Annotated in this window: 47 protein-coding genes and 1 pseudogene; 17 read left to right on the forward strand and 31 right to left on the reverse strand. The window is 71.6% G+C overall.

Annotated elements, in window-relative coordinates; translation table 11 throughout:
• The 15 genes and pseudogenes from ACIOMQ_RS22880 to ACIOMQ_RS22950 all read right to left on the reverse strand — a co-directional run.
• Positions 1-176 (reverse strand): flavodoxin-dependent (E)-4-hydroxy-3-methylbut-2-enyl-diphosphate synthase (locus tag ACIOMQ_RS22880; protein WP_358859844.1); only part of this gene is annotated, 176 nt, incomplete at its 3' end.
• Between the two features lie 4 nt (positions 177-180).
• Positions 181-1,200: an adenosyl-hopene transferase HpnH gene (gene hpnH, locus ACIOMQ_RS22885; protein ID WP_362196081.1), complete on the reverse strand. Its 1,020-nt coding sequence runs from the start codon at positions 1,198-1,200 to the stop codon at positions 181-183.
• 5 nt (positions 1,201-1,205) lie between these two features.
• Positions 1,206-1,865, reverse strand: coding sequence for a 1-hydroxy-2-methyl-2-butenyl 4-diphosphate reductase (locus tag ACIOMQ_RS22890; RefSeq protein WP_401265480.1), 660 nt, complete (start codon positions 1,863-1,865; stop codon positions 1,206-1,208).
• Positions 1,865-3,832, reverse strand: a pseudogene (shc, locus tag ACIOMQ_RS22895) (squalene--hopene cyclase). Before shc ends, ACIOMQ_RS22890 begins: the two are co-directional and overlap by 1 nt.
• 140 nt (positions 3,833-3,972) lie before the next feature.
• Positions 3,973-5,076, reverse strand: a complete 1,104-nt coding sequence (locus ACIOMQ_RS22900) for a polyprenyl synthetase family protein (protein WP_362196090.1) — start codon at positions 5,074-5,076, stop codon at positions 3,973-3,975.
• Positions 5,073-6,461 carry a hydroxysqualene dehydroxylase HpnE gene (gene hpnE, locus ACIOMQ_RS22905; RefSeq protein ID WP_362196093.1) on the reverse strand — a complete coding sequence of 463 codons (1,389 nt, stop codon included), beginning with the start codon at positions 6,459-6,461 and terminating at the stop codon, positions 5,073-5,075. Before hpnE ends, ACIOMQ_RS22900 begins: the two co-directional genes overlap by 4 nt.
• Positions 6,462-6,579: 118 nt before the next feature.
• Positions 6,580-7,500, reverse strand: a complete 921-nt coding sequence (gene hpnD, locus ACIOMQ_RS22910; protein WP_362196096.1) for a presqualene diphosphate synthase HpnD — start codon at positions 7,498-7,500, stop codon at positions 6,580-6,582.
• A gap of 29 nt (positions 7,501-7,529) precedes the next feature.
• Positions 7,530-8,450, reverse strand: coding sequence for a squalene synthase HpnC (gene hpnC, locus ACIOMQ_RS22915; protein WP_362196099.1), 921 nt, complete (start codon positions 8,448-8,450; stop codon positions 7,530-7,532).
• Positions 8,451-8,896: 446 nt separating this feature from the next.
• On the reverse strand, positions 8,897-9,682 hold the full coding sequence (locus tag ACIOMQ_RS22920) for an ABC transporter ATP-binding protein (protein WP_362196103.1): 786 nt from the start codon (positions 9,680-9,682) through the stop codon (positions 8,897-8,899).
• Entirely contained in the window at positions 9,675-10,604 is a 930-nt protein-coding gene (locus tag ACIOMQ_RS22925; protein WP_362196106.1) for an ABC transporter permease, read from the reverse strand. The genes ACIOMQ_RS22920 and ACIOMQ_RS22925 overlap by 8 nt, the downstream gene beginning before the upstream one ends.
• Before the next feature lie 107 nt (positions 10,605-10,711).
• On the reverse strand, positions 10,712-11,584 hold the full coding sequence (locus tag ACIOMQ_RS22930) for a glycosyltransferase (protein ID WP_362197099.1): 873 nt from the start codon (positions 11,582-11,584) through the stop codon (positions 10,712-10,714).
• Positions 11,585-11,592: 8 nt separating this feature from the next.
• A complete protein-coding gene (locus ACIOMQ_RS22935) occupies positions 11,593-12,372 on the reverse strand; it encodes a CDP-alcohol phosphatidyltransferase family protein (RefSeq protein WP_362196109.1) in 780 nt (259 codons plus the stop codon).
• On the reverse strand, positions 12,350-13,411 hold the full coding sequence (locus tag ACIOMQ_RS22940; protein ID WP_401756401.1) for an iron-containing alcohol dehydrogenase family protein: 1,062 nt from the start codon (positions 13,409-13,411) through the stop codon (positions 12,350-12,352). Before ACIOMQ_RS22940 ends, ACIOMQ_RS22935 begins: the two co-directional genes overlap by 23 nt.
• A complete protein-coding gene (locus ACIOMQ_RS22945; protein WP_362196115.1) occupies positions 13,399-14,136 on the reverse strand; it encodes a phosphocholine cytidylyltransferase family protein in 738 nt (245 codons plus the stop codon). Before ACIOMQ_RS22945 ends, ACIOMQ_RS22940 begins: the two co-directional genes overlap by 13 nt.
• On the reverse strand, positions 14,133-15,962 hold the full coding sequence (locus ACIOMQ_RS22950) for a DUF5941 domain-containing protein (RefSeq protein WP_402190345.1): 1,830 nt from the start codon (positions 15,960-15,962) through the stop codon (positions 14,133-14,135). Before ACIOMQ_RS22950 ends, ACIOMQ_RS22945 begins: the two co-directional genes overlap by 4 nt.
• Before the next feature lie 260 nt (positions 15,963-16,222).
• On the opposite strand from ACIOMQ_RS22950, the gene galE reads away from it, so the two are divergent.
• From galE to idi, 4 genes are all read left to right on the forward strand, one after another.
• A complete protein-coding gene (gene galE / locus ACIOMQ_RS22955; protein WP_362196118.1) occupies positions 16,223-17,203 on the forward strand; it encodes a UDP-glucose 4-epimerase GalE in 981 nt (326 codons plus the stop codon).
• Positions 17,204-17,369: 166 nt separating this feature from the next.
• Positions 17,370-18,311, forward strand: coding sequence for a cation diffusion facilitator family transporter (locus ACIOMQ_RS22960; protein WP_362196121.1), 942 nt, complete (start codon positions 17,370-17,372; stop codon positions 18,309-18,311).
• 206 nt (positions 18,312-18,517) lie between these two features.
• A complete protein-coding gene (locus tag ACIOMQ_RS22965) occupies positions 18,518-19,786 on the forward strand; it encodes a bifunctional class I SAM-dependent methyltransferase/N-acetyltransferase (protein WP_402190094.1) in 1,269 nt (422 codons plus the stop codon).
• A gap of 156 nt (positions 19,787-19,942) precedes the next feature.
• Positions 19,943-20,536 carry an isopentenyl-diphosphate Delta-isomerase gene (idi, locus tag ACIOMQ_RS22970; protein ID WP_401265492.1) on the forward strand — a complete coding sequence of 198 codons (594 nt, stop codon included), beginning with the start codon at positions 19,943-19,945 and terminating at the stop codon, positions 20,534-20,536.
• Between the two features lie 39 nt (positions 20,537-20,575).
• On the opposite strand, the gene ACIOMQ_RS22975 is transcribed toward idi, so the two are convergent.
• Entirely contained in the window at positions 20,576-21,031 is a 456-nt protein-coding gene (locus ACIOMQ_RS22975; protein ID WP_401756392.1) for an ATP-binding protein, read from the reverse strand.
• Between the two features lie 134 nt (positions 21,032-21,165).
• Entirely contained in the window at positions 21,166-21,837 is a 672-nt protein-coding gene (locus ACIOMQ_RS22980; protein ID WP_401265496.1) for an HdeD family acid-resistance protein, read from the reverse strand.
• A gap of 31 nt (positions 21,838-21,868) precedes the next feature.
• Here ACIOMQ_RS22980 and ACIOMQ_RS22985 point away from each other — a divergent pair, with 31 nt between their 5' ends.
• Entirely contained in the window at positions 21,869-22,651 is a 783-nt protein-coding gene (locus tag ACIOMQ_RS22985) for an enoyl-CoA hydratase/isomerase family protein (protein ID WP_401265498.1), read from the forward strand.
• Between the two features lie 11 nt (positions 22,652-22,662).
• On the opposite strand, the gene ACIOMQ_RS22990 is transcribed toward ACIOMQ_RS22985, so the two are convergent.
• Both ACIOMQ_RS22990 and ACIOMQ_RS22995 read right to left on the reverse strand, forming a co-directional pair.
• On the reverse strand, positions 22,663-23,298 hold the full coding sequence (locus tag ACIOMQ_RS22990) for a DJ-1/PfpI family protein (RefSeq protein ID WP_362196139.1): 636 nt from the start codon (positions 23,296-23,298) through the stop codon (positions 22,663-22,665).
• Between the two features lie 44 nt (positions 23,299-23,342).
• Positions 23,343-24,305 (reverse strand): GlxA family transcriptional regulator, encoded by a 963-nt coding sequence (locus ACIOMQ_RS22995; RefSeq protein WP_402190099.1) that lies wholly within the window; start codon positions 24,303-24,305, stop codon positions 23,343-23,345.
• A gap of 134 nt (positions 24,306-24,439) precedes the next feature.
• Here ACIOMQ_RS22995 and ACIOMQ_RS23000 point away from each other — a divergent pair, with 134 nt between their 5' ends.
• A complete protein-coding gene (locus ACIOMQ_RS23000) occupies positions 24,440-25,303 on the forward strand; it encodes a hypothetical protein (protein WP_402190101.1) in 864 nt (287 codons plus the stop codon).
• Positions 25,304-25,427: 124 nt separating this feature from the next.
• Entirely contained in the window at positions 25,428-27,845 is a 2,418-nt protein-coding gene (locus ACIOMQ_RS23005) for a Tex family protein (RefSeq protein WP_402190104.1), read from the forward strand.
• 176 nt (positions 27,846-28,021) lie between these two features.
• On the opposite strand, the gene ACIOMQ_RS23010 is transcribed toward ACIOMQ_RS23005, so the two are convergent.
• The 4 genes from ACIOMQ_RS23010 to ACIOMQ_RS23025 form a co-directional block, all read right to left on the reverse strand.
• The gene (locus ACIOMQ_RS23010; RefSeq protein WP_362196151.1) at positions 28,022-29,659 is read right to left on the reverse strand and encodes an ABC-F family ATP-binding cassette domain-containing protein; all 1,638 of its coding nucleotides are present in this window, start codon (positions 29,657-29,659) and stop codon (positions 28,022-28,024) included.
• Positions 29,660-29,748: 89 nt separating this feature from the next.
• Complete coding sequence (locus ACIOMQ_RS23015) at positions 29,749-31,512, reverse strand: BCCT family transporter (protein WP_362196153.1); 1,764 nt, start codon at positions 31,510-31,512, stop codon at positions 29,749-29,751.
• A gap of 74 nt (positions 31,513-31,586) precedes the next feature.
• Positions 31,587-32,900: a M14 family metallocarboxypeptidase gene (locus tag ACIOMQ_RS23020; protein WP_402190106.1), complete on the reverse strand. Its 1,314-nt coding sequence runs from the start codon at positions 32,898-32,900 to the stop codon at positions 31,587-31,589.
• Positions 32,897-34,891, reverse strand: coding sequence for a Xaa-Pro dipeptidyl-peptidase (locus ACIOMQ_RS23025; protein ID WP_402190109.1), 1,995 nt, complete (start codon positions 34,889-34,891; stop codon positions 32,897-32,899). Before ACIOMQ_RS23025 ends, ACIOMQ_RS23020 begins: the two co-directional genes overlap by 4 nt.
• Positions 34,892-35,090: 199 nt before the next feature.
• On the opposite strand from ACIOMQ_RS23025, the gene ACIOMQ_RS23030 reads away from it, so the two are divergent.
• Together ACIOMQ_RS23030 and ACIOMQ_RS23035 are read left to right on the forward strand one after the other, a co-directional pair.
• A complete protein-coding gene (locus ACIOMQ_RS23030) occupies positions 35,091-36,584 on the forward strand; it encodes a M1 family metallopeptidase (protein WP_362196162.1) in 1,494 nt (497 codons plus the stop codon).
• 163 nt (positions 36,585-36,747) lie between these two features.
• Positions 36,748-37,803, forward strand: a complete 1,056-nt coding sequence (locus ACIOMQ_RS23035; protein WP_362196165.1) for a LacI family DNA-binding transcriptional regulator — start codon at positions 36,748-36,750, stop codon at positions 37,801-37,803.
• Here ACIOMQ_RS23035 and ACIOMQ_RS23040 read toward each other — a convergent pair.
• Entirely contained in the window at positions 37,766-38,683 is a 918-nt protein-coding gene (locus tag ACIOMQ_RS23040; protein WP_401265516.1) for an oxygenase MpaB family protein, read from the reverse strand. The two genes, ACIOMQ_RS23035 and ACIOMQ_RS23040, sit on opposite strands and share 38 nt — an antisense overlap.
• 288 nt (positions 38,684-38,971) lie before the next feature.
• Here ACIOMQ_RS23040 and ACIOMQ_RS23045 point away from each other — a divergent pair, with 288 nt between their 5' ends.
• Both ACIOMQ_RS23045 and ACIOMQ_RS23050 read left to right on the forward strand, forming a co-directional pair.
• Positions 38,972-39,889 (forward strand): oxygenase MpaB family protein, encoded by a 918-nt coding sequence (locus ACIOMQ_RS23045; RefSeq protein ID WP_362196171.1) that lies wholly within the window; start codon positions 38,972-38,974, stop codon positions 39,887-39,889.
• A 67-nt stretch (positions 39,890-39,956) separates the two neighbouring features.
• Entirely contained in the window at positions 39,957-40,406 is a 450-nt protein-coding gene (locus tag ACIOMQ_RS23050) for a hypothetical protein (protein ID WP_402190112.1), read from the forward strand.
• A gap of 286 nt (positions 40,407-40,692) precedes the next feature.
• On the opposite strand, the gene ACIOMQ_RS23055 is transcribed toward ACIOMQ_RS23050, so the two are convergent.
• On the reverse strand, positions 40,693-41,325 hold the full coding sequence (locus ACIOMQ_RS23055) for a TetR/AcrR family transcriptional regulator (protein WP_362196177.1): 633 nt from the start codon (positions 41,323-41,325) through the stop codon (positions 40,693-40,695).
• A gap of 372 nt (positions 41,326-41,697) precedes the next feature.
• On the opposite strand from ACIOMQ_RS23055, the gene ACIOMQ_RS23060 reads away from it, so the two are divergent.
• From ACIOMQ_RS23060 to ACIOMQ_RS23075, 4 genes are all read left to right on the forward strand, one after another.
• Positions 41,698-41,856: a hypothetical protein gene (locus ACIOMQ_RS23060; RefSeq protein WP_362196180.1), complete on the forward strand. Its 159-nt coding sequence runs from the start codon at positions 41,698-41,700 to the stop codon at positions 41,854-41,856.
• A gap of 74 nt (positions 41,857-41,930) precedes the next feature.
• Positions 41,931-44,393 carry a DUF4135 domain-containing protein gene (locus ACIOMQ_RS23065; protein WP_402190114.1) on the forward strand — a complete coding sequence of 821 codons (2,463 nt, stop codon included), beginning with the start codon at positions 41,931-41,933 and terminating at the stop codon, positions 44,391-44,393.
• On the forward strand, positions 44,390-45,709 hold the full coding sequence (locus tag ACIOMQ_RS23070) for a hypothetical protein (RefSeq protein ID WP_402190115.1): 1,320 nt from the start codon (positions 44,390-44,392) through the stop codon (positions 45,707-45,709). Before ACIOMQ_RS23065 ends, ACIOMQ_RS23070 begins: the two co-directional genes overlap by 4 nt.
• Positions 45,706-47,052, forward strand: coding sequence for a JmjC domain-containing protein (locus ACIOMQ_RS23075; protein WP_402190117.1), 1,347 nt, complete (start codon positions 45,706-45,708; stop codon positions 47,050-47,052). The genes ACIOMQ_RS23070 and ACIOMQ_RS23075 overlap by 4 nt, the downstream gene beginning before the upstream one ends.
• A gap of 114 nt (positions 47,053-47,166) precedes the next feature.
• Here ACIOMQ_RS23075 and ACIOMQ_RS23080 read toward each other — a convergent pair whose 3' ends face one another.
• Complete coding sequence (locus ACIOMQ_RS23080; RefSeq protein WP_401265533.1) at positions 47,167-47,643, reverse strand: macro domain-containing protein; 477 nt, start codon at positions 47,641-47,643, stop codon at positions 47,167-47,169.
• Between the two features lie 296 nt (positions 47,644-47,939).
• On the opposite strand from ACIOMQ_RS23080, the gene ACIOMQ_RS23085 reads away from it, so the two are divergent.
• The gene (locus ACIOMQ_RS23085; protein ID WP_362196195.1) at positions 47,940-48,671 is read left to right on the forward strand and encodes a MerR family transcriptional regulator; all 732 of its coding nucleotides are present in this window, start codon (positions 47,940-47,942) and stop codon (positions 48,669-48,671) included.
• Between the two features lie 21 nt (positions 48,672-48,692).
• On the opposite strand, the gene ACIOMQ_RS23090 is transcribed toward ACIOMQ_RS23085, so the two are convergent.
• From ACIOMQ_RS23090 to ACIOMQ_RS23105, 4 genes are all read right to left on the reverse strand, one after another.
• The gene (locus tag ACIOMQ_RS23090) at positions 48,693-50,864 is read right to left on the reverse strand and encodes a 3-hydroxyacyl-CoA dehydrogenase NAD-binding domain-containing protein (RefSeq protein ID WP_402190119.1); all 2,172 of its coding nucleotides are present in this window, start codon (positions 50,862-50,864) and stop codon (positions 48,693-48,695) included.
• A gap of 239 nt (positions 50,865-51,103) precedes the next feature.
• A complete protein-coding gene (locus ACIOMQ_RS23095; RefSeq protein WP_362196201.1) occupies positions 51,104-52,318 on the reverse strand; it encodes an acetyl-CoA C-acetyltransferase in 1,215 nt (404 codons plus the stop codon).
• A gap of 36 nt (positions 52,319-52,354) precedes the next feature.
• Positions 52,355-53,497 (reverse strand): acyl-CoA dehydrogenase family protein, encoded by a 1,143-nt coding sequence (locus tag ACIOMQ_RS23100; protein ID WP_402190122.1) that lies wholly within the window; start codon positions 53,495-53,497, stop codon positions 52,355-52,357.
• A 162-nt stretch (positions 53,498-53,659) separates the two neighbouring features.
• Entirely contained in the window at positions 53,660-54,802 is a 1,143-nt protein-coding gene (locus tag ACIOMQ_RS23105; protein ID WP_401756422.1) for a CaiB/BaiF CoA transferase family protein, read from the reverse strand.
• 204 nt (positions 54,803-55,006) lie between these two features.
• On the opposite strand from ACIOMQ_RS23105, the gene ACIOMQ_RS23110 reads away from it, so the two are divergent.
• On the forward strand, positions 55,007-56,197 hold the full coding sequence (locus ACIOMQ_RS23110) for a saccharopine dehydrogenase family protein (RefSeq protein WP_402190126.1): 1,191 nt from the start codon (positions 55,007-55,009) through the stop codon (positions 56,195-56,197).
• A gap of 223 nt (positions 56,198-56,420) precedes the next feature.
• On the opposite strand, the gene ACIOMQ_RS23115 is transcribed toward ACIOMQ_RS23110, so the two are convergent.
• Positions 56,421-57,446 carry a peptidoglycan-binding protein gene (locus tag ACIOMQ_RS23115; protein ID WP_402190129.1) on the reverse strand — a complete coding sequence of 342 codons (1,026 nt, stop codon included), beginning with the start codon at positions 57,444-57,446 and terminating at the stop codon, positions 56,421-56,423.
• Positions 57,447-57,671 lie beyond the last annotated feature (225 nt).

Raw genomic sequence — 57,671 nt, forward strand, 5'->3', positions numbered from 1 at the left:
TGCAACGTCGCACCGACGTCCGACGTCCGCGTCGTCGTCATCGACTGCACCGACACCGGCGCATCCCCGCCCACCGCAACCGACCCGACCTGGATGCGCCGCGAGTGGCGGCGCATCGCGAGCGGCCGGGCCGGCAGCTCGGGGAGACCCAGTGCGACCGGTTCTCCAGCGGTCATGACGTCACCGGTTCCCGGAGACGGTCTCGCGTGCGGCGCGCAGGGATTCCTTCAGCGATCCCATGGTGGCGAGGACGGCGGTGGGCTCGTAGCCGCAGTGCGCCATGCAGTTGGCGCAGCGCGGGTCCTTGCCGCGGCCGTACTTGTCCCAGTCGGTCTCCTCGATGAGTTCGCGGTACGTGGGGACGTACCCGTCGCTCATCAGGTAGCAGGGCCGCTGCCAGCCGAAGAGCGAGTAGTTCGGGATCGCCCACGCGGTGCACGGGAAGTCCGCCTTGCCCTCCAGGAAGTCCAGGAACAGCGGTGAGTGGTTCAGCCGCCAGCGGGCCCGGTTGCCGCCGGCGAACGACTTCTTGAAGAGTTCCCGGGTCTGCTCGACGCCGAGGAAGTGCTCCTGGTCGGGTGCCTTCTCGTACGCGTAGGCGGGCGAGATCATCATCTCGTCGACCTTCAGCTCGTCATTGAGGTAGTTGAGGACCTCGATGACGGTCTGCGGGGTGTCGGTGTTGAAGAAGGTGGAGTTGGTGGTGACCCGGAAGCCGCGCCGCCTGGCCTCCTTGATCGCAGCCACCGCCTCGTCGAACACGCCTTCCTTGGCGACCGACTCGTCGTGTCGTTCCCGCAGCCCGTCGATGTGCACGGCGAAGGCGAAGAACGGCGAGGGCGTGAATTTCTCGATCTTCTTCCGCAGCAGCATCGCGTTGGTGCACAGGAAGACATATTTCTTCCGCGCCACCAGCTGACGGACGATTTCATCGATCTGCGGATGCATCAGCGGCTCTCCGCCCGCGATGGAGACCATCGGGGCACCCGATTCGAGCACGGCGCCCACGGCCTGGGCGACCGGCATGCGCTGCTTGAGCACTCCCGCCGGATGCTGGATCTTCCCGCAGCCCTCGCAGGCGAGATTGCAGGCGAACAGAGGCTCCAATTCCACAATGAGCGGGAATTTGTCCCGCCTGCGGAGCTTCTGTTCGATGAGATACGTCGCAACCTTGATGGACTGACGGAGCGGCATGGCCATCTGGCTCACCTCCTGGGGAGCAGCAAAGATCGGTGCCATTCATAGAAAGCCGGCAGGACGGCACGGAGAACACGGAAAGCCGATATTCCACCGCGTATCGTGCCGATGCGGACGAGCTCATGCTCCGGAGCGTCCACGACCACCCGTACGGCCGCAACCGGGCGGGGCCCGGACCGCAGGGCGGCGCGGAGAGTGGCGGCGGACTCCATGTCCACCGCGACCGCTCCGGTGGCCCGCAGTTCGGCCCGCTCATGTCCGCGTACGACGTGGGCGGAGCCGGTCAGCGGACCGGTGTGGACGGTGCGGCCGGGCACCGTCCGGGCAAGGGCCTCGGCGAGCAGGGCCGTACCGGTGCAGGCCGTCGAGTCCCCGGCTCCCCGGGTCTCGTCGGCGACCACCAGGTCCCCTGGGTGCATACCGGGTGACAGCCCGGCACAGAAACCGGAGGCGAGGACCGCCGTCCCGGGTGCCCGGTCCTGACCGAGCACCCGGGACACGGCCGCCTCGGCGGCCTTGGGGCCCATGCCCGTACGCAGTACGGTCACCGGGCCCGGAGCCTCACCGGCCCGGCCTCTGCCGCTGCGCAGGGCGAACTGCTCGATGCCGAGCGCACAGGCGATCAGCAGCGGCGCTGCGGGGCCGGCCGGCCCCGGACCGTCGCCCATCAGGCCCCCTTGCGGGTGACCAGGCGGTCGGCAAAAGGTTCGCCGTACACGTACCGCCCGAGTGCGGTGAGCGGGAAGACCTGCCGGTAGAGGTGGTAGTTGATGGAGAAGTCCCAGGGGAAGCCGGTGCCGGTGAAGTACGGCTCGTCCCAGGAGCCGTCGGCCTGCTGGGTGTCGGTGAGCCAGGACACTCCCCGCCGCACGGCCCTGCTGTCCCGCCGCCCCGCGGCGAGCAGTGCGAGCAGCGCCCATGCGGTCTGGGAGGCGGTCGACGCCCCGTGCCCGATCCACTTGTCCTCGTGGTACGAGCGCAGGTCCTCGCCCCAGCCGCCGTCGTCGTTCTGCACGGACTCGAGCCAGCCGACGGCCCGGCGGATCGCCGGATGGGTGACGGGCAGTCCGGCCGCCACCAGCGCGGGCACCACCGACCCCGTGCCGTATACGTAGTTGACGCCCCAGCGGCCGAACCAGCCGCCGTTCGGGTCCTGTTCGGCGAGCAGCCACTCGATTCCGCGCCGGGTCGCCGGGTGCGCGGAACGCCCCTCGACGGCGAGCATCTCCACCACGTGGCCGGTGACATCGGCGGACGGTGGGTCGATGACCTCGCCGAAGTCGCAGAAGGGCAGCCGGTTGGGGAACCCGCTGGTGTTGTCCGCGTCGAACGCACCCCAGGCCCCGTTGCGGGACTGCATACCGAGGTTCCAGCGCACTCCGCGCCTGATGGCGGCCTCGACCCGTGCCGTGTCCGGGTGGCGGACCCGGCGCAGCGCCAGGACCACCTCCGCGGTGTCGTCGATGTCGGGGTAGTTGTCGTTGTGGAACTCGAACGCCCAGCCGCCCGGGTCGAGTCGGGGGCGGCGTACGGACCAGTCGCCGGGCCGGACGATCTCCTCGGCGAGCATCCAGTCCGCGGCCTTCACGAGTGCCGGATGGTCGGGGCTGACCCCGGCGTCGGCGAGGGCGATGGTGGCGAGGCAGGTGTCCCAGACCGGGGACTGGCAGGCCTCGATCATCCGGGCGCCGTCCTCGCGCCAGACGGCGAACCGGTCGAGCGATTCGAGTCCGGCCCGCATCACCGGGTGGTCCAGGTCGTAGCCGAGCAGGTGCAGGGCGATGACGGAGTACACGGCGGGCGGCTGGATGCCGCCCCAGCAGCCGTCGTTCTCCTGGCGTTCGATGATCCAGCGGGCGGCCGCGTTCATCGCGGTCCGGCGCAGCCTGCGCGGTGCGATCCGGTGGTAGAGGTGCAGCGCCTTGTCCAGGCGCTGGAAGACTCCGTCCCAGCTCGCCGCCGGGGCGGCACGCCGGGGCGGGTTCGGACGCAGTGGGTCCGTGTGCAGCTCGTCGAGTGCGAAGGGGGCCGGGCGTACCGGCCGCTTCGCCGAGACGATGGTGAGCGGCACGATGGTCTGGCGGGCCCAGCAGCCGAAGTCGTAGATGTTGAGGGGGGCCCATTTGGGGAAGAACATCAGCTCGGGCGGGAGTTCGGGCAGGTCCTCCCACTTCCACCAGCCGAAGAGGGCCAGCCAGATCCGGGTGAAGACACGGCTCGCCGCGATTCCGCCCTGCTCCCTGATCCATCCCGCGGCCCGGGCCATGTGCGGTTCGTCCGGCCGGTCTCCGGCCAGTCGCAGTGCAACGTACGCCTCGATGGTGGTGGAGAGCTCGCCGGCGCCGCCGTGGAAGGTGGCCCAGGTACCGTCCCCGAGCTGTTCGCCGCGGATGAAGCGGCCGGCCGCGCGGACGACGGTCTGGTCCTGAATACCGAGGAACTGCCGGAGCATCAGGTCTTCGGCGTCCATGGTGACGTTGGTGGCGAGGTCCCCCTTCCACCAGCCCTGCTCGTCCTGCCTGCCGAGGAGATGCTCCACCGAGCGTTCCGCGGCCCGCCGCGCGGCGGCCAGTACGTCGTCCGCGGCGATGGTTGTGTCGGTCGGATTGCTGGCCGAGGCTGCGCGGGGTTACACCCCCCGGGTGCTCCCGTGGGTGGTCGCGGTATTGGATGCCCGTGTTTGCTTTTGGTCCCTCTGGTGGGCTGGGGTCTCCGGGGGCGGGGGCCCGGGGGGGCCCCGGCCGGCGACTGCGAGTCATATGGAGCAGATGGTGATCATCTCTTTCGTACGACGACGAAGTCGGCGAGCGCTGTGAGCTGCGCACGCACGGTGTGCGGCATGTCGACGCGGTGCAGTGCCTCGATGGCGACCGCATGCTGTCGACGGGCCTCCTGAGCGGTCCATTCGCGGCCGCCCGCCTCCTCGATGAGCGCCGCACGGGCGGCGAACTCCTCTTCGGAGAAGCTGTCGAAATCACTGCTCTTGGCGTCGGCGGCGAGGAGTTCACCGAGGCGCTCCGAGGCCGGTCCGCCCGCGGCGAGCGCAGCGACGACCGGCAGGGACTTCTTGCGCTGGCGCAGATCGCTCCAGGTCTGCTTGCCGGTGGACTCGGGGTCGCCCCAGATGCCGAGCAGATCGTCGACGGCCTGGAAGGCGAGGCCGAGGTGGTAGCCGTACGCCTCCAGGGTGTCGGCGGTCCGGTCGTCGGCACCGCCGAGGACCGCGCCGATGGAGCAGGCGCAGGCGAGCAGGGCGCCGGTCTTGTTGCCCTCCATCTCCAGGCACTCCTCGACGGTGACCCGCTCGCGGTGCTCGTAGGAGATGTCCTGGGCCTGCCCGTCGATGAGCTTGCGGGTGGCGACGGTCAGCCGGCGCGCCGCGCGGCCCGCCTCGACCGTGCCGAGCTCCAGCAGGATCTCGTTGGCGAGCGCGAAGAGCGCGTCGCCGACGAGGATCGCCTGGGCGGGGCCGTGCACCTTCCAGACGGTGTCGCGGTGGCGGCGCTGTTCGTCGCCGTCCATCAGGTCGTCGTGCAGCAACGAGAAGTTGTGCACGAGCTCGACGGCCACGGCGCCGGGGACGCCCGCCTCGGCGGCGGCGCCGGCCGCCTCCGCGGACAGCAGGGCGAGCGCCGGGCGGACGGCCTTGCCGCCGTCGCCGTCGGAGGGCCGTCCCTGGGCGTCGATCCAGCCGAAGTGATAGGCGGCGACGGTGTCCATGGGCGGTGCGAGCCGGTCAACGGCGGCCCGGAGCACCGGCGTGGAAAGGGCCCGTCCGCGCTCCAGAAGCGCGGTGACGTCCGTGGTGTCGGCCACGGTGTCGAAAGCCGGATTCGCCGGGGTCACTGACTCTCCTCTTGTTCCGGTGGTACTGCTCATGCCGCCTCCTGCAGCGGATGTTCATGGGAGCGGCCGAGCGCCCGGAGCGCGGCGTCCGCCGCGCTGAACCCGCTGCGGACGGCACCCTCCATCGTCGCGGGCCAGCCGGTGGCCGTCCAAGCCCCGGCCAGGCTGAGGCCGGGGGCCCGGGTGCGGGCTCCGGGCCGCAGTCGGCCGACGCCGGGGGCGGGGGCGAAGGTCGCCGTGCGCTCCCGGGTGACGAAGAAGTCTCTGATCCCGGCCCCGCGGGCAGCCGGAAGGAGCCGCTCCAGCTCGGGCAGGTAGCGCTTGCGCAGCTCGGCGACGGGGAGGTCGATCTCCTCGTCCGCGGCGGACTGGGACACGGCGAGGTACTGCCCGGGGCCGGTGAGGCCGGAGGAGTGCGTGCGGTCGAAGACCCACTGGACCGGGGAGCCGAGCGCGGCGAAGAAGGGGCGGCGCAGCACCTTGCGGTCGTAGACGACGTGCACGTTGAGGATCGGCGAGGTGCCGATGTCGAGCAGCCGCTCCGGCGCGTCGAGCGCGCCCGCGGGCAGCAGGTCGTGGGTCTCGCGCTGCGGAACGGCCAGGACGACCGTGTCCGCCTCGATCCGTTCGCCGCCGGTGTCGACGATCCAGCGGCCGTCCTCCGTACGGGTGACGGAGGACGCCTTGGTGCGCAGCTCGGTGCGCACCCCGGCGGCGTCGAGTGCCTTGCGGGCCAGCGTGTCGTGGACGTCGCCGAGCGGCACGCTCGCCCAGCCGATGTCGGCGGCGCCGGGCTCGGAGAGGAGTCCGGTCTTGAAGACCTTCGCGGCGAGGGCCAGCGAGGAGTTCGGCGCGGTGGCGTTGAGCGTGGCGACGCCGACCAGGTCCCAGAGGGCCTCGATGGTGCGCGGCGACTGGCCGTGCCGGGCGAGCCAGCTGCCGAAGTCGATGGCGTCGAGTGCGGGGTCGTCCGGGTCCAGGCGGCCCAGCGCCAGTGCGGCGCGTCCGACGCTCGCCCGCTCGGTGAGCGAGAGATGCGGATAGCCGGCGAGTCCGGCGGCGAGGTGGAAGGGCACCGGCAGTGCGTTGCGGCGCAACCGTCCCAGCCGGGGGCCCGAGAGGCGCCCGACGTCGAGAACGGGCACGTCCAAACGGTTTTGCAGGGGCGCCAGGCGCGTCCCGTCCACACGGTCGAGGAACCAGCGGTAGGCGGTGCAGCAACGCAGGTAGACATGCTGTCCGTTGTCGACCGTCAGTTCGCCGCGCCGGAAGGAGAAGGCGAGTCCGCCGAGCCTGGGGCGCCCTTCGAGCAGGGTCACGTCAAGCCCGGCATCGGCGAGTCGCAGAGCCGCCGTGGTTCCGGCGAGGCCGCCGCCGATCACGACCGCACGGGAGGTACCCAGGGCGTCGTGTGTCATGCGTCCTCCTTTCGCCGGGCCACTTCAGTCAGGGACGCGTCAGTACACCAGAGGGTTGACCTCCGGTGGAAACGTGTTTCCGTGCAGCACATGGTGCGCGAGATGTCCGTGCGGCGCATCAGACACGCCCCCTGGCCGTCCGCCGGGAGACGTATCGCGCGTCGAGGCCCGAGAGTCCGCGCACCGCGACATACGCCTTCTCGTGCCCCGGCAGCGACACCCGGCCGCGCAGCACCGCCTCGGGGTCGCGCTCGATCCGGTCGAGCAGCCGGCGGTAGATGCCCGCCATGGCCGCGACACACGCGCCGCTGCGCCGGTCCAGCATCGGCAGCAGCCGGTATCCCTCGGCGAACAGGGTGCGGGCGCGCCGTACCTCGAAGTGGACCAGGCCCGCGAAATCGGCGCCGGGCGGCGGGGTGGCCCGGTGGAAGCCGGCCGAGCAGCCGAACTTGGCGAGGTCGTCGGCGGGCAGATAGGTGCGCCCGTTGCCGGCGTCCTCGCGGACGTCGCGCAGGATGTTCGTCAGCTGGAGCGCGAGGCCGAGCGTGTCGGCGTACTCCGCGGCCCGGTCGGCGCCCGGAGCGCCCGGTTCCGTGCCGAAGACGCCCAGGCTGAGGCGGCCGATGGCGCCCGCGACACAGCGGCAGTACGCCTTGAGGTCGTCCCAGGTCTCGTACGTCGCACCGCGCACGTCCATCAGCACGCCGTCGATGAGTTCGTCGAGCCCACCGAGCGGGAGCGGGAATCTGCGTGCGGCGTCGGCGAGTGCGACGGCCACCGGGTCGGTGTCGTCCTCGTCGATCGCGCCGTCGCGGATCCGGTCCAGCAGTGTGCGGGTGCTCTCCAGCCGGGTCCGCTTGGTCTCCGGTGCCAGCTCGCCGTCACCGATGTCGTCGACACGACGGGAGAAGGCATACAGCGCCGACATGGCCTGTCGCTTCTCGGCCGGCAGCAGCCTGATGCCGTACGCGAAGTTACGCGCCTGCTGTCCGGTGACCGCCTCGCAGTAACTGTATGCGGCCTGTACCGGTGCCGACATGTACGTCGTCTGTCCCTCCACGGTCCGGATCACCCCTCTCTACGCGCTCTTCGCAAGACAACTCCCACCTCGCGCAGCAGGCTGGGCTTGGTGGGCTTGGGCGGGCCGGGCAGTACGTCGAACCCGGCGGCCGCGATCGCGGTGAGGGCGGCGCGCCCCCCTCCCACGAATCCGGCGAGAAGCAGCTTGAGCCTGCCGTGGACGCTACCCACCAGGGGGGTGCCTTCATTCAGCAGTTCCCGAGCGCGTTCCGCTTCGTACGCAACCAGTGAACGCACCGATGCGCCCCCCGAGGGGGCGGCCAGGTCGGTTTCGCGGACATGGAACCGGGCCATGTCGTCCGCGGGCAGGTAGATCCGGTCGCGGCCCAGGTCCTCGGTGACGTCCTGGAGGTGCTCGACGATCTGCAGGGCCGTACAGACGGCGTCGGAGCGGCGGATCCGTTCGGGGCTGGCGGTTCCGGTGATCTGAAGGACCAGCCGGCCCACGGGATTGGCGGAGAGCTCGCAGTAGGCGGCGAGTTCCTCGTACGTCCCGTAGCGGCGGACCTTCTGGTCCTGCCGGTTCGCCTCGATGAGGCCGAGGAAGGGCTCGGGGGTGAGCGCGCAGCGCCGCACGGTGGGGCGCAGCGCGCGCAGCAGGGGGTGGTGCGGGCCCTCGCCCGCACTGTCGAAGACCCGGTGCAGATCGGCCTCGAAGGCATCGAGCATGGCGAGACGGTCGTCGCTCTGCCCGGGTTCGAGGCCGAGGTGCCGGGCGTCCGCGCCGCCGGGGGCGAGATCGCCGTCGCCGATGTCGTCGACGAGACGGGCGTAGCCGTAGACGGCCATCAGGTCGTCGCGCCAGGCGCGCGGCAGGAAGAAAGGAGCCACCGGGAAATTCTCGTCAGCGGCCTTGTCGAGGGTGCTGGGCACGGCGGCATCGGGATGCGCCTGCCGGGTGGGCGTCACCACTGACCGCCCGGCGCTGGGACGGCGTGAGCACCTCGGAGCTGGAGATCTTCCGTCATAGCCGTCACATCTCCCGTTCTACACTGCTGACCCAAAACATCCCATTCCGGACACGCCGCCCGCTCTACCGAGTGCGGAGCACGCCTCCGGGCCGTGTGGCCAGGCGGTATCGCCCCACTTGCAACGAATCAGCACCGGTACAGCTTACGTTGTACAACGCTCATCGATACGCCGGGGTGTTACGCGCAGCGGAACAACGCGTCCTGCCCCGCCAACCTTCCCCGTGCGCAAGGGAATTGACGTCATCCGACGGGAGGAGATCTTGTCCGGGACGTACCGCCGGGCGTGCAGACCGCCGCACGGGGTCCGTGATCCGGACACCGAGGCGGCCTCCGCCGGAGTGTTCCGGCGGAGGCCGCCTCGGTGCCACGGGACCGGAATACCTGCTATTTTCCGGTCTCGCGCTCGTACGCCTTGAGGACCTCGTCCGTCGGACCGTCCATCAGCAGCTCGCCCTTTTCCAGCCACAGCACCCGGTCGCAGGTGTCCTTGATGGACTTGTTGCTGTGGCTGACCAGGAAGACGGTGCCCGCCTCCTTGCGGAGCTCCCTGATGCGCTTCTCGGAGCGGATCTGGAACTTGCGGTCGCCGGTGGCCAGCGCCTCGTCGATCATGAGGACGTCGTGGTTCTTCGCGGCGGCGATGGAGAAGCGCAGCCGGGCGGCCATACCGGAGGAGTACGTCCGCATCGGCAGGGTGATGAAGTCGCCCTTCTCGTTGATGCCGGAGAAGTCCACGATCCCCTGGTAGCGCTCGCGGATCTCCTCGCGCGACATGCCCATCGCGAGGCCGCCGAGCACGACGTTGCGCTCGCCGGTCAGATCGCTCATCAGCGCCGCGTTCACCCCGAGCAGCGACGGCTGGCCGTCCGTGTACACCTTGCCGTGCTCGGTCGGCAACAGACCGGCGATGGCCCGCAGCAGGGTCGACTTGCCGGAGCCGTTGGTCCCGATGAGACCGATCGCCTCGCCGCGGTAGGCGGTGAAGGAGACACCGCGGACGGCGTGCACCTTCCGCACTCCGCTCGACTCGCCCTTGCCGCGGCGCAGTATCCGGCTCAGCGCCGCGGTGGCGCTGCCCCTGCCGCCCCCGCCGCCATTGACCCGGTACACGATGTGCACGTCGTCGGCGATGACGGTGGGGACGCGCCCCGAAGTGTTGTCGTCAGCCACGGCCGTACCGTTCCTCTGCCTTCCAGAAGTACACGAAGCCCACCACGCCCATGAGGACCGCCCAGGCGAACGCAACGACCCAGACGTGGGCCGGAAGGTTCTCCGAGCCGTAGCCATCGATCAGGGCGAAGCGGATCAGGTCCATGTAGATGGCCGCCGGGTTGTACTGCAGCACATCGGCGATCCAGCCCGGCTTGTCCTTGAGCATCACCGGAATGGAGAACATGACGCCCGACGCGTACATCCAGGTCCGCATCACGAACGGCATCAGCTGGGCGAGATCGGGGGTCTTGCTGCCGAGCCGGGCCATGATCAGCGCCAGACCGGTGTTGAAGAAGAACTGCATGGCCAGCGCGGGAACGATCAGCAGCCAGGAGAGCCCCGGGTAGCTGCCGAAGGCGATGGCCACGACCGCGAGCACGATCATGGAGTACAGCAGCTGCTGGAGCTGTTGCAGTGAGAACGAGACGGGCAGCGAGGCGCGCGGGAAGTGCAGCGCCCGGACCAGCCCCAGGTTCCCGGAGATGGCCCGCACACCCGCCATCACCGAGCTCTGGGTGAAGGTGAAGACGAAGACACCGGTCACCAGGAACGGGATGAAGACCTCCAGGGTCATTCCCTTCCGGGTCCCCAGGATCAGCCCGAAGATCAGGTAGTAGACCAGGGCGTTGAGCAGCGGAGTGGCCACCTGCCACAGCTGGCCGAGCTTCGCCTGGCTGTACTGGGCGGTCAGCTTCGCCCTGGAGAACGCCAGGATGAAGTGGCGGCGGCCCCAGAGCTGCCGGATGTACTCGAAGAGCCCTGGCCGGGCGCCGCTCACCGTCAGGCCGTACTTGGCGGCCGTCTCGGCCGCGCTCAGGCCGTCGTCGGCGGATGGTGGGGTGCTCAGTGCGACCGCACCATCATGGGTTGTGTCACTCACCAGATGAAACTCTCGTATTCAAGATGCGCAGCCAGTCGCGGGCGCGGCTCGGAGCGGACAGGTCCCGTGAAGAAGAAGTACGTCTCATGCTCTCAGAGGAGAGCCTCTCAGATCACGGGAGGTCGGCCCAGTCTGGTCAGCCGCCAGACCGTGCGCCACTTCATCGGACGGCGGGTGCCGCAGGGCGTGGACCAGCCTTCCCGGAAGCCGCCGAACCATGCCTTCAGGGCCGGGCCGGAGGGCTTGCGCAGCAGGGTCAGCAGCAGCCACACGCCGAGGTAGACGGGGACCAGCGGCGCGGGCAGATTGCGCCGGGCCAGCCAGACCCGGTTGCGGGCCACCATGCGGTGGTACACCGCGTGCCGGGACGGGGCGGTGGTCGGGTGGTTGAGGACCATGTCCGCGCGGTAGTCGATCATCCAGCCGGCGTCCAGCGCCCGCCAGGCGAGGTCGGTCTCCTCGTGCGCGTAGAAGAACTGGCCCGGCAGCGGCCCGACATCGGCGATGACCTTGGTGCGTACGGCGTTGGCGCCGCCGAGGAAGGTCGTCACCCGCGAGGAGCGCATCGGGTCGGAGGCCCGCAGCCGCGGCACGTGGCGGCGCTGGGTGGCGCCCGTGTCGGGGTCGGCGATGCGGAAGCTGATGATGCCCAGCCCGGGGTCGGCCTCGAACGCCTGACGGCAGAGCTCGGCGGTGTCGGTGAGCGGCAGCAGTCCGTCGTCGTCGAGGAAGAGCAGGGCGTCCACATCGGCGCCGGACGGGCCGAAGGCCTCGATCCCGACGTTGCGGCCGCCGGGGATGCCCAGGTTCTCGGGCAGCTCGACAGTGCGTACGCCGGCGGGGACGCCCGGTACGGGGGCGCCGTTGCCGACGACCACCACCTCGATCCGGTCGCCGTCCTGGCCGGCGACCGAGTCGAGGAGGGCGCGCAGCTCCTCGGGACGGTTCCCCATCGTGATGACGACCGCGCCGAGTTTCATGGGTGTGCTCACTTCAGCCTGCTCGACGCCAGGATCGACACGAGGTGCAGGAGGGTCTGGACGATGGCGATGCCGGCCAGGACCGCGACCATGAGACGGCTGAAGAACAGATCGTCCCTGACCGCGTCGAGTACCGCGGCCGCCAGCACGACCAGCGACGCCTCGACACCGAGGATCAGCCGGTGGAACTTGAGCGCGGCGGCGGCCCGGCGCGCGAGCGCCATGCCGGACGAGCGCGGCTCTGAGGCGGCTTCCTTGACCGGGGGCAGCCCGCCCTGGTGGCGGGCGACGCCGACAAGGTCGGTCTCGGCCTTGATCAGGATGGCGCCGAGGGCCGCGAGCGTGCCCAGGAAGGCCCAGAGCCAGTCGATCCGTCCGGAGCCCCACAGGTCGGCGGCGCGCAGGCCGAAGCCGACCAGCACGGCCGCGTCGCACAGATACGCGCCGACCCGGTCCAGGTAGACCCCGCCCAGCGAGAACTGCTTCTTCCAGCGGGCGACCTCGCCGTCCACACAGTCGAGCAGGAGGTAGAGCTGGACCATGAGAACCCCGAGCAGCGCTCCGGGAATGCCCGGGACGAGCAGGGCCGGCGCGGAGAGCACGCCCGCGACGGTCATCAGATAGGTCAGCTGGTTCGGCGTGACCCTGGTGTTCACCAGGTGCCGGTCGATGCGGAGCGAGAGCTCGCGCATGTAGAGCCGACCCGCCCAGTGCTCACCACTGCGCCGGTCCTTCACACCCGGAGGGTGCACGACCGGACGGAGTTCAGCTATGGATGGCTTTTGCATAGTCGGCGTACGCGTCCCTGATCTGGTCGGTGGACAGGTTGAGGTGTTCCAGGATCGTGAAGCGTCCCGGACGGGTCTGCGGGGCGTAGTCGACGGCCTGGACGAACTCGTCGACGGTGAAGCCGATCTCTTCGGGCAGGACGGGCAGACCGTGGCGGCGCAGAGTGACCGCCATGAGCAGCGACTCCTCGCGCGCACCGCGCAGATGCATGGCGAAGCAGGCGCCGAGGCCGACCTGCTCGCCGTGGCTCGCGGCACGCTTGGGGTACAGCAGGTCGAAGGCGTGGTTGATCTCGTGGCAGGCGCCGGAGGCCGGCCGGGAGTCCCCGGCGACCGACATGGAGATGCCGGTCAGCACGAGGCCCTCGGCCAGCACCTTCAGGAAGGCGTCGTCGCCGATCCCGCCAGGGTGGCGCAGCACGGCCTCGCCCGCCTGCCGGGCCATGGCCGCGGCGAGTCCGTCGATCTCCTCGCCCCGCACCTCGTGGGCGAGTTCCCAGTCGGCCACGCAGGAGATGTTGGAGACCGCGTCGCCGATGCCGGAGCGCACGAAGCGGGCCGGCGCCTCACGGACGATGTCGAGGTCGATGACGACGGCGATCGGGGTGGGCACCCCGTAGGAGCCCCGGCCGTTGTCGTTGTCCAGTGTTGCGACGGGCGAGCAGAGACCGTCGTGCGCGAGGTTCGTCGCCACCGCGACCATGGGCAGGCCGACGCGGGCCGCGGCGTACTTCGCCACGTCGACGATCTTGCCGCCGCCGAGGCCGACCACGGCGTCGTACCGGTTGCCCTTGATGTCGTCGGCCAGCTTGACGGCCGAGTCGAGGGTGCCGTCGGTGACCGGGTACCAGTGGGCGCCGGGCAGCGCGGGGGCCAGCCGTTCGCGCAGGGCGCGCCCCGAACCTTCGCTGATCGCGACGGCGAGCTTGCCGGAGGCGGAGATCCGCTGGTCGGCGAGGAGGCCGGCCAGATCGTCCAGGGCGCCGCGGCTGATGTCGACGACGACCGGGGACGGAATGAGCCGGGTCAGTACTGGCACGCGATCTCACGGCCCTTCGCGAGGTCGTCGTGGTTGTCGATCTCGACCCACGTCACTTCGCCGATGGGGGCCACGTCGACGGTGAAGCCCCGGTTCACGAGCTCCTGGTAGCCGTCCTCGTAGTAGAGGTCGGGGTCGCGCTCGAAGGTCGTCCTCAACGCGTCGGCGAGCTCTGCGGCGGCCTCCGGCTCGATGAGGGTGACGCCGATGTACTCACCGGTCGCGGTGGCCGGGTCCATCAGCTTGGTGATGCGCCGCACACCCTTGTCGCCCTCGGTGACGACCTTCATCTCCTCGTCGGCGAGGTGCTTCACCGTGTCGAGGGCGAGGATGATCTTCCGGCCGTTGCCGCGGGCGGCGAGGAGCGTCTTCTCGACGGATACCGGGTGGACGGTGTCGCCGTTGGCCAGGATGACGCCGCGCGTCAGGACGTCACGGGCGCACCACAGGGAGTAGGCGTTGTTCCACTCCTCGGCCTTGTCGTTGTCGATCAGGGTGAGGGTGACGCCGTACTTCGCCTCCAGCTCGGCCTTGCGGTCGTACACGGCTTCCTTCCGGTAGCCGACGACGACGGCGACCTCGGTGAGGCCGATCTCCGCGAAGTTGGCCAGCGTGAGGTCCAGAACCGTCTTCTCGCCGTCGACGGGCACGAGGGCCTTCGGGAGGGTGTCGGTGTAGGGGCGCAGACGCCGTCCGGCACCGGCTGCCAGTACGAGGCCGATCATGCGGGTTCTCCTTCGTCGTGAACGGCGGGTGCTCCGGAGGACACCCAGAAGCGGATGGACTCCACGAGCACCACCAGGGCCACGGCCACCGCGAGAGCGGTGAGGGCCACGGTGAACGCCGGGTGCTGAGTGAGTACGGCGGCGAGTACGGCCACCACCAGGGTGCGGCCCTCGTGTCCGCCGATCGCGCGTACCAGCCACTGGGGCGGCGCGCCGGTGCCGCCGCGGATGCGGTACACGGTGTCGTAGTGATGGTAGGCGACGGCCGAGACCAGCCCGAAGGCTGCGGGAAGGGCACCCTGGACATCGCTGCGGGCGGCGAGAACGAGGATGGTGCAGTACTCCGCCGCCCTGAATATCGGGGGTACGAGCCAGTCCAGCGCGCCCTTGAGGGGGCGGGCCACGGCTGTGCCCGAGCAGATCGCGTAGAAGACCGCTGCGAAGATCATCTGCTTGCTGCCGAACGGCTGCTGGAGAGCGGCGGCGATCAGCGCCCCCGCACCGACGAAGGCGATCACCGGGGCGCTCCAGGCACCCGGGATCCGAGGGCCGCGTGCCGCCACGATCTGGGCGACGGGACCGGAGTCGGCCAGGTCGGCGAGCGCCCGGGCGGCGCGGTCGGTGCGCTCCGCCTTGCGGGTCAGCGAGCGCAGCAGGCGCCCCGCGGTGGTGTAGCAGGCGGCGAAGGCGCAGCCGATGAGCAGCGCGTAGAAGACGATCCGGGGTGTGGTCACCGCGGTCAGTACCGCGATCATCGCCCAGCGCTCGCCGATCGGCAGCACTATCATCCGGCGCAGCCAGACCGTCCAGCCGACGCTGTCGAGCCGGTCGGAAAGGGCCGCCGTGGGGCTCGAATTGGCCACCGCGTCGTGGTTCGCCTCGTTGAACGAGAAGTCGATGACATGGCGGCAGGCCTGGAGCACCATCGCCCCGAGGGCCAGTGCCCACACGTCGTCGCCACCGCGGGCGGCGCCGAGTGCGAGGCCCGCGTAGTACGCGTACTCCTTGGCCCGGTCGAAGGTGGCGTCCAGCCAGGCGCCCATCGTCGAGTACTGCAGCGAGTAACGGGCGAGCTGTCCGTCGGTGCAGTCCAGGACGAAGGAGAAGAGCAGCAGCAGTCCGGCGGCGATGTAGCCCCCGCGGGTGCCGGTCGCCGCGCTGCCCGCCGCGATCAGCGCGGTGAGCAGGGATGCGGTGGTGACCTGGTTCGGGGTGAGGCCGCGGCGGGCGCACCAGCGCGCGAGGTAGCGGGAGTACGGGCTGATGAAGAACGTGGTGAAGAAGCCGTCGTGGGCCTTCACGGCGCTGCGCAGCCGTACCGCCTCGTCGTCGACCTCGGCGAGGGCGCCCTCCGCTGCCGCGCGCGAGGAATCGTCGAGCGCTACGGCGGCGACCAGCGAGCCGAGCTCGGGGCGCTGGACCGGGGTGCCTTCGGCGTCCATGGTGACGGCGAGGCGGCCCGGCACGGTGCGGTCGGTGACCGTCGCCGTGGTACCCGGGCCGGTGGGTACGCTCGCGCCGACCGTCGCGGCGGCGGTGGTCATGGCGCGGACGAGCGCGGGGCGCGCCTCGGGCTGCGCGGTGAGCGCGCCGGGCACGGTGGCGGCGGGGAAGCGCGGGTCGGTCAGTCCGAGCCGGAGGGCATGGACATGGCCGACCAAACGGGGGTCGACCAGTGCGACGCGGCGATCGGCGGGGACGGCCGAGAGCAGCCGTGCGGCCTCGGTCACATCGGCGGCGACCTGTACGTCGAAGCCGAGCGACCGCAGATCGTCCGCGAGCGACGAACCGGGTACCGGTGCACCGGTGAGGATGGCGGTCGACAGACGAACTCACTCCTTGGTACAGGCGGGGTCGGCGCGGCAGTGCGGCCCGGAAGCGGGCCGGCGACACGTCGGCAGAGGCTATCGGATGAACGGAAGCGGGAGTTCACTGCCCGTTTGTGCTCCGTTCGGGGCGGACCGGCATGATGCGACGCGGTCCGCGATCATCATCGTCGATCCCCGCCTCACCTGACAAAACGCGATGGCCTGCACCCGAGGGCTGTCCCGTAATCCCTGGTGGGACAGCCCTTAGGCTGATCCGCATGACATGGCTGATCACAGGCGGAGCGGGATATATCGGTGCACACGTGGTGCGGTCCATGGTGGACGCCGGCGAGCGGGTGGCCGTCCTCGACGACCTCTCGACCGGCGTCGTCGAGCGGCTTCCGGCGGGCGTACCGCTGATCCGGGGCTCGGTGGCCGACCGCGCGCTGCTCGACCGGGCACTGGCCGAGCACGCCGTGACCGGTGTGGTGCATCTCGCAGGGAGGAAGCAGGTCGGCGAGTCCGTCGAGAAGCCGCTGCTGTACTACCGGGAGAACGTGGCCGGGCTGACCGTCCTCCTGGAGGCCGTGGTCGCCGCGGGGGTGCAGCGCTTCCTGTTCTCGTCCTCGGCGGCGGTGTACGGCGTACCGGATGTGGAGCTGATCACCGAGGACACTCCCTGTGCTCCGATCAATCCGTACGGTGAGACGAAACTCGCCGGGGAGTGGCTGGTCCGGGCGACGGGGCGGGCGCACTCCCTGTCCACGGCCTGCCTGCGCTACTTCAACGTGGCCGGAGCGGCCGCACCGGAGCTGTCCGACACCGGTGTCTTCAATGTGATCCCGATGTTCTTCGACCGGCTCACCCACGGCGGGGCCCCCCAGATCTTCGGCGCCGACTACCCCACACCCGACGGCACCTGCATCCGCGACTACGTCCACGTCGCCGACCTCGCCGACGCGCATCTCGCCGTCGCCCGGCGGCTGGCCGGGCAGGGCACCGGCGACCTCACGGTGAACATCGGCCGCGGCGAGGGCGTCTCGGTGCGCGAGCTCGCCGATCTGGTGGGCGAGGTCAGCGGCCGGCCCGAGAAGCCGGAGGTCCACGCACGCCGCCCCGGCGACGCGGCGAAGGCCGTCGCATCCGCCGTCCGGGTGTACGGGGAACTGGGCTGGACGGCCCGGCGCGGGGTGCGCGAGATGGTCGAGTCGGCCTGGGAAGGCTGGTGCCTGCACCACCCCGAGGCGCGCGGAGACTGAGCCGCCGACGATCGCTCCACAGCCCTGACCTGCGGCCATTTCCGCAGGTCAGGGCATATGACAACGGTGTTCAGTACCGTGTTGCCCGATACCCCCCACCCGTAGTTGACTGGCAGTGCTCGGGCCGATCGCGTCCGAGTCCGCGAGACGACCGGGAGGCGTCCCCATGGGGGCAGGGCACGACCACGGGCACACACACGGCGGGCCGCCGCCCACCGGCACGGCAGCCGCCGCGTACAAGGGACGGCTGCGGATCGCGCTGTGCATCACGCTCACCGTGACGGTCATGGAGATCGTCGGCGGACTGCTCTCCGGCTCCCTCGCCCTCATCGCCGACGCGGCCCACATGGCGACCGACGCCCTGGGCCTGGGCATGGCGCTGCTGGCGATCCACTTCGCCAACCGGCCGGCCGGGCTCAACCGCACCTTCGGCTTCGCCCGCGCCGAGATCCTCGCCGCCCTGGCCAACTGCCTGATGCTGCTCGGCGTGGGCGGCTATCTGCTCTTCGAGGCGATCCAGCGCTTCATCACTCCGGCCGAGACGAGGGGCGGGCTGACGATCGCCTTCGCCCTGGTCGGTCTGGTCGCCAACATGGTCTCCCTGTCACTGCTGCTCCGCGGGCAGAAGGACAGCCTCAATGTGCGCGGCGCCTATCTGGAGGTGCTCGCCGACACACTCGGTTCCTTCGCCGTGCTGATCTCGGCGGGGATCATCCTGGCCACCGGGTGGCAGGCCGCCGACCCGATCGCCTCGCTGGTGATCGGCCTGATGATCGTCCCCCGCACGGTGAAGCTGCTCCGGGAGACGCTCAATGTGCTGCTGGAGGCGGCGCCCAAGGGGGTCGACATGGGTGAGGTGCGGGCCCACATCACCGCCCTGCCCGGGGTGCTGGACGTCCATGACCTGCACGCCTGGACGATCACGTCGGGGATGCCGGTGCTCTCCGCCCACGTGGTGGTGCGCCAGGACATGCTGGACTCGATCGGTCACGAGAAGCTGCTCCACGAACTGCAGGGCTGCCTGGGCGTCCACTTCGATGTGGAGCACTGCACCTTCCAGTTGGAGCCGAGCGGCCACGCCGAGCACGAGGCCAGGCTCTGCCACTGAACTGCCGTTCAGCAGCCGTGTAGGGTGTCCGGCGAGGCGTGGAAGCCTCCCCGTGTCGAGAGAGGAGCCGAGGTTGATGGCCGTCGCGACGGCGCCCGCCCGGCGCAGCATCCGGTCCGTCCTCATCTCCCGGGCCCTCGGCTAGCACCCCGGCTCATACCGGGTCGGCATGTTGGCCGGAGCCCTCGTACACAAGGGTTTTCCCGTTGACCGACAACGATCACGCCATCCGTTCCGAGGCGTTCTTCTCCCTGCACCACCGCCTGCCCCGGCAGAGTCCCGGCTCCGATGCCACCACCCGCCAGCTGCTGGGGCTCGCCGGCCCGCTGCCGTGCCGTCCGCGTGTCCTGGATCTGGGCTGCGGGCCCGGCCGCGCCGCGCTGCTGCTCGCCGCCGAGGCCGGCGCCGAGGTGACCGCAGTCGATCTCCACGAGCCGTTCCTCGGCGAACTGCGCGAGGCGGCCGACGCTCGCGGGCTCGGCGACCGCGTCCGTACGGTCCGGGCCGACATGGCCGAGCTCTCCGGTGCCGACTTCCCGGACGGGTCGTTCGACCTCGTCTGGGCCGAGGGTTCCGCGTACATCATCGGTTTCGACACGGCCCTGCGTGACTGGAAGCGGCTGCTCGCCCCGGGCGGCTCCCTCGTCGTCAGCGAGTGCGTCTGGACGACAGACGCGCCGACGGCCGAGGCCCGCGCCTTCTGGGAGCGGGAGGCTTCGCTGCGCCCCGTGGCGGCGAACACGGCGGCGGCCGTGGCGGCCGGATACCACGTCCTCGGGGTGCGGGTGCAGCCCGACAGCGACTGGGACGAGTACTACGTCCCGCTCGCCGAACGCGTGGCGGCCGCCGACGCGACGGCTCCCGGCATGGCGTGGGCACTCGCGGCGACCCGCGAGGAGCTGGCCGTGCGGCGCGAACACGGTGCGGAGTACGGCTACGCCGGCTACGTGCTGCGTCCCGCGGACCCCCGCTGGACGACCCGGCCGGAGACGGCGGCGGACGGGGCGCCCGTGCACGCGGTCAACGCCGCCGCGTTCCCGACACCGGACGAAGCCGCTCTCGTCGACGCACTGCGGACCGATCCGGCGGCCTGGCTGCCCGGCCTCGGTCATGTCGCGCTGGACGGCCCGGACGGCGGCGTCGCGGCGTACGCGCTGCTGACCCGGTGCCGGGTCGGGGACGCGCCGGCGCTCGCGCTGGCCCCGGTGGCGACGGTCCCGGAGCATCAGGGGCAGGGCGCCGGACAGGCCGTGGTGCGGGCCGTGCTCGACGCGGCCCGGCTGCGGGGCGAGTCACTCGTCCTGGTGCTCGGCCGTCCCGGGTACTACGCGAGGTTCGGCTTCGTGCCGGCGTCCCGCCACGGCATCCGGCCGGGCTTCGACGTCCCGGACGAAGCGATGATGGCCCTGGTGCTCGACGACTCCGTGCCGGTCCCGCACGGGACGATCCGGTACCCGGCGGCCTTCGGCGTCTGACGTGCCGTCCGGCCCCACCGCGCCGCGGGGCACGGCGGGGCGCGGCGGGGCCGGACATGCAGGACCCGAAGTGCGGACAAGCGGCTTTTGTACGGCAGACTTGAGCGGACTCGACGGGACCGGCGCACGGGGCCGGGACCATAGCGAAGGATGGGTATGCCGACCACACCAGCCACCGCGGCGAACAGCTCGTCGAACGGCACAGCAGATGCGATCATGCTCGAACTGGTCGACGAGAACGGCACCACCATCGGTACGGCGGAGAAGCTCGCCGCCCATCAGCCGCCCGGTCAACTGCACCGGGCCTTCTCGGTGTTCCTCTTCGACGAGCAGGGCAGGCTGCTGCTGCAGCGCCGCGCGCTCGGCAAGTACCACTCCCCCGGCGTCTGGTCGAACACCTGCTGCGGCCACCCCTATCCGGGCGAGGCCCCCTTCGCCGCCGCCGCCCGTCGTACGTACGAGGAGCTGGGCGTCTCGCCCTCGCTGCTGGCCGAGGCGGGCACGGTCCGCTACAACCACCCCGACCCGGCCTCCGGCCTGGTGGAGCAGGAGTTCAACCATCTCTTCGTGGGAATGGCACAGGACCGGCTGCACCCGGATCCGGAGGAGGTCGGCGAGACCGCGTTCGTGACGGCCGAGGAGCTGGCCGAGCGGCATGCGCAGGCGCCGTTCTCCGCCTGGTTCATGACGGTGCTGGATGCCGCACGGCCGGCGGTCAGGGAACTGACCGGACCGTCGGCGGGCTGGTAGCGGGCCGACGGCACCGGGAAGCCGCGGCGGACGGGGTGGTCAGGGCCGCGGGCTCAGCGGCAGCACCGCCCAGATGATCTTCCCGCCCCCCGCGGTGTGCTCCACGTCGCAGGTCCCGCCCGCTTCCCGGGTGATCTCCCGGACCAGCAGCAGGCCGCGGCCGCCGGTCTGCGCGTAATCCGTCTCCAGGGCCGTCGGCCGGTAGGGATGGTTGTCCTCGACGGACACCCTGACCCATTCCGCGCCGACGGCCACCTCGACGGCGAGCTCCGGCGAGAGCAGGGCTGCATGCTTCACCGCATTGGTGACCAGCTCGGAGACGATGAGCAGCAGGCCCTCGGCGACGTCCTCGTCCAGCGGCACTTCCTGGCGGCGCAGCAGGTCGCGTACGGCGTGCCTGGCCTGCGGTACGGAGACGTCCACGGCCGGGGCGGTGAACCGCCAGACTCCCTCGTACGACACGGGCCGGGCGGGGACACTCCCGCGGCTCTCCATGGTCCGGTACCCGCTCTCGACTCGGTGGTTACTGCACGTCGAGTACAGAGTGCGGTGCGTAGTCGGCCCCGATTGTGCTGCTGCCAAAAAGTCGACTTCTATCGACAGGATTTGGCCGGACGGGCACGGATGCGTCAGCTCTTGGAGCGATTCTGATGCTCTCCGGTGGGTGCGCCCGGCAGCTCTCCGCTCGCCCTCTGGTCCGAGACCATGGAGACCACACGGCGGCCGCCGACCCCGATCGCGATCAGGCCGAGCCCGTCGAAGAGCAGCGCCAGCGAGAAGAACAGGCCGAGTACGTAGAGGCTGCTGTGCGGCCAGTCGAAGAGCACCAGCAGCCCCAGGAGCAGGCCGAAGGCTCCTTGCAGGAGCGTCCAGCCGAACTGCGGGCCTCGCACCACGACGCTGCCGACCAGCCGGAACAGCCCACCGGTCAGGAAGAGCAGGGCGGCGAACATGGTCAGCGCCTCGGCCGTGCCGTGCGGATGGTGGATGACGACGACTCCGGCGGCGATGTTCAGCGCGGCGACCACGACGCCCAGCCAGAAGAAGTTGGTGCCGCGGGACTCGACGGCGTGGAGCAGCCCGACGATGCCGCCGATCAGCAGCAGCCAGCCGAACAGGATCATCGAGGTGAGTGTCGCGACGCCGGTGTACACGAGGCCGACCAGACCGGCCACGACGAGAAGGGTGCCGAGCAGCGCCAGCCGGCCGAATCTGCGGCTCAGCCTCTTGCCCTCGACTGCGGGATCGGCCACGGGAAGCTCCTCAGGTGCGTGCCGGTTCGGCGACCCCTTCTTGATCATAGGTTCGAACCGTCCGGATAGCATCCGGCGCATGGACCGTACGGAACCCCGGCTGGAGCACACCGTCGCGGACGGTGTTGCGACGGTCGTGATCAGCAATCCCGCCAAGCGCAATGCGATGACGGCCGCGATGTGGGGCACGCTGCCCGGCCTGCTGGAGCGGCTGGCCGCCGACCCCGCGGTCCGGGTGCTGGTGCTGACGGGCGCCGGGAACACCTTCTGCGCCGGTGCGGACATCTCCTCGCTCCGGGATCCGGCGGGCTCCTCGCCCCGGGATCCGGCGGGCGATCCGCAGGCACTCGCCGTGGCCGCCGAGGAGGCCCTGGCAGCGTTCCCCCGGCCCACGCTCGCGGCGATCCGCGGCCACTGCGTGGGCGGCGGCAGCCAGCTCGCGGCCGCCTGTGATCTGCGGTTCGCCGAGGAGGGGGCGTCGTTCGGTGTCACACCGGCCAAGCTCGGGATCGTGTACGCCGCGTCGTCGACCCGGCGGCTGGTGGCACTGACCGGCCCGGCGACGGCGAAGCATCTGCTGTTCTCCGGCGAGCTGATCGGCACCGCGCGGGCCCTGCGGACCGGTCTGGTGGACGAGGTGCTGCCGGCCGGTGAGCTGGACAAGCGGGTCGAGGCGTACGTACGCACGCTGGCGGCGCGCTCTGGGCTGACGCAGGCGGCGGCGAAGGAGTTCGCCGACGGGCGGGAGGACCGGGACGCGTACTGGGCGGAGCAGGCGCGTCGCAGCGGCGACACCGGGGAGGGTGTCGCCGCCTTTCTGGAGCGGCGCGCGCCGCGCTTCACCTGGCCGGCAGGGCTGTGACACCCCCGCGGCTACTGGAGGATGAAGCGGCTCTTGGCGCGGAACTCCTCGACCAGTGCCGCCGGGGCCTTGGCCGGTGAGCCCGCGTCGTACGGCGGCTGCGGGTCGTACTCGGACAGCAGCTGTACGGACATGGCGTGCTCGTCGCCCGCGATCCGGCCGAGCAGCGTGAGCCCCATGTCGATGCCGGAGGAGACGCCCGCCGCCGTGACGTACTTGCCGTCGACGACGACGCGTTCGCCGGTCGGCTCGGCGCCGAAGTCCTTCAGGGCCTCCAGCGCGAGCCAGTGCGAGGTGGCGCGCCGGTCCGTCAGCAGCCCGGCCGCGGCCAGCAGCAGGGACCCGGTGCAGACGGAGGTCGTCCAGGTGCTGGTGGCGTCGGCGGAGCGGAGCCAGTCGAGCAGTGTCTCGTTCTCCATCTGGTCGGTCTGGCCGGGGCCACCGGGGACGACCACCACATCGGGCGCCGGCACGTCGGCGAAGGTCCTGTCGGCGACCAGCGCGAGGCTGCCGTTGTCGTTGCGCACGGGTCCGGTCCGTTCGGCGACGAACACGGTCTCCGCGCCGGGGGTGCGGGCGAGCATTTCGTAGGGGCCCACGGCGTCGAGTGAGGTGAAGCGGTCGAAGAGGACGATGGCGATCTGCATGGCGTTGCCTTCCGGTCGGTCGTGGTGGGTGGCGGGCCGGCCGGTCAGTGGGCGGCCGGCCGGCCGTGGAAGCGTCGGCGGTATTCGGCGGGTGCCGTGCCGAGGGCCTTGACGAACGCGCGGCGCATGGCCTCCGGAGTGCCGTAGCCGCAGGTGCGCGAGATGCCGGAGATGCCGTCGGTGGTGTCCTCCAGCAGCCGGCGGGCGTGTTCGAGGCGTACACGGTCGACGTAGCGGCCCGGTGTGAGGCCCGTCTCGGCCTGGAAGGCGCGGGCGAAATGACGGGGCGAGAGCCGCGCGCGGGCGGCGAGCGCCTCGACGGTGAGATCGTCGCCGGGGTGCTCGGTGATCCAGTGCTGGACCGCGCGCAGAGGTTCGCGCCGGGCGGTCTGCGCGGTGAGCTGAGCGCTGAACTGGGCCTGGTTCCCGGGCCTGCGCAGAAAGACCACGAGGTGGCGGGCGATCGTCAGCGCGATGTCCCGGCCGTGGTCCTCCTCGACGAGTGCGAGGGCGAGGTCGATACCGGCGGTGACCCCGGCGGAGGTGGCCAGTCTGCCGTCGCGTACGAAGATCGGGTCGGGGTCGACCTCGACGGCCGGGTAGCTGCGGGCGAGGTGGTCGCAGACCGACCAGTGCGTGGTCACCCGGTGCCCGTCCAGCAGCCCGGCCGCGGCGAGCAGCAGCGCCCCCGTGCAGACGGAGACGAGCCGCTCGGCGTGCGGGGCGCGAGCGCCCAGCCAGTCGATGAGTGCCGGGTCGGGGGTACGGGTGCCCTGTCCGCCCGGGACGAGGAGGGTGTGCGGCGGCGCGGCGTCGGCGAGGCTGCCGTCCGGGACGAGCGCCAGGCCGCTGCTCGTACGGACCTGGGCGCCGTCCAGGGAGGCGGTGCGCAGGTCGTAGCCGGCCCCGGCGAAGTGGGAGGCCCCGGCGAAGACCTCCACCGGACCGCTCACATCGAGGCTCTGCACGCCGTCGTAGAGGACGACGAGTACGGATCGCTGCGTCATGACTGCCATTCTGGACAACCGGTCACATGGCCGCAATGACGGAATCCCCACCTTTCCTGCCATGCCCGGAGCCCCGTGATTCAGGGGCCGTCCAGGGGTTACCGGTCGTACCGACCAGTCGGTAATGTGCCCGTATGAGTACTCTGCCGCCGCACGCCGGACGCCGCTGCCACCACGCCATCAACCCGTTGCACTCGACGGTCTACTTCTCCCCCGACCTCGGCAAGGAGTTCGGGGAACTCGGCATCGACGACCCGAACGCCGCGTACTTCGCCGGCCGCGCGGCGGCGCTGGGCGCCGTCGGCCCCGGCACGGTCACCGCGGTCTTCTACAACTTCAACCACGACCTCGTCGCCCGGCATCTGCCCGCCGTCTGGTCCGTCGCCTCACCGCAGGCCGCCCTGGACGCCCGGCTGCGCGCCGCCGACTCCACGCTGCGCCGGCTGCTGGGCGAGGAGATCATCGCCTCCCCCGAGATGGCCGAGGCCGCCGGGCTGGCGCTGCGCGCCGCCGAGGCGTGCACCCGACACGCCCGGCCGCTCTACGCCGCCCATGCCGATCTTCCGGTGCCCGAGGAGCCGCACCTGGCGTACTGGCACGCCGGCACACTGCTGCGCGAGCACCGCGGCGACGCCCATATAGCGGCTCTTCTCTCCGCCGGTCTCGACCCGGTGGAGGCCCTGGTCAGCCACACCGCGACCGGCAAGGGGATGAACTCGCGCTGGATCCTCACCACCCGCGGCTGGCGCCGCGCCGACTGGGAGCAGGCGACCGAGCGGCTGCGCGGGCGCGGACTCCTGGACGGCGAGGGCGAGTTGACGGAGGCGGGCGCCGCACTGCGGGCGGAGCTGGAGGAGGCCACGGACCGGATGGACCTGGCCCCGTACGAGCATCTGGGCGAGGAGGGCGTGGCGCGGCTGACCGAGCTGGGGCGCGGCTTCCTGTTCACGGCGGCCTCGGCGGGCGCGTTCCCGGCCGATCTGATGGGCCGGGACTGAGCACGCCGACTCGCGGCAACTGGGGTGGTCGGGCGACACGGCGCCCGGCCACCCGGCACAATGCAGGCGGAGGGGCCCCGCCCCGGTAAGCACAGCCAGTACGAGAAGGCGAGTCGGTAGAACCGTGACGACGTCCATCGAAGGCAGGATCGCCGAGGAGCTCGGCGTACGCGAGCGGCAGGTGAAGGCGGCCGTCGAGCTGCTCGACGGCGGGTCGACCGTGCCGTTCATCGCGCGCTACCGCAAGGAAGCGACCGAGATGCTCGACGACGCGCAGCTGCGCACGCTCGAGGAGCGGCTGCGGTATCTGCGGGAGCTGGAGGACCGTCGTACGGCGATCCTCGACTCCGTGCGCGAGCAGGGCAAGCTGGACGAGGCGCTGGAAGCGCAGATCCGGGCCGCCGACACCAAGGCGCGCCTCGAGGACATCTATCTGCCGTTCAAGCCCAAGCGGCGCACGAAGGCGCAGATCGCCAGGGAAGCGGGGCTCGAACCGCTCGCGGACGGCCTGCTCGGGGACCCTGCGGTGGAACCGCTCACCGCTGCCGCCGCCTTCGTCGACGCCGGCAAGGGCGTCGCGGACGCCGCGGCGGCGCTGGAGGGGGCCCGGGCCATCCTCACCGAGCGGTTCTCGGAGGACGCCGATCTGATCGGTGAGCTGCGCGAGCGCATGTGGTCGCGCGGCCGGCTCGCCGCCAAGGTGCGCGACGGCAAGGAGGAGGCGGGGGCGAAGTTCGCCGACTACTTCGACTTCGCCGAGCCGTTCACCGCACTGCCCTCGCACCGGGTGCTGGCGATGCTGCGGGGCGAGAAGGAGGACGTGCTCGACCTGGTCCTGGAGCCGGAGGAACCGTCCGAGACGCCCGGCCCTTCGGCGTACGAGAACATGGTCGCCCGGCGCTTCGGGGTGGCCGATCGCGGCCGTCCGGGCGACAAGTGGCTCGGCGACACGGTGCGCTGGGCCTGGCGGACCCGGATCCTGGTGCACCTCGGCATCGATCTGCGGCTGCGGCTGCGTACGGCGGCGGAGGACGAGGCGGTACGGGTCTTCGCGTCGAACCTGCGCGACCTGCTGCTCGCCGCACCGGCCGGGACACGGGCCACGCTGGGTCTCGACCCCGGTTTCCGTACGGGTGTGAAGGTCGCCGTCGTCGACGCGACCGGCAAGGTCGTCGCGACGGACGTCATCCACCCGCACGTCCCGGCGAACAAGTGGGACCAGTCGCTGGCCGCACTGGAGCGGCTGGCAAAGGCCCACGACGTCGACCTGATCGCGATCGGCAACGGCACGGCGTCCCGCGAGACCGACAAGCTCGCCGGTGAACTCATCGACAAGCAGCCCGAGTTGAAGCTCACCAAGGTGATGGTGTCGGAGGCGGGCGCCTCGGTGTACTCGGCCTCGGCCTTCGCGTCGCAGGAACTTCCCGACATGGACGTGTCGTTGCGCGGCGCCGTCTCGATCGCGCGACGCCTTCAGGACCCCCTCGCGGAACTGGTGAAGATCGACCCGAAGTCGATCGGTGTCGGCCAGTACCAGCACGATCTGTCCGAGGTGAAGCTGTCGCGTTCACTGGACGCGGTCGTCGAGGACTGTGTGAACGGTGTCGGTGTCGACGTCAACACCGCGTCGGCGCCGCTGCTTTCGCGGGTGTCGGGGATCGGCTCGGGGCTCGCCGAGAACATCGTCGCGCACCGCGATGCGAACGGGCCGTTCCGGTCGCGCAGGGCGCTCAAGGATGTGGCGCGGCTGGGCCCGAAGGCGTACGAGCAGTGCGCGGGCTTCCTGCGCATCCGGGGCGACGACCCGCTGGACGCGTCGAGCGTGCACCCGGAGGCCTACCCCGTGGTACGGGCGATGGTGAAGCGGACCGGCAGTGACGTCGCGTCGCTGATCGGCAACACGGGCGTACTGCGGTCGCTGCGGGCCGACGACTTCGTGGACGAGAAGTTCGGTCTGCCGACGGTCACCGACATCCTGAAGGAGTTGGAGAAGCCGGGGCGCGACCCTCGTCCGGCGTTCAAGACGGCCACCTTCAAGGAGGGCGTCGAGAAGATCGGTGATCTGGCGTCCGGGATGGTGCTGGAGGGGGTCGTCACGAATGTCGCGGCGTTCGGCGCGTTCGTGGACATCGGTGTGCACCAGGACGGACTGGTGCATGTGTCGGCGATGTCGCGCACGTTCGTGAAGGACCCGAGGGACGTCGTGAAGCCGGGCGACATCGTGAAGGTCAAGGTCATGGATGTCGACATTCCGCGGAAGCGGATCTCGTTGACCCTGCGGCTGGACGACGAGGCGTCGGCGGCGGCGGGCCAGGGCGGCGGGCCGAAGCGGGAGCGGAGCGAACGGGGCGGCCAGGGCGGCCGGCCGCCGCGGCAGCGTCAGGGCCAGGGCCAGGGCCAGGGCGGTCAGGACCGCGACCGGCGCGGCGGCGGTGGTGGCGGCTCCGCCCGTCCGGCACCGGCGCCGCTGAACAGCGCGATGGCGGACGCGCTGCGCCGGGCCGGGCTGGCGGATCCGAAGCAGGGCGGCAAGAGGGGCTGACGTCGGGGGCGGGGAGCCCGGTGCGGTCCGCTGCGCGGAGCTGCCCCGTCCCCGCCCCTTCCCGGGGCCCGGGGTTCCCCCCGGGCCCCGGCCCTCACATGCCGGACGGACTTGGGATGCGGGTCCGAGGCGGACCCTGAGTCACTGTGAGGGTGCCGGGCGAAGACCCGGCACCCTCACAGCTCCGTCACCTTGCCGTCCACCACTTCGACGCGCCGCGTCGTCCGTACGGCTTCCAGCATGCGCCGGTCGTGCGTGACCAGCAGCAATGTCCCCGTGTACGAGTCCAGCGCCGATTCCAGCTGTTCGATGGCGGGCAGATCGAGGTGGTTCGTCGGCTCGTCGAGGACGAGGAGGTTGACGCCCCGGCCCTGGAGCAGGGCGAGCGCCGACCTGGTGCGCTCGCCGGGCGAGAGGGTGGTCGCGGGACGCATCACATGGTCCGCGCGCAGGCCGAACTTGGCGAGCAGGGTGCGGACTTCGGCCGGTTCGGTGTCGGGTACGGCCGTACAGAACGCCTCCAGGAGCGTCTCCGGACCGTGGAACAGTCTGCGCGCCTGGTCGACCTCTCCGACCACGACGCCCGAGCCGAGCACCGCGTGCCCGGCATCCAGTGGGAGGCGCCCCAGGAGTGCGGCGAGAAGCGTGGACTTGCCCGCTCCGTTGGCGCCGGTGATGGCGACCCGGTCCGCCCAGTCGATCTGCAGCGACGCCGGCCCGAAGCTGAAGTCGCCGCGTACGGCTCGGGCCTCGCGCAGGGTCGCGACGACCGATCCGGAGCGGGGCGCGGCGGCGATCTCCATCCGCAGTTCCCACTCCTTGCGCGGCTCGTCGACGACGTCCAGCCGCTCGATCATGCGCTGGGTCTGCCGGGCCTTCGCGGCCTGCTTCTCGCTCGACTCGCTCCGGAACTTGCGGCCGGTCTTGTCGTTGTCGGTCGCCTTGCGGCGGGCGTTCTTCACGCCCTTGTCCATCCAGGAGCGCTGCATCTGGGCGCGCCCTTCGAGAGCGGCGCGCTTGTCCGCGTACTCCTCGAACTCCTCACGGGCGTGCCTGCGGGCCCTGTCGCGCTCCTCCAGGTAGGCGGCGTACCCACCGCCGTACAGGTTGATCTGCTGCTGGGCCAGGTCCAGTTCGAGGACCTTGGTGACCGTGCGCATCAGGAATTCGCGGTCGTGGCTGATGACGACCGTGCCCGCGCGCAGCCCGGAGACGTAGCGCTCCAGCCGCTCCAGGCCGTCCAGGTCGAGGTCGTTGGTGGGCTCGTCGAGCAGGAAGACGTCGTAGCGGGAGAGCAGGAGGGAGGCCAGGCCCGCGCGGGCCGCCTGGCCGCCGGAGAGCGCGGTCATCGGCAGGTCGAGGCCGACGGTCAGTCCGAGGTCGGCGGCGACCTCCTCGGCGCGCTCGTCCAGGTCCGCGCCGCCGAGCGCCAGCCAGCGCTCCAGTGTCTCGGAGTAGGCGTCGTCGGCGCCCGGCGCCCCGTCGACGAGGGCCTGCGTGGCGGTGTCCATGGCCGTCTGGGCGTCGGCGACGCCGGTGCGGCGGGCCAGGAACTCCCGCACCGTCTCCTGCGGACGCCGCTCCGGCTCCTGCGGGAGGTGGCCGACGGTGGCGGTGGGCGGGGAGAGCCGCAGCTCGCCCTCCTCCGGGCGGTCGAGCCCGGCGAGCAGCCGGAGCAGGGACGATTTGCCGGCGCCGTTGACTCCGACGAGACCGATCACGTCCCCGGGCGCGACGACGAGGTCGAGCCCGGCGAAGAGTGTGCGGTCGCCGTGTCCGGCGGCGAGGTCCTTGGCGACGAGAGTGGCAGTCATCAGGGTGCCGATCCTAATCGCCGGCCGGGGAGCGCGGAGCAGCCCGGCCGGTCCCGGTCCGGGAACCGCGAACGGCGGGGCACGCGGCGTCAGTGGTCCGGCGGGCCGGACGGGCTCGACGGGCCGGACGGGCCAGGGCCCTCGTGGAGCCCCGTGGTGATCCGGCTGCCGCCCGGACCGATCCGGATCTCGAAGTCACCCGCGTACTTCGCGTGCCCGGCGATGACCGCGGATTCGACCGCCTCCACGCCGGACTCGCGCCGTACGATCAGCGGGTCCTGGCGCAGGTCCCGCATCAGTGCCACGCACATGCCGATCATCACGAGGGTGAACGGCGCGGCCACCAGGATCGTCAGGTTCTGGAGCCCGGCGAGCGCGTCCCCCTCTCCGTTGCCGATGAGGAGCATGATCGCCGCCACCGCTCCGGTCACCACGCCCCAGAAGACGACGACCCACCTGGCGGGTTCGAGGATGCCCTTCTGGGAGAGCGTGCCCATCACGATGGAGGCGGCGTCCGCGCCCGAGACGAAGAAGATGCCGACCAGGATCATCACGAGCAGGCTCATCGCCGTGGCGATCGGGAACTGCTGGAGCACGCCGAAGAGCTGGGCCTCCTGGGTGACGGCGTTGCCCAGCTTTCCGGCCTCCTGCAGGTTGATCGCCGTACCGCCGAAGATCGCGAACCAGACCAGGCTGACGGTGCTGGGCACCAGGATGACTCCGCCGATGAACTGCCGGATCGTCCGGCCGCGGCTGATGCGGGCGATGAACATGCCCACGAAGGGCGTCCAGGAGATCCACCAGGCCCAGTAGAAGACGGTCCAGTTGCCGAGCCATTCGGCCACCTCGCCCTTGCCGGTCGCCTCGGTGCGCCCGGCGAGCTGGGCCAGGTTGCCGAAGTAGGCGGCGATCGACGTGGGCAGCAGGTCCAGCACGATGATGGTGGGGCCCGCGACGAAGACGAAGACGGCGAGGATCAGGGCCAGCACCATGTTGGTGTTGGAGAGCCACTGGATGCCCTTCTCGACTCCGGAGACCGCCGAGGCGACGAAGGCGACGGTCAGGGCCCCGATGATCAGGACCAGCAGCCCGGTGCCGGTCTCCTCCTTCCAGTGCAGTTCGTGGAAGCCGCTGCCGATCTGGAGGGCACCGAGGCCCAGCGACGCGGCGGAGCCGAAGAGGGTGGCGAAGATGGCGAGGATGTCGATCAGCCGGCCGAGACCGCCGTGGGCGCGCCGGCTGCCGATGAGCGGCTCGAAGACGGCACTGATCGTCTGCCTCCTGCGGCGCCGGAAGGTGCTGTACGCGATGGCCAGGCCGACCACGGCGTAGATCGCCCAGGGGTGCAGCGTCCAGTGGAACAAGGTGGTGGCCATCGCCGTCTGCATCGCGTCGGCGGTGTCGGCGGGGTGGGTGCCGGGCGGTGGGTTCGTGAAGTGGGCGAGCGGCTCGCCGACTCCGTAGAACATCAGGCCGATGCCCATACCGGCGCTGAACATCATGGCGACCCAGGACACGGTGTGGAACTCGGGCTCCTCCCCCTCCTGCCCGAGGGTGATCTTTCCGTAGCGGCTGACGGCGAGCCACAGGGCGAAGACCACGAAGCCGGACGCCGCGAGCATGAAGGCCCAGCCACCGTTGTGGATCAGGCCGTTGAGCATGGAGCTGGAGACGGCCTCCAGCGAGTCGGCGGCCGTGGCGCCCCAGACCACGAAGGCGAGGGTGAGGACGGCGGTGACCCCGAACACCACCCGGTCCGTCGTGGGGTGCCGGTTCTGCGTCGGGTCACCGGGGAGGTCCGCCGTCACCGGCAGATCTCCCCGGCCGCCCGTTCCCTGTTCGTCGTGCGGCACGGATGGCACCTTTCCCGGAGGCTGCTTTTTCGCTCTCCGTAGGCAGTACCACACGCGGTGCTCATCTCACGGGATCAACAAGCGGTATCGGCTTGCCCGTTTGTGAGGTGATATGTCGCACGCCCGTCCAGGAGGAGGGGAATCAGATTGCGGGCCGACTGCCGCAGCGGTACGTACGCTCCGTCACCGTCGCGCCGGGAGGCGACGCCGTGCAGGGCCAGTTCGTCCTTGACGTCGTCGAACTGGGCCCCGGTGAGCCGGTATCCGCACGGCGGGTCCTGGAGTACGCGACCGGCCTCGGGCGCCTCGTTGTCGGCGCCGCCGAGACGGACGGGGCCGCGGTCGTCGAATCCCGCGGCGCGGGATGCGGCGGTGGCGGCCCCGATCCGGCCGCGGTGTTCGTCGGTGAAGGTGAACAGACCGTCGAGTGCGGCGAGTTGGGAGTGGACGCGGCGTCGGCTGTTGAGCGCCGGGTCGGCCTTCTCGGCGTCGGTGAGCGCGTCGACGCGGGATTCGATGAGCAGGCCGACGGCATGCTTGATGCCCGAGGTGTTGCGCAGGATGCGTTCCTGCCCGTCGCCGGCGGTCTGCTTGATCGGATCGCCGGTGACGGGGTCGGTCCAGATGCCGTAGAGGCCGCTGCTGTAACCGGCCTTTTCTGCGGCGGGCCGCACATAGCTCTCGGCGAGGGTCCGCGATTCGCCGTGCACCCGGTCGGAGACGTTGAGGTTGCGGGGCCACAGGACGAAGAGGTCCTTGTCGTAGTAGGGCGGGGTGGCCCCGTACTCGTGCAGGTCGTAGATCACATCGGGTTTCCGGTCACGGATGACCGCCGCCATGGCGCGGGCCTCGGCGGTCTGCAGCGCGATGTGGTCGCGGTTGATGTCCACGCCGTCGGAGTTGCCCCGGGTATCGGCGGCGCGCCCGTCGGGGTTGGCGGTGGGCACGACGAGGACACGGGTACGGGAGAGGAAGGCGCGGGTAGCCCGGTCGCGGGCGGAGGCCAGATCGCGAATGGTCGTCAGGCACGCTTCGCGGCCGGACGGTTCGTCGCCGTGCTGACTGCATATCAGCAGCATCGTGTCGGCGGCGGGGCGGTGGCTGCCGATCCGGACGAGCTGGAGCGGACGCCCCTGCTTCGTCGTGCCGATCCGGTCGACGGAGACCCGGTCGCTGCCCCGGTCGACGGCGGCCAGGAAGGACTGCTCCTCCGCCTGGCCGGTCCAGCGGGCCCCCTCGCTGATCTCGAAGCCGGTACGGGGCTGGGGCCGGGTGTGCGCGGCCTCGGCGGGCGCGGTGACCAGCGGGACGGCCAGGACGGCCGCCGCTGCCGACAGGGCGAGATTGCGGCGGACGGGCCCGCGTGCGGTCCGTGTGCGGGGTGTCATGAGCGGCTGCCTCCCGGGATGCGAAGAGCGGGACGCGGCGGCGTCACGCCCTCGGAGTGGACGGCGCGGGGAGTGGCTGTCGCGGGTGCGGAACCCGCAGTGGCTCGTACGAAGGCTCCGGCACCGCCGGTGAACGGCAGCTTCGCGGACGTACGGGCCAGGTCGAGGGTGAGCGTCGGCGTGGAGTCCGGCGGGTCGATGAGGTCCCGGTCGGTGCCGGCGACGATCAGGGCGAGCCGGTGTCCGGCCGGGACGACATGGTCGGTGGCCGCCAGCTGGATGGTGAGCGTGTAGGCCCTGCCGGGGGTGAGGGGGCGGCCCTTTCCGGCGGAGGCGTACGTGCCGAGGTCGGCCCAGCCGCGGCTGAGGACGGTCCGGTCGACCGCGGCCGTTGCGGCCCGGGTCTCCTTGAAGCAGGAGCTGTCCCCCGCCGTGCTCGCGCCCCAGCAGGTGCGGTCGGTGAGGGTGGTGATGCCTTCGCCGGGCGAGCCGTAGTCGCGGATGGTGTCGGGGCCGATGTCCACGAGGACCGCGGAGAGATGGGCGGTCGACGTGGTCGGGGTGGCGGTGACGGTCACCGTGGACGATCCGGAGAGCCGCAGGTCCCGGGTGAGCGGCGCGGTGCGGAATCCGGTCTTGGCGCCCGTGGTCCGGTCCAGGTCGGCGGCCCACCGCGTCTCGCCCTGCGACGGATCGTCGGTGAACGTCTCGGTGGAGCCGGGGCGGGCGGGCCGCAGGCCGAGGGTGCCGACGCCGGGCGCGCTGCCGGGGCCGGGGCGCACGGTGGTCGTGTGCGTGGTGCGGGGCGGCCAGACCCTGTCGGTGGACCACTGGCCGGGGTGGCGTTCGATGTCGGCCATCGGTTCGCGGTCGATGCCGTTGTCGTAACCGAGGAGGTAGTGGTCGAACCAGCGGTGCAGCGTGTCGACCCACTCGGCGCGCCGGTAGTCGAACGGGTCGACGTGCCCGGTCTGCGAGAGCCAGATCTTCCGCTCCACGCCCCGGTCCGCGAGGGCGTCCCACCACTGGCCGAGGTGCTTGGTGCGGACGTTGAGGTCCTGCATGCCGTGTACGGCGAAGACGCTGGCCCGCACCTTGCCGGCGTCCTTCACGTAGTCCCGCTCGCTCCACGGCTTCGTCCAGTCGCCGGTGCGCGGCGCCCCGTCGGCGAGTTGCCGCTGGACGGCGGCGCAGCGGTCGCGCGCCTCGGGGCTCTCCACGTAGTCGGAGAGCCCGTCGGGGCCGCCGTCGTAGAGGGGCGCGCCCTGGGCGAAGTAGTAGTCGTACCAGGAGGAGATGGCGCCGATCGGCACGATGGTCCGCAGCCCGTCCACGCCGGTCGCCGCGACGCCGTTGGCAACGGTGCCGTCGTAGCTCTTGCCGATCATTCCGGTGCGGCCGTTGGACCAGCCGGCTGTGGCGCGCTCGGCGCCGGTGCGGGTGGTGTAGCCGCGGGCGCGGCCGTTCAGCCAGTCGATGACGGCCTTGGCGGACTGCACGTCGGAGCGTCCGCCGACGTCGACACAGCCGTCGGAGCGATTGGTTCCGGCCAGATCGACGGCGACGAAGGCGTAGCCGCGCGGCACGAAGTAGTTGTCGTAGTACAGGGGGAACTGGACCGGCCGGCCGTCGGCGTCGTACGTCTTGAGCTGGCTCTCGTTGCCGCGGCCGCAGCAGGAGTAGTACGGGCTGGCGTCCATGATCACGGGGACCTTCCGGCCCCGCAGGGCGGGTTCGCGCGGCCTGACGATGTCGACGGCGACGCGATCGCTCCTGCCGTTCCCGTCGCCGTCCAGCCCGGTGTCGACCCAGACGGATTCGCGGACGGCGTTCTCGTACGAGTGGACGGGCCGGCTCTCCGGGGGCCCGCTCTTCAGAGGGCTCGCGCCCTGTGCGCCCGCCGGTGGGAGCAGGACGGCCATCAGGGCGGCGACGGCCGCCACCATCAGCGATCTGTACGTCAAGCGGGTGCCCCGCGCACGTGTCGGCATGGGCGGAAGGTACCCCGGCCAACTCCTGTGCGACAGGGGGCGATCACCGAAGCGCGTGCCGCACCGAGGCCGCGTGCCATGTCGGCCGAATGGCGATCGTGTGACGGATGCGGCCATGTACACGACCAACGCGGCAGTCGCCGAATAGTCTCGGCATGACGGTTCGAAAGATCATTCGCCCCGACGACTTGGAGCATTCGTGCACCGCAGACTCATCGTCCCGAGCGCACTCGCGGCCTCCCTGCTGCTGGCGATCCCGGCCTCGGCCGCCGAAGGCACCGCGGGCGCCCCGGGCATCGGCGATCCCTACTACCCGGCCAGCGGCAACGGCGGCTACGACGTCTCCCACTACGACCTGCGGCTGAAGTACCAGCCCGCGACCGATCTGCTGGAGGGCACGGCGACGATCCTCGCCACGACCACCCAGGAACTCTCCCGCTTCGACCTCGACTTCGGGCTGGACGTCTCCGAGGTGCGGGTGAACGGCAAGAAGGCGGGTTTCGCCAGGAGCGGCGAGCAGGAGCTGGAGATCACCCCGTCGGCGCCGCTGGCGAAGGGCCGGGACGTCTCGGTGGTCGTGCGGTACGCCGGGAAGCCGTCCGAGGTGGAGATCAACGGCTGGACCTCCTGGGTCCGCACCCCGGACGGCGCCGTGGCCGCGCAGGAGCCGGAGTCGGCCGCGTGGTGGTTCCCCAGCAACGACCACCCGCTGGACAAGGCGACGTACGACATCTCGGTGTCCGTGCCGGACGGCACCCAGGCGATCAGCAACGGCACGCTCCAGTCCCAGAGTTCGAAGCTCGGCTGGACCCGCTACAACTGGCGCTCCGCGAAGCCGCAGGCGACGTATCTGACGACGTTGGCGATCGGCCGGTTCGACATCACCACGGACACCACGTCGGACGGGCTGCCGGTCGTCAACGCGTACAGCAAGGACCTCGGTGCCAACAGCGGTGCGGCACGCGCCAGCATCGAGCGGACCACCGAGGTCGCCGAGTGGCTGACGGAGGTCTTCGGGCCGTACCCCTTCGACGCGCTCGGCGGCTACTCCCCCAACGTGAAGAGCTCGTTCGCGCTGGAGACCCAGACCAGGCCCTTCTACAGCCCGAAGCAGTTCGCGAACGGTGCGAACGTCTCCGTCGTCGTCCATGAGCTGGCACATCAGTGGTACGGCGACAGCGTGTCCCTCAAGGGCTGGAAGGACATCTGGATCAATGAGGGCTTCGCCCGCTACAGCCAGTGGCTGTGGTCGGAGAAGGAGGGCGAGGGCACCGCACAGGAGCTGGCTGACTACACGTACGCCCAGCATCCGGCGGACGACGCCTTCTGGACGGTGAAGCCCGGCGACCCCGGCCCGGACAACCAGTTCGACGCGGCCGTCTACGACCGGGGGGCGCTGGCGCTCCAGGCGCTGCGCAACGAGTTGGGCGACGAGACGTTCTTCGCGCTGCTGAAGGGCTGGCCGGCCGAGCACGCCTACGGGAACGCGAGCGTGGGGGACTTCGTGGCGTACGCGGAGCGGGTCTCGGGCAAGCCGCTCGCCGGCTTCTTCGACACCTGGCTGTACAAGCCGACGCGGCCCGAGGCCCCGGCGGCGGCCGGGGCGCGCTCGCTGCGCGCGCCCGCGCACCCGGCGCGGCCCGCGTCATGGAAGCAGATCGCGGCGACGAACACGATCCACGACCACCGCTGACGGGCCGGCGGATCGGTTCCGGGCTCCGTCGCCCCCCCCTCTCGCCGGTGGGGCGGCGGCGCCCGGCGGACGGCCGGGGGCGCCGGTTACGCTGATGGCGTCGGTGCCGTCCGGCCGACCCCGGCCGTTCCAGGCCCGGTCCCGCGCGTACGAGGAGCGTCCCTTGCCCGGTCCGACCCCCGGTCCCCCTGGAGATGCCCGGCCCACGCTGGAGGCCGTGGCGGCCCTCGCCGGGGTCTCACGGGCGACGGCCTCCCGGGTGGTGAACGGCGGGGCGGGGGTGCGGCAGCCGCTCGTGGAACAGGTGCGCAAGGCGGTCGACGAGCTCGGCTACGTGCCGAACCACGCCGCCCGGACCCTGGTCACCCGGCGCAACGGCGCGGTCGCCGTGATCATCGACGAGCCGGAGTTCCGGATCTTCTCCGATCCGTTCTTCTCTCAGCAGATCCGCGGCATCAGCCGTGAACTGAACGTGTACGACGCCCAGTTGGTGTTGCTCCTGGTGGAGGGCAGCGGGGACTTCGACCGGGTCGCCCGCTATCTGGCCGGTGGCCATGTGGACGGTGCGCTGGCCTTCTCGCTGCACACGGACGACGAACTCCCCGCGATCATCCGGCGGTTCCGGGTACCCACGGTCTACGGCGGCCGCCCCGGCCGGCCGGGCGCGGCGTCCGAACTGGCCGTCCCGTACGTCGACTGCGACAACCGGGGCGGCGCGGCCGAGGCCGTACGCCATCTCGTCTCCCTCGGCCGGCGGAGGATCGCGCACATCGCCGGGCCACGCGACCAGACGTCGGCACTCGACCGGATCGACGGCTATCGCGATGTGCTGCCCGATGCCGATCCGGCACTGCTCGTGGAAGGCGATTTCACCGTCGAGGGCGGAGCACGGGCCATGACCCGGCTCCTCGATCGGCACCCGGCCCCCGACGCGGTCTTCGCCGCGAACGACCTGATGGCCTCGGGCGCCCTGCGGGTGCTGCGCGAGCGCGGTCACCGGGTGCCGGAGGAGGTGGCCCTGGTCGGTTTCGACGACATGGTGTCGATAGCCGAGGCCACCGATCCCCCGCTGACGACGGTCCGTCAGGACGTGGCGGGCATGGGGCGGTTGATGGTGCGGATGCTGATGCGGCGGCTGAACGGCGAGCTCACGGACGAGGGCGGCGGACTCGAATCGGTGATCACGCCGACGCAGCTGGTGCGCCGGGCCTCCGCCTGAGCCCCCCGGCGCCCCGGGCGGCCTCGCGATGCGCCGCCCGCGCCCTGCGCGCGTACGGCAGGTAGCGCAGCCGCTCGGGGAGCACGGGTACGACGCACCGCACCACCGCGCAGAACCGCCGCAGCTTCCGCTCCTGCGCGCCGGTCCACTCCAGCCCGATCGCCTCCCGGGCCTCCGGCGGCATCAGCCCGATGGTCACGAAGCGGCGGAACCGGGCCAGCGGCGGAAGGAGCAGCGGCCACAGCGCCTTCAGCAGCAGCCGCACCGGCAGCGGTCCGCGGTCCGGCGGCGGCACGGGGCGGTCGGTGGCGATCAGGTCCTCGACGACGACGGTCGCCTCGATCTCGTCGGCGAGCACCTTGCGGAAGTACGGCCAGAACTCCTCGATCGTCTGCGGCATGTCCCGGTCGCGGATGCCGAGCACCCGGCCGACCTGGAGCCATTCCCGGTAGAGGGCCCGTTCCTGCGCGTCGGAGAGCGGCCGCACGAGATAGCGCGCGGCGTGCTGGTAGACGGGGAAGCCCGTGGCGTGCACCCACGCATAGTTCGCGGGCGACAGCGCATGGTAGCGGCGCCCCCGGGTGTCGGTGCCCTGGATGGTGCGGTGCAGCTCGCGGAGCCGGCGCCCCTCCTCGGCGGCCGCGTCACCCCCGTACACCCAGAGCTGGAGCGAGCGCAGGGACCTCTCTCCGCGCCCCCACGGGTCCGTACGGAAGACGGAGTGCTCGTCGACGCCCGCGCCGACCGCCGGGTGGGCGACCTGGAGAGTGAGGGCGGCGGGCAGCATCAGCAGGGCCCGGATGTCGCCGGAGAGGCTCCAGAGCACACCGCCGGGCGGCGGCGGTACGGGGATGCCGCCTCTGACTGCTTCGGTACTCATGCGGTGCTCCCGGCGGTCGGCGGGGCGTGCGGCTCGGTGCCCGACCCTTCTGTGATCCAGTATGCGATCGCTTCCGCTCCGGCGCGTACGGGCCCCCTCGGCGCCTCCGCCGCACATGCGCGTCGACAGTGTTGACGCGACCGATGAAACAAGTAGAAGGTATTTGTATCTTTGACTCTTCGCATGCGACGGTCCGTCAGAACTCCTGCCGACAGCGGGAGTCGGCCAACCGGAAGAGGCAGGAGAGCGGGTCCGCACGGAGTCGGTACACGGACAGGAGGGCGCACCATGGGCCGATACAGCCGCCTGCGCGAGATCCGCCGGATGGATCCCGCGCGCGATTACGCCGAGATCCTCCGGCTGATCTCGCAGTACGAGTTCCCCTGGGACTACCGGCAGGGCGTGAGCGTGGCGTTCCTCCGCGACTACGGCGTTCCCCGGATCTCGGTGCTCCTCGACCGTACTCAGGAGTTCGAGCGGTCCGGGCAGAAGCGGTACGACGACACGGTGCTGTTCGGGTACGAGATGGCCGCGGACGGCTTCGACTCGGAGCGCGGCCGGGCCGCGGCGCGTCATCTCAATCGGATCCATGGAAAGTACCGGATCCCGAACGAGGACTTCCGCTATGTCCTCGCCACCACGGTCGTGGGCCCGAAGCGCTGGATCGACCGGTACGGCTGGCGCCCGCTGTGCGCGCAGGAGGTCCAGGCACTGGCGGAGGCCGGCCGCAAGATGGCCGCGATGATGGACATCGAGGGGGCCCCTGAGACGTACGAGGGGTTCGAGCGGCTCCTCGACTCCTACGAGGAGCGGATGTTCGCGTACGACCCGGCCAACCGGCGGGTCGCGAACGCCACGTTCCGGATCATGGCGAGCTGGTATCCGCGGCCGCTGCGCCCCCTCGTGGCGCGGTTCTCGCTCGCCCTGCTGGACGAGCCGCTGCTCCTGGCGCTTGGCTTCCGGCGGCAACCACGCTGGGCGCGGTCGTCGGCCGCGGGAGCGCTGCGGTTGCGGGCGCGTTGCGTGCGGTGGCTGCCGGCCCGGCCGGACTGGCTGCCCTCGCGCCCGCAGCCCCGTTCGTACCCCTTCGGCTGGCGGCTCGACGACCTCGGCCCGCAATGGGCGCGCAGCCGTCCTCTGGAGCCCCTGCCCGACGAGGCGGGGCCGGTGGACCGTGCGGAGGTCCGGCCGCCGACGGACGCGTGAAGCCGCAATGGGTGCCCCGGAGCGCCCGTGCTCCACTGGTGCCCCGCCCCTCACCGGAGGTCCGCCCGTGGCCCGTCTCCAGCTCCGTACGGGCGTCCACCCCGACGAGCAGGACGTGCCCGTCATGACGCTCGTCGTCGACCCCGGCGGACCGCCCGGCGAGCGTGCCGTCGCGCGGCTCGGCGACTACTGCATGGAGGGCGACGGAGTCTTCTGCCTGCTGGGGACCGACGGCTGGGGCGAGCACACCCTCGACGACGACCGCCTGGTCATCGACATCGCCGTGTACCCGTTCGCGCTGGGACAGGTCGGTGCGGACGCCGCGGCGTTCCCCGGCCGCTCGGCGGTCGACCCGGAGGCGGCGCTGGTGCTTCACGCGAAGACCGCGGTGGGCCCGGAGCTGTACGCGCGGGCGGCACCCGCGACCGCGGTGTTCACCGCGGGCCCGGACCGCCCGCTGGACGACGTGCTCGCCGACGGCCGGCCGATGCTGCTCGGGCTCCCGCCCGAGCGGTGAACCGGCCGCCGGGTCCGGCTCCATGCCCCGCGTCCGCTCCCTGCCGTACCGGCCGGCGTCGGAATCGCGCGTGAACCCGCTGGTCGCACGGCCGTCGGCCGGGTACTCCCGCTCGACGCGACCGGAGACCCCGTCCTCGCCGGGCACCCGGCCCGGCCCGGCACGGCACGATCCCGGGAGCCGGCCGCGTGCCCCGGCCCTCGTCCTGCGTCCTGCCGACTGGGTCACGCGGGGACGGAGCAGCATGTGATCGGCCGGTCCCGGTCGTGCCCCGGAACGGACGGCCCTACCCCGCGGCGAGCAACGGCACCAGGTACCGGCGGGCGAACGCCCGCACCTGGGCGTCGTCGTCCAGTCGGAAGCAGCTGACGGGGTTGAGGAGGAAGGAGACCGTGATCCGCACCATGAGTTCGGCGACGGGTGCCGGATCGCTGTCCGGCCGTCCCTCCGCACGCCGGGCGTGCCGCAGCCGGTCGGCCAGGTACTCACGGATGGCGAGGAAGGCGGGCCCGCTCTCCAGGGTCAGGAAGGGCAGCATGGTCTCGGGCTCCAGCCTCAGCAGGCCGCCGATGAGCGGGTGTTCGCGGATGTGCCGGAGGACGGCGGCGAATCCCTCGACGAGCCGGTCCTCCGTCGTGGGCAGGGCGGCCACCGCGTCGTCCACCTCCACGACGAAGCGCCGGTACTCGCGCAGCAGGCAGGCGGAGACCAGGCTGTCCTTGTTGCCGATGCGCCGGTACACGGTGACCCGCGAGACCCTGGCGCGCTTGGCGACGTCGTCGACGGTCGAACGGCGCAGCCCGAAGGTCATGAACTGCTCACGCGCGGCGTCGAGGATCTGCTCGCTCAGCGCGTCGGAGGGCGGTGTCTCACCGAGCGCCCGGGCCAGCAGTGTCTCGTCCGTGCTCCGTGCCGCCATGGGCCCTCCCCGTTCCGCCGGTACCACCCCACCATAGAAGTCGATCCGGGAACCGTGTCCGGCCGGGCGCCCGCCGTGCGGGACTCCGGTGCACGCCACGGGCTGGGCACCCACCGGAGTCCGGTGCGCGCCCCGCTCCGCGGTGCGATGCGGGCCGGGGCTACTCGCAGGTCCCGGCGAAGGTCTCGCGGGTCACCACATCGGTGGCCGCGGCGGTCGTGTCGAGCCACGCGACGCGCCGGCCGTCACCGAGGGGGCCCGGGGGTCTGCGAGAGATCCGGCAGAGACCCCGACGACCTCTATCGCGGATCGCCAACCCTTCCTAGTATTGCGCGAGTTGATCGACCACACGTTTCCCACAGGAGGCCCGTCGTGAAGCACAGCATGTCCACCAACACCCTGCACGTACTGTCCGAGAACCTGGACAACGAAGCGGAACTCGACCTGGTCATCGGCGAGCTGGAGCAGGAGATTCCGGCCCGCGCCTCTTCCGAGACCAGCACCTGCGTCAGGGTCTACTGTTCGCTCTGACCATTCGGCGCGAGGCGTCGTCCGGTCCGCCGGCGGAGTCTCGCGCCGCTCGCCCCCCGGAGAACAAACGCCGTATGACGAACGTGCTCTGGCAGGCCGAACCCGCGGCCGCGACACCGGACTCCGCCCGGCAGCTCCCGCCCGCGGCCCGAGAAGTCGTGGACGCGGTCCGCTCCGGCACGGCGGGCGGCCTGTTCCCGCCGATCCTGCGGAACACTCCGGAAGGGGTCCTGGCCCCCGCCCGGCCGCTCGCCGGGGACAGCGACGCCCGGCTGATCGCCCAGGCCCTCACCCAGCCGCGCTTCACTCCGCTGCTCGCGCTCCTCACCGACCTGGACACGTGGTGCCGTGCCGCCCGGCGCCGCCACCGCTCCCACGTCGCACCGGACGTCCTCACGGTCGGCAACGCCGAGCTTTTCGGGCCCCTGATCACCGAAGTCTTCACCGGCTGCGCCGCGGCACCCGGCGCACGACCGGCCGCCGGCCCCTGCGGCGACAGCGGGTCCACCGGTACCGCAGACGGTGAGCGGGACGGCCGCGAGCGGCGCTGGGAGCGGCGCGGCCGCCAGTACCTGGACTTCCTCGACCTCTTCCTGCGACGACTCCGCCGCGACCTGCGCTCCTCGTGGTTCGACGACGCGTCCCTGCACCCGCCCCTGGCGGGACTGCGGGCGCACGGCGCCGAGAGTCACAACGGCGGCCAACGGGTGCTGCGCCTGCGGATGGCCGGGGGCGGATGTGTGGCGTACAAGCCACGGCCGGCCGGCGGTGAGGCACTGTTTCTCGCCGAAGGCACCCCCGGCACACCGCGATCGGTCTTCGGGCTCCTCAACTCCCTGCCACCGGCCTCGGGGCCGGTGCAGCTGCCGGTCCTGCACCATCGCAGCGGACGTGGCCACGACCGGCACTCCTATTCCTGGCAGGAGTGGATCGAGCCTCCCGCGCAGTGGGGCACCCTTCGCCGTTCGCCCCGGCTCCGGCTGCTCGGCACCCGGCTCGGCCCGCGGGAGGCCGCGCGGTTCTGGCACCGAGCCGGTTCCCTCGCCGCCGCCTGCTTCGGCTTCGGGATCGCGGACCTCGGCGAGGGCAATCTGCTGGCGGGCACCCGGCCGGGCGCGACCGCCGCGCTCCTCTACCCCGTCGACCTGGAGATCTTCCTCTCGCCCGTGCGGCGGCTCCACGACACCGGACTGATCGCGGATCCGGACGGCACCGGCCACCATCACCCGGGCATGGAGGACTCCGCCCGCTGGTGCACCGTGGACGGCCCGGCGGCGTATTTCACGTCCGGCGGCGAGGGCGGACTGGAGCTGCGTCCCCGGCGCACGCCCTGCGCCCGGTCCGACACCCGCAACGTCGTCGCCGAGACCACCGGCCGCACCGGATACGGGCCGCATCTCCCGGCCTTCCTGCGGGGCATGTTCGACGCCTGGACCTTGATGTGCCGGAACCGGCGGCGTCTGAACGAAGTCATCGCCGACGGCGCCGGGCAGCGGTTCGTCCGCGTACTGCCGCACCCGACAGCGGTGTACACCGACGCACTCGACGGCGAACTGCTGACCGGAACGCGCGGTCATGACGGATTCACACCGGCCGAGCGCGAGCAGTTGGAACGCGGCGACGTCCCGTACTTCTTCCGGACCCAGGCCGGTGGCCCACCGCTGTCGATGGAACCGCCGCCGCGGGTGGCCGGCTTCGCCACCGTTCCGGATCCGGGTCCGGGTCCGGCGGCGGCGGCCGACGGGACACCGGCGGCTCTCCCCCCGGAGACCGTGCGGCTGGACCTCGCCGGTCTCGGCGTGGCCCTGCGCGATGCCGTGGAGTACGTCTTCGGCCAACTGGGCCCCGGCGATTTCGACGACTCCGCGAGGGGGACCCGGATCCGGCTGACCAGTGCCTGTGAGGGCCGGGTCGCCTTCGACTGGCGCCAGACCGGCCGCCGCATCACGTACAGCTGGGACCGCACGACCGTGCGGCTGCGGATCGATCCTCTGCGCGTGGCGGCCCGCAACCCGGCGATCAGGAACCGGCTGCTGCGGCTGGACCGGGTGGACGCCGTACTGCGCGAGCGGTGGACGGCCGGCGAATTCACCGACGCCGGGACCGAGGAGCGGCTGCGGAAGATCACCGGCACCGCGATGGCCTGGCTGACGGATGTGATCCGCGAGCACGGCTGGCCGGGGCACGCGCTGGTGGGCGAGCGCGCCGCCGAGGCCGCCTGCCGGCTCGTACAGCACGCCGAGGGCCCCGCCGACCTGCTGCGCGAGTGTCTGGCCCGGATGGAACAGGCAGCCGCCGAGGGTGACATCCCCTGGCGTCACGTGGCATACACCACCGACGCGATCCGGCTGGGCGAAGGAAGCCCGCAACTGTACGGAACCAAATTCCGGCGAGGGGCGGGGGGACTCGAACCCTGCCCGATCGAAGACCCCGGGGCGGTGGACGAGCGCCGGCGCCGGCTGGGGATGGAGCCGCTGGCCCGCTACGCCGTCCGGCTGCGCCGCCGCTTCCCGGTACCCGTCCCGGAGGATGTATGAACACGACCGTCTGGGACCGCCTCGCCGCGCACCACCGGGAGGGTTCCCCCGCACGACTGCGGGTCTGGGACGAGGAGACGGGCGAACCCCCCTTCGACAACCGGCTCGTGTACCGGACGATGGCCGCCGCCGCGGCGCCGTTCCGGGCCGGCACGCGCTTCCGGGCCCTGCCCGATGTCCGCTTCCTGGTCGAGGACGGCTGGATCGGGGCGCCCGGTGACCTGCTGCCCGGCCCGGAGGATTCGAGTGCCCAGGAGTACGACCGGCGGCTGGACGCCCGGCTGCCGGACCGGGGCCGGCTGCTCTCCGTGGAGCAGCCGTTGCTGCTGGACTTCGGCCTCTGGTCCCGGACCCGCGATCTGATCGCCCCGTTGTGGCAGCGGATCGGCTGTCCGGTTCTGCCGGTGGTCACCGAACTGCTGGCGGGGGGCGGGATCACCGTACCCGCCGACCCGGCTGTCGAGGCCACCCACGCGACGCTCTCCTTCGTGCTGGACGGTGGCCTCACCGCACGTCTGCGAGCGGCCGGCGCGGGCGACGGCGACGTGCGCACCTTCCGCGCGACAGCCGGCGACGTGGTCTACCGCCCGGCCGGTTGCCGCGACGACGTCGGCTATCGGCCGCGCACCCTGGTCCTGCGGCTGCGGATCCCGGTCGACCCCCGGTTGCTGCACCGGGCCGTGGAGGACGTGGTGTCGGGCCTGCTGCAGGAGCGCCGGTACGGAGCGGACGACGCCGTGCCGTATCTGCCGTGTCCGCCTCCCGGGCGCCGGAGGGACGCCGCGGCGGACGTGCGACCGCTGGCGACCACCGCGGCGGCGCTGGGTGAGGAGTGCGCGGGCCCGCGGCTGGAGCGGGTGCTGCGCATTCTCTGGGCTCGACGGGCCAGCGCCGGCGCGCTCGAACCCGTACCGCCGCCGCGGCAGGGTCCGCCTCCCGAGGCGGGCCTGCGGGTGCGGGTCACCGCCCAGGTACTGCGGATGCCGGACGGCGACGGCTGGGTGTGGGCCGTCAACGGCCATGCCTTCGCCGTGCGCGGGCAGTTGGGAGAGCTCCTGCTGGAGCGGCTGCGGGAGGACGCCGCCGGCGCACCGACCGTCGACGAGCTGTGCGGGCGGCTGCCGGTGTCCGCGCACGCCGGGGTCCTCGCGCTGGTGCGGAAGCTGCACGCTCTGCGCGCCGTCGAGCTGACGGACGCACCGGCGGACGGTCCGCCGAAGGAGCGGGAGGACGCGGTGGAGCGGCCGTCCGCCGTGGGCGAGCCGGCATCGGCGGTCGGCGGATCGCCGCAGCCGGAAAAGGAGCGGACACCATGACCGAGCCGTTGACCGTGGTGAACGGCGGCTTCGACTGGCCGGCCTTCACCGAGCAGCACTGGGACCGGAACCCTGTCCTGTACCGGTCGGTGGCCCCGTCCCCCTTCACCGAACCCGACGTGTTCGCGGCGGCGGCCGCCGCCTGCCGGACCGGCGGCGATCCGGCGGCCGCGCCGCCGCCGAACGCGGGCTTCACCGTCGAAAGGGTGCAGCGGACCCGCCCGGGACCGCTGCTGCCACGGCCGGCCGACGGCTCCTTCGACGGCTACCAGGGACGGCTGTCCACGGAGTTGGCCGGACGCCGCCACGCCCTCGTCATCAGCGGCTTCCACGCCTTCGGCTTCTCCCTGTGGGCGCGGGAACGGGAGTTCTTCGCAGGGCTGTGGGAGAGAGTCGGACTGCCGCTCACCGGGGCGATCACCACGCTTTTCCACGGCACGTACGAGCACAGCCCGGTCGGCGTCCACAAGGACCGCTTCGCCACCTTCATGTTCGGGCTCAAGGGCCGCAAGCGGATGCGTTTCTGGCGGCACCGCCCCTGGCAGGAGCCGGTGTCCACGGTGCTGGACTACGCCCGCTACCGGGGCAGTTCCTTCGAGGCCGAGGTCGGTCCCGGTGACCTGCTGTACTGGCCGTCGGGCTACTACCACGTCGGGGAGAGCGCCGGCTCCGCGCCCGCCACCAGCGTGAACGTCGGAGTGCCGCGCGAGGAGCACCGGGCCGGATACGAACTGGAAGACCTGCTGGTCGATCTCGACCCGGCGGGGCTGACCGGCCGCCCGAGCCGCGGCAGCCGCCTGGCGCCCGTCGACGCACCGGTGCTCGCCCCGCCCCTCGGCCCGGACGGGCTGCTGTCCCCCGTGCTCCCCGAGGGGCTGCGGCGTTCGGCGGACGCCTTCCGGCAGTTCGGTGACCCGCGCCTGGTCGGGGACCGTGTCACCACCGTCTCGCTGCGCCGCTGGACGGCCGGCGGCTTCGAACCGGTGCCCGGCCCGGCAGGCCCGCGCCGGCTGGCGGACGGCGCGGTGGTCGAGGCCGATCCGAGGTACCCCGTCCGGTGGGCCCCGCTCGGGACCGCGGACACCGCGGGCACGATCTGTGCCGCCAACGGTCACGACGTGGCGACCGCCGCGGGCCCCTGCGACCTGCTCCGGCTGCTGGATCCGCTCCTGTCCGGGAAACCGGTCGCCGTGGCCGATCTGCTGGCGGGCTTCCGGCCGACGGGAACGGACGGGCCCGCGGACGCCGTGCGGCTGCCCGCCGACCGGGAGGGCATGCGGCGGTTGCTGGAGAAGCTGGAGAGCTTCCGCGGCCTGACGCGTGTGACCGGCCACGGGGGGTGACGGCACACCGTCTCCCCCATGGACGGCGCCTCCCCCAGGGACGGCGTCTCCCCCATGGACGGCGCCTGCCCCGTGAGCGAGCGGTCAGCGGTGAAGCGATCGGCGGGCAGCCCCCTACTCGTAGTCGTACACCGTCACCGCTGTCCCCCGGCTCAGCAGCCGCTTCTCTATGAGCGGCTCGATCCTCGACCATGTGCCGCCCGCCAGCCCGCAGCCGATCCGCGGCATATGGACCGAAGCCCCCAGCTCGGCGGCCCGGTCGGCCACGGCCCCCAGGGCGGTGTCGATCGCCTCGTAGCGCACCGGAACCCCCTTGCTGCCCGTGCGTATCCCCCGCTGGCCCACCATGTTCGCCACCCAGAGGTACGGGCTCACCTGGACGAACTGCGCAGCGCCCAGGGCGAAGTCGTTGCTCGCGCGCTTCCGGTGCCAGTTGCGGTAGGCCGCCTCCGGCTCGGGCCAGCGGCGCGAGACGGCCAGGACGAAGCCCTTGCCCCAGCCGCCCAGGTCGTTGCAGACATGCGCGATCAGCTTGACGCCCTTGCCCTGGGGGGCGGTCGCGTCTCCCCGTACGTACGTGATCCCTGTCATGGCACCAGCGTAGGAGCCACCACTGACAACGGCGGCCGGCCCCGGTCGGTCCCGGCCGCCGTCCTCCCCGTACAACGGGACGGCCAGGGCGAGTTGCCCGGGTTCCGCGGGGAGTCGGGAGCGTGGTCACGACCGCCTCCTGTCGCGATCGGCCGGACCGTGCGGGTCCGTTCCGCGGGGGGACCCCGCCGGATCCTGCCGGACACTTTCACAACAGTGGTGAGACAGCAATACTGTTGCACCTGATCGGTGCAGGCGCGGCAGTTCGCCGCCGGGCCGGAACGCGAGGAGCAGACATGGCGACCGGGACCGAGGACCCGACGCTCACCGTCGACGAGCTGGCGGCGCGCGCCGGGGTGACCGTGCGCACCGTGCGTTTCTACAGCACCCGGGGCCTGCTGCCGCCGCCGGTGATCGGGGCGCGCCGCGTCGGGCACTACGGGCACGAGCATCTCTCCCGGCTCGCGCTCATCGAGGAACTTCAGCATCAGGGCATGACGCTGGCCGCGATCGAACGCTATCTGGAGCAGCTGCCGCCGGATCTGAGCGCGCACGACCTGGCGATCCACCGGGCGCTGGTGGCGTCCTGGGCACCGGACTCGGCGGAGGACGCGACACGGGCGGAGCTGGAGCGGCGTGCGGGCCGGGCGCTGACCGAGCAGGACATGGCGCGGCTGGCCGCGATGGGCGTGCTGGAGCGCGCGGAGCCGGTCGACGGCTGGTACCGGGTGGATCCGGGGCTGCTGCGGCTCGGGGTCGAACTGCTCGGCGTACCCATCGCGCACGAGACGATTCTGGCCGCGCGCACGGTTCTGCTGGAGCACTCCCGGTCCGCGGCGCAGGAGCTGACCCGGCTGTTCCGGGACGAGGTGTGGAGTCCTTACCGGGAGCGGGAGTCGGATCCGGAGCACGTGGCGGCCATGAAGTCGCTGTCGGCCCATATGCAGCCGATGGTGCTGCAGGCACTGGTGACCGCCTTCCAGCGGTCGTTGAAGGAGGAGTTGCGGGCCGCGTTCACGGCGGAGTGAGCGCGGCCCGCGGGGTGGGCGTCAGTCGTGGAAGGTCTCGCCCTTCTCGGCCTTCTCCACGAGCAGGGCGGGCGGCAGGAAACGGTCGCCGTAGCGCTCGGCGAGCTCCCGGGCGCGGGCGACGAAGCCGGGCAGGCCGCCCTCGTAGCCGTTGATGTACTGGAGCACGCCGCCGGTCCAAGGCGGGAAGCCGATGCCCATGACGGAGCCGATGTTGGCGTCGGCGACGGAGCCGAGGACGTTCTCCTCCAGGCAGCGGACGCTGTCCAGCGCCTCGGAGAACAGCATCCGCTCCTTCATGTCGATGAAGGGGATGTCGGTGCCGGGCTTCGCGAAGTGCTCGCGCAGGCCCGGCCAGAGACGGGTGCGCCTGCCGGCTTCGTCGTACTCGTAGAAGCCTGCGCCGCCGCTGCGTCCCGGGCGGCCGAACTCGTCGACCATCCGGTCGATGACTGTGTCGGCCGGGTGTCCGGCCCAGGTGCCGCCGGCCTCCTCGACGGCCCGCCTGGTCTCGTTGCGGATCTTGCGGGGGAGGGTGAGGGTCAGCTCGTCCATCAGGGAGAGCACCTTGGCCGGGTAGCCGGACTGCGCCGCGGCCTGTTCGACCGAGGCGGGCTCGGCGCCCTCGCCCACCATGGCGACGCCCTCGTTGATGAACCGGCCGATGACGCGCGAGGTGAAGAAGCCGCGGGAGTCGTTGACGACGATCGGGGTCTTCCTGATCCGGCGGACCAGGTCGAAGGCGCGGGCCAGGGCCTCGTCGCCGGTCTGCTCGCCCTTGATGATCTCGACCAGCGGCATCTTGTCCACGGGCGAGAAGAAGTGCAGCCCGATGAAGTCTGCGGGGCGCGAGACGCCCTCGGCGAGGACGGTGATGGGCAGGGTCGAGGTGTTGGAGCAGAGCAGGGCGTCCGGCTCGATGATGTCCTGGATCTCCTGGAACACCTTGTGCTTGAGCGCGGTGTCCTCGAAGACCGCCTCGATGACGGCATCGCAGCCCGCCAGATCGGCCGGGTCGCCGGTCGGGGTGATGCGGGCCAGCAGTTCGTCGCGCGCCGCCTCGGTGGTGCGGCCCCGGGAGAGCGCCTTGCCGAGGAGGTTCTCGCTGTACGCCTTGCCCTTGGCGGCGGCCTCCGCGGAGATGTCCTTGAGGACCACGTCGATGCCCGCGCGGGCGCAGGAGTACGCGATGCCCGCGCCCATCATCCCGGCGCCGAGGACGGCGACCTTGCGGACCTGGCGCTCCTCGATGCCCTTGGGGCGGCTCGCACCGGAGTTGACCGCCTGGAGGTCGAAGAAGAACGCCTGGATCATGTTCTTCGCGACCTGGCCGGTGACCAGTTCGGTGAAGTAGCGGGCCTCGATGGTCAGCGCGGTCTCGAAGTCGACCTGCGAGCCCTCGACGGCGGCGGCCAGGATGTTGCGCGGCGCAGGCATCGGGGCGCCCGCGATCTGCTTCTTCAGATTGGCCGGGAAGGCGGGCAGATTGGCGGCGAACTTCGGATGGGCCGGAGTGCCGCCGGGGATCTTGTATCCCTTGACGTCCCAGGGCTGCCGGGACTCGGGGTTCGCGTCGATGAAGGCGCGGGCCTTTTCGAGCATCTCCTCCCGGGTGGCGGCGACCTCGTGGACGAGGCCGTTCTCCTGGGCGCGCACGGGGGTGTACTGGGTGCCCTGGAGGAGGACCTTCAGCAGCGCGTCGGCGATGCCCATGAGGCGTACGGTGCGGGTGACGCCGCCGCCCGCGGGCAGCAGGCCGAGGGTGACCTCGGGCAGGCCGATCCGGGACCCGGGCGCGTCGAGGGCGACGCGATGGTGGGCGGCGAGGGCGATCTCGTAACCGCCGCCGAGCGCCGCGCCGTTGATGGCGGCGACCACGGGGATGCCGAGGGTCTCGATGCGGCGCAGCGAGTTCTTGATGGCGGTGCCGGTGTCGAAGGCCTGCTGGGCGTTCTCGGGACCGACCTTGATCATGTCCTTGAGGTCGCCGCCCGCGAAGAAGGTCTTCTTCGCGGAGGTGTAGATGATGCCGCGGACGGAGTCCTTCTCGGCCTCGGCACGGTCGGCGACGGCCGCGATGGATTCCTTGAAGGCCTGGTTCATCGTGTTGGCGGACTGGTCGGGGTCGTCGAGTACGAGGGTGACGACGCCGGTCTCGTCCTGTTCCCAGCGGATGGTCGTGCTCTCGGTCATTGCTCTTCTTCTCCGTAAGTGAGGGGCCGGCGGTGGGTGGCGTGGGTGAAGGAGCGGGGCCGGGGTGCGTGGATCGCAACGCGGAGGACCGATCCATGGCGAATGGGGCCTCCCTCTGCTCAAGCGAAGCCGAGAGCTCGGGGAACATGGTGAGGGACGACAACGCCGCGAGGCGCGTGCCCCGGCCCCGCGACGCCACGCCACCCGCCGCCGGCCCCTCCCGGTTGGCCGGCGGACGGTCAGAGACGCTCGATGACGGTGGCGATGCCCATGCCGCCGCCGACGCAGAGGGTGGCGAGGCCGTACCGCTTGTCCTGGCGTTCCAGTTCGTCGATGAGCGTGCCGAGGATCATCGCTCCGGTGGCGCCGAGCGGGTGGCCGAGCGCGATGGCGCCGCCGTTGACATTGATCTTGTCGAGGGAGAGCCCCATGTCCCTGGCGAAGCGCAGCACGACTCCGGCGAACGCCTCGTTGATCTCGACGAGGTCGATGTCGTCGATGGTCAGCCCGGCCTTGGCGAGGGCCTTGCGGGTGGCGGGCGCGGGGCCGGTCAGCATGATGGTGGGTTCGGAGCCGGAGACGGCGGCGGAGACGATCCGGGCGCGCGGCGTGAGTCCGTACCTCTCGCCGATCTCCTGGTTGCCGATCGCGACGAGCGCGGCGCCGTCGACGATTCCGGAGGAGTTGCCCGCGTGGTGGACGTGGTCGATCTTCTCGACCCAGTGGTACTTCTGCAGCGCCACCGCGTCGAAGCCGCCCATCTCGCCGATCGCGGCGAAGGACGGCTTGAGGGCGGCGAGCGTGTCGGCGGTGGTGCCGGGCCGCAGGTGCTCGTCGTGGTCGAGGACGACGAGGCCGTTGCGGTCCTTGACCGGGACGACGGAACGCGCGAAGCGGCCGTCCTTCCACGCTTCGGCCGCGCGCTCCTGGGAGAGTGCGGCGAACTCGTCGACATCGCGGCGGGAGAAGCCCTCGATGGTGGCGATGAGGTCGGCGCCGATGCCCTGCGGGGCGAAGCCGGTGTCGAAGTTGGTCATCGGGTCCATCGCCCAGGCGCCGCCGTCGGAGCCCATCGGGACGCGGGACATCGACTCGACGCCGCCCGCGAGGACGAGGTCCTCCCAGCCCGAACGGACCTTGGCGGCGGCCAGGTTGACGGCTTCCAGGCCCGAGGCGCAGAAGCGGTTCTCCTGGACGCCCGCGACGGAGTCCGGGAGGCCGGCCGCGATGGCGGCGATCCGGGCGATGTCGGAGCCCTGGTCGCCGAGCGGGCTGACCACGCCGAGGACGATGTCGTCGACGGCTGCCGGGTCCAGGCCGGGGAAGCGCCTGCGGATTTCGTGGATGAGGCCGACGACTAGGTCGATCGGCTTGGTGCCGTGCAGGGCGCCATTGGCCTTGCCGCGGCCGCGCGGGGTGCGGATCGCGTCGTAGACAAACGCTTCGGTACTCAAGTCAGCAGCCTTTCGAGGGTGGTTGTGCGACAGGGGTCAGGCGAGCAGCGAGCGGCCGATGATCTCCTTCATGATCTCGGTCGTGCCGCCGTAGATGGTCTGGATACGACCGTCGGTGAATGCCTTGGCCACCGGGTATTCCGCCATGTAGCCGTATCCGCCGTGGAGTTGGAGGCAGCGGTCGGCGACGCGCTTCTGTAGTTCGGTGGCCCACCACTTGGCCATCGAGGCGTGTACGGCGTCGGTCTTCCCGTCGCAGTGGTCGGCGATGCAGCGGTCGATGAAGGTGCGGGTGACGGTGCACTCGGTGGCCATCTCCGCGATCTCGAACCGGATGTGCTGGAGCTTGGAGAGCGGACGCCCGAAGGCCTCGCGCTCCTTGACGTAACCCGTGGTGATCTCCAGCAGATGTTCGGCGGCGGCGATGCCGGCGACCGCTATGCCCAGGCGTTCCTGCGCGAGGTTGGTCATCAGATGGATGAAGGCGCCGTCCCGCTCGCCGAGCAGGTTCCCCTTCGGGACGCGGACGTCGTCGAAGAACAGCTCGGCGGTGTCCTGGGACTTCTGCCCGATCTTGTCGAGGTTGCGGCCCCGCCCGAAGCCCTCCGCGCCGCGTTCGACGACGATCAGCGAGAGCCCCTTGGCGCCGCCCTCCGGGGTGGTCCTGGCGACCACGACCACCAGGTCGGCGAGGATGCCGTTGGAGATGAACGTCTTGGAGCCGTTGAGCAGCCAGTGGTCGCCCCTGTCCTCGGCGGTGGTGCGGATGCCCTGGAGGTCGGAGCCGGCGCCGGGTTCGGTCATGGCGATGGCGGTGATGGTCTCGCCACTGCAGAAGCCGGGCAGCCAGCGCCGCTTCTGCTCCTCGGTGCCGAGGCCGGTGAGGTAGGGGCCGATGACGTCGTTGTGCAGCCCGATGGCCAGCCCGGGGGCACCGGCCCGGGTGAACTCCTCGGCGAGGACGGCGCTGTAGCGGTAGTCGGTGGTACCGCCGCCCCCGTACTCCTCGGGTACGGCGAGGCCGAGCAGCCCCTGCCGGCCCGCGGCGAGCCACGCCTCGCGGGAGACGATGCCGTCCTTCTCCCACTGCTCGTAGTTCGGGACGACCTCCTTGGTGAGGAAGGTGCGGACGGTCTCTCGGAACGTGTCGTGCTCTGCTGTGAAGATCTGCCGCTGCACTGCGGGGCCTCCTGGAACCGGTTCTTGGCGTCGGGTCCCTCGCCGGTCCGGGCGGCGAGGACGGGGGTGCGGGAGTTCACGTCGGGGCCGGTCGCACGGTCGCGGCCCGGCCGCACGCCGCACGCGGGTCACCCGCGCGGCCCGGCGGCGGGAAGAGTCCCCTCAGTCGGCGGGGTCCTTCCCGGGCCCCGCGATGCCGGGAACGCCCCAGTCGGCGGCGACGGCCTCGGTGTCCGCGCCGGGCCGCGCCGGCCCGCTGCGTACGGAGACGGGGGTGGCGGAGAAGCGGGGTGCGGGGGCCGGCTGGGTGAGTCCGCCGTGCTCGACGAAGGTGGCGCGGGCGGCGATGTGCGGATGGCGGGGCGCCTCACGGAGCGAGAGAACAGGGGCGACGCAGGCGTCCGTGCCCTCGAACACCTCGGTCCATTCCGCGCGCGTACGGGTCCTGAACCGGTCGGCGACGAGCGAGCGCAGCTCCTCCCAGCGGGCGATGTCCCCCCGGTCCGGTGCTTCGTCCTCGATACCGAGGAGGGTGCTGAATTCGTCGTAGAACCGCTGCTCCAGCGGGCCGACCGCCATGTACTGGCCGTCGGCGGTCTCGTACGAGCCGTAGAACGGGCAGCCGCCGTCCAGGAGGTTGGAGCCGCGCCGGTCCTGCCAGCCGCCTGCCGCCAGCATTCCGTGGATCATCGTGGCGAGATGGGCGGCGCCGTCGACGATCGCCGCGTCCACGACCTGGCCCCGGCCGCCGGGGGTGCGGGCGTGCTGAAGGGCGGCGAGGACACCGACGACGAGGTAGAGCGAGCCGCCCGCGTAGTCGCCGACCAGATTGGCCGGGACGGTGGGCGGCTCCCCCGGCCTGCCGATCATGGAGAGGGTGCCGGTGAGGGCGATGTAGGCGATGTCGTGGCCGGCTCGTTCGGCGAGCGGTCCGTCCTGGCCCCAGCCGGTCATCCGTCCGTAGACGAGCCGCGGATTGCGGGCCAGCGCGGCCTCGGGGCCGACGCCCAGGCGTTCGGCGACTCCCGGCCGGTAGCCCTCGATCAGGATGTCGGCGCGTTCGGCCAGATCGAGCACCTTGGCGGCCCCGTCCGCGGCCTTGAGGTCGATGAGCACGGAGCGTTTGTTGCGGTTGGTGAGGTCGTACGCGGGGTCGATGCCGAGCCCCGAGCCTCCGGGCCGGTCGACCCTGACGACGTCGGCGCCGAGATCCGCGAGGAGCATCGCGGCGAAGGGACCGGGTCCGATGCCTGCCAGTTCGACCACGCGCACGCCTGCCAGCGGGCCGTGCTCCGTCGTTGCCATCAAGCCCCCAGCGGTATGACACAACTGATGTAACATCGATGATGTTAAGAATGCGCCGCGCTCCGCACAACCCCTTTGGCCGAGCAAGCGCTTAGTTCCTTCTCCGGGATCCTCCCCCACGAGTGCCGCCCAGCCGCACACCGCCACGAACCCCTCCGCTACCCTCTGCCTGCTGCATCGCCACCGGCCCCTGTGGAGGCACTCGTGAACAGGCAGAATCGGGCGCAACGCCCCTATGACGTCGCCCTCTTCGGTGCCACCGGCTTCGCGGGCGCCCTCACCGCCGAATATCTCGCCGCCCGCGCACCGGCCGGCTGCCGCTGGGCCGTGGCCGGACGCAACCGGGCCAAACTGGAACAGCTGCGCGAACGCCTCACCGCGATCGAACCGCGCTGCGCGGATCTCCCGCTGCTGCATGCCGATGCCGACGACGCGCACTCGCTGCGCGAACTCGCCGAATCCACCCACGTGGTGGCCACGACGGTGGGCCCCTACGTCTGGTACGGCGAGCGGCTGGTCGCGGCGTGCGCCGAGGCCGGGACGGACTACGCGGACCTCACCGGCGAGGCGGAGTTCGTGGACCGGATGTATCTGGCGCACGACGCGCGGGCCCGCGAGACCGGGGCGCGGCTCGTACACGCCTGCGGTTTCGACTCCGTGCCGCACGACCTCGGGGTGTACTTCACCGTCCGGCAGCTGCCGCAGGACGTGCCCCTGCGCATCGACGGGTTCGTCCGCGGCAACGCCGTCTTCTCCGGCGGTACGTTCGCCTCCGCGCTCATCGCGATGGGCCGCGGCCCTCACCTGCTGCGCGCCGCGCGGGAACGCCGCCTGCACGTGCCCCGGCTGGTCGCCCGCCGCGCCCGCGCCCGGCCCGGCGCCCCGCACTTCAGTACGGAGACCGGCACCTGGGCGCTGCCGCTGCCGACACTGGACCCGCAGGTCGTCGAGCGCTCGGCCCAGGTCCTTGCCCGGTACGGGCCCGACTTCCGCTACCGGCACTTCGCCTCGGTGCGGCATCTGCCCGTGGCGCTGGGGGGCACGGCCGCCATCGGCGCCCTCCTCGGTGCCGCGCAGATACCGGCGGCACGGTCCTGGCTGATGAACCGGTACGAGCCGGGCGAGGGCCCGGACGCGGAACGCCGGCGGCGCAGCTGGTTCACCGTGCGGTTCGTCGGCGAGGGCGGCGGGCGGCGGGTCTTCACCGAGGTCTCGGGCGGCGACCCCGGCTACGACGAAACGGCGAAGATGCTGGCCGAGTCCGCGCTCTGCCTCGCCCTGGACGAGCTGCCGTCCACATCGGGGCAGGTCACCACGGCCGTCGCGATGGGGGACGCGCTCCTGGAGCGGCTGCGCGCGGCGGGGCTGCGCTTCCGGGTCGCGGCGACTCGCTGAGCGAGCCGGCGACTCGCCGAGCGGACCGGCGTCGGTCGGTACGGGCAGGACGGGCAGGACGGGCGGCACGGACGGAACGGACAGCCGACGGTCCGAGCACGCCCGAGCGGGCTGCCGTACGGGCGGGAGCCATGGTCGCGGCCGACACCACGGGATCGGCATGGCAGTGTCCGGCCACCCGGGTGGGGCGGCCGGACACCTGTCCTTCTCCCGCGGGCCGGGGTCAGCGGGACCAGCCGCAGTGCACGTGCCTGCTGTGTCCGGCACTGCCCGGACCGAGGACCTCCGGCGCGCCGAGCTTCTTGCAGGCCGCCATGAGCTGCTGGTGCGGGGCGCCGCTGCCGACGTGGCGGCCGTTGACGTACGTGATGTCGAAGGCGATTCCGGCGTAGTGGCGGGAGTTGCCGCTGTGGTCGCCGCCGACGATCTCGGAGACGGAGAGCCGGAAGCCGTACTGGGTGCTCAGCTTCAGCAGGCCGTTCAGCGTCCGGGGGTCGAGGGCGACCCGCCGGTTGGGCCGGTCGCCCCACGGACTGGTGAGCGCTCCCTTTCCGTTCGCCGTGTCGACGATGTTCTGACGCGCCGTCGACCCGGCGTGCTTGCCGCCCGGGTGGACGGTGGCCAGGGTGATCTGCTTCCGGGCCAGGATCTGCTTGGCCAGGGCCGCCCGGTCGGTGCCGCCGGACGGCGCGGCGTTGAGCAGGGCCTCCCACGTCCGGGCGCCGACGACGCCGTCGGCCGCGAGGCCCGCGGACTTCTGGAACGCCTTCACCCGGGCGGCCACGGCTGCGGTGAAGGACCCGTCGACGGCCACCGCCTGCCCCCGTGCCTTCAACAGGGTCTGCGCGGCCTTCACGGCCGGGCCCTTCGCGCCGCTGCGCAAGGTGGTGACGAGCTCCGCCCAGGTCCCGGCCCCGACGACGCCGTCCACGGCGAGGTGCCGGGCCTTCTGAAAGGCCTTCACCGCGGCCGTCGTGGCCGGGCCGAAGGTTCCGTCGACCGTCAGCGACTGCCCGCGGGAGTTCAACAGGTACTGGAGCGCGGTGACCTCGGCGCCCCTGCTGCCCGCCTTGAGGGCAGGCCAGCCGGCGGCGGACCGGCCCGGGCGTTCGGCGGCGGCCGGGGCCGTCGTCGGGAGTTCGCCCGCGGCGGCGAGGGCGGCCGCCGGGCCGGTCAGTGCGGCGATGGCGGCGACACCGGCGACGAGCCGGGCTGCGGTGCGGCGGGTCCGGGCGGGAGATGCGTACATGGGTGACTCCTCGGTATGAGTGGCGGTGATCATTCGGTGGGACATCGGGGCGGCGGCTTCACTCATGAGCCCTGTGCGCCTCGTGAGGTCCATGACGTTCCTGGCGTCGGTGAGGTCTGGAAGGCCCCTGACGTCCGTGAGATCTGGGAGTCCCGGGAGGCCTCTGGCGTCCGTGAGATCCGTGAGGTCCGTGGGGGGCGGCGCTCTTGCCGGCCGGTCGGCGCC

Origin of the sequence: Streptomyces sp. NPDC087845 (assembly GCF_044742755.1) — a bacterium.
In the GTDB taxonomy this organism is placed as follows: domain Bacteria; phylum Actinomycetota; class Actinomycetes; order Streptomycetales; family Streptomycetaceae; genus Streptomyces.

Coding starts and splice junctions, on each gene's coding strand:
- galE (WP_362196118.1), top strand. CDS start 16,223: ATGACATGGCTGATCACAGGCGGAGCGGGATATATCGGTGCACACGTG.
- hpnE (WP_362196093.1), bottom strand. CDS start 6,461: ATGACACACGACGCCCTGGGTACCTCCCGTGCGGTCGTGATCGGCGGC.
- ACIOMQ_RS22930 (WP_362197099.1), bottom strand. CDS start 11,584: ATGAAACTCGGCGCGGTCGTCATCACGATGGGGAACCGTCCCGAGGAG.
- ACIOMQ_RS23040 (WP_401265516.1), bottom strand. CDS start 38,683: ATGAGTACCGAAGCAGTCAGAGGCGGCATCCCCGTACCGCCGCCGCCC.
- ACIOMQ_RS23115 (WP_402190129.1), bottom strand. CDS start 57,446: ATGTACGCATCTCCCGCCCGGACCCGCCGCACCGCAGCCCGGCTCGTC.
- hpnD (WP_362196096.1), bottom strand. CDS start 7,500: ATGTCGGCACCGGTACAGGCCGCATACAGTTACTGCGAGGCGGTCACC.
- ACIOMQ_RS22890 (WP_401265480.1), bottom strand. CDS start 1,865: ATGGGCGACGGTCCGGGGCCGGCCGGCCCCGCAGCGCCGCTGCTGATC.
- ACIOMQ_RS23045 (WP_362196171.1), top strand. CDS start 38,972: ATGGGCCGATACAGCCGCCTGCGCGAGATCCGCCGGATGGATCCCGCG.
- ACIOMQ_RS23070 (WP_402190115.1), top strand. CDS start 44,390: ATGAACACGACCGTCTGGGACCGCCTCGCCGCGCACCACCGGGAGGGT.
- ACIOMQ_RS23105 (WP_401756422.1), bottom strand. CDS start 54,802: ATGGCAACGACGGAGCACGGCCCGCTGGCAGGCGTGCGCGTGGTCGAA.
- ACIOMQ_RS22945 (WP_362196115.1), bottom strand. CDS start 14,136: ATGATCGGCCTCGTACTGGCAGCCGGTGCCGGACGGCGTCTGCGCCCC.
- ACIOMQ_RS22990 (WP_362196139.1), bottom strand. CDS start 23,298: ATGCAGATCGCCATCGTCCTCTTCGACCGCTTCACCTCACTCGACGCC.
- ACIOMQ_RS23000 (WP_402190101.1), top strand. CDS start 24,440: ATGAGTACTCTGCCGCCGCACGCCGGACGCCGCTGCCACCACGCCATC.
- ACIOMQ_RS22980 (WP_401265496.1), bottom strand. CDS start 21,837: ATGATCAAGAAGGGGTCGCCGAACCGGCACGCACCTGAGGAGCTTCCC.
- ACIOMQ_RS22900 (WP_362196090.1), bottom strand. CDS start 5,076: ATGAGCAGTACCACCGGAACAAGAGGAGAGTCAGTGACCCCGGCGAAT.
- ACIOMQ_RS22960 (WP_362196121.1), top strand. CDS start 17,370: ATGGGGGCAGGGCACGACCACGGGCACACACACGGCGGGCCGCCGCCC.
- ACIOMQ_RS22985 (WP_401265498.1), top strand. CDS start 21,869: ATGGACCGTACGGAACCCCGGCTGGAGCACACCGTCGCGGACGGTGTT.
- hpnH (WP_362196081.1), bottom strand. CDS start 1,200: ATGGCCATGCCGCTCCGTCAGTCCATCAAGGTTGCGACGTATCTCATC.
- ACIOMQ_RS23020 (WP_402190106.1), bottom strand. CDS start 32,900: ATGACACCCCGCACACGGACCGCACGCGGGCCCGTCCGCCGCAATCTC.
- ACIOMQ_RS23080 (WP_401265533.1), bottom strand. CDS start 47,643: ATGACAGGGATCACGTACGTACGGGGAGACGCGACCGCCCCCCAGGGC.
- ACIOMQ_RS22995 (WP_402190099.1), bottom strand. CDS start 24,305: ATGACGCAGCGATCCGTACTCGTCGTCCTCTACGACGGCGTGCAGAGC.
- ACIOMQ_RS22935 (WP_362196109.1), bottom strand. CDS start 12,372: ATGCAAAAGCCATCCATAGCTGAACTCCGTCCGGTCGTGCACCCTCCG.
- ACIOMQ_RS23010 (WP_362196151.1), bottom strand. CDS start 29,659: ATGACTGCCACTCTCGTCGCCAAGGACCTCGCCGCCGGACACGGCGAC.
- ACIOMQ_RS23055 (WP_362196177.1), bottom strand. CDS start 41,325: ATGGCGGCACGGAGCACGGACGAGACACTGCTGGCCCGGGCGCTCGGT.
- idi (WP_401265492.1), top strand. CDS start 19,943: ATGCCGACCACACCAGCCACCGCGGCGAACAGCTCGTCGAACGGCACA.
- ACIOMQ_RS23065 (WP_402190114.1), top strand. CDS start 41,931: ATGACGAACGTGCTCTGGCAGGCCGAACCCGCGGCCGCGACACCGGAC.
- ACIOMQ_RS23025 (WP_402190109.1), bottom strand. CDS start 34,891: ATGCCGACACGTGCGCGGGGCACCCGCTTGACGTACAGATCGCTGATG.
- ACIOMQ_RS23085 (WP_362196195.1), top strand. CDS start 47,940: ATGGCGACCGGGACCGAGGACCCGACGCTCACCGTCGACGAGCTGGCG.
- ACIOMQ_RS23090 (WP_402190119.1), bottom strand. CDS start 50,864: ATGACCGAGAGCACGACCATCCGCTGGGAACAGGACGAGACCGGCGTC.
- ACIOMQ_RS22975 (WP_401756392.1), bottom strand. CDS start 21,031: ATGGAGAGCCGCGGGAGTGTCCCCGCCCGGCCCGTGTCGTACGAGGGA.
- ACIOMQ_RS23075 (WP_402190117.1), top strand. CDS start 45,706: ATGACCGAGCCGTTGACCGTGGTGAACGGCGGCTTCGACTGGCCGGCC.